Origin of the sequence: Psychrobacillus sp. OK028 (assembly GCF_900103605.1) — a bacterium.
GTDB lineage: Bacteria > Bacillota > Bacilli > Bacillales_A > Planococcaceae > Psychrobacillus.
In genome coordinates this window covers 1-56,351 of record NZ_FNHY01000014.1, presented here as the reverse complement: position 1 = coordinate 56,351, position 56,351 = coordinate 1, and the positions used below count along the sequence as shown (strand labels likewise).

The window sequence follows — 56,351 nt, the reverse complement described above, 5'->3', positions numbered from 1 at the left end:
GTGCAGCTGACGAATACTAATCGATCGAGGACTTAACCAAATTTGTTTAACGAAACAATGTCGTTTATCCAGTTTTGAGTGAACAAACACTCTATACATGAGGGTTTCAAGACACGAGTAATTCGAGGAAACAATTGAGAGAGGAAAGGAACGTACTAACGTACGTGACTGACCGAACGAATGAAGTTGACGAAGAAGTACGATGTGTATTGAAAGCCGAAGAGTCTAGTGATGATGGCGAAGAGGTCACACCCGTTCCCATACCGAACACGGAAGTTAAGCTCTTCAGCGCCGATGGTAGTTGGGGGTCTCCCCCTGTGAGAGTAGGACGTCGCTGGGCACCAAAGAAGAAGTCGTTACCGAGTTATATCGGTAACGACTTTTTTGTTATGGATTTTGTTAGAGAATATGATTGAATTATAAGTTATGGGCTATATCTACAATTTTATGGGCTATATCGCTTCCTTTATGGGCTTTAACAGCAATTTATCCATAAATCGTAGCCGCTTATGGGCTATTTTAATAGATTTCAGAGCTATCTTACTAAAAAGGAACAGCTGTCTATCTCATATTAGAAAAGTGTTTGAAAAATAGAGGTGCTCTGGAGTAACTCTTTTGTTTCTAATCTAAATACAGCTATGTAATCCATAGAGGCTTCTAAGATTCCAACTGCAACAAAAATAAATAGTATATTCGAAGTGTGCGCTTTATGCCTTGAAGAGCTATAACTCATTTCTATCCCTGTACTGGTAATTATTCATGTATAATAGAAGAAAGAAATTAGAACGTATCGTGAGGTAATATCATGCAGGAGAAAAGACCATTGGTTGAAGCATTGGAGCAGTTTTATAAGAAAAAGCCCATTTCTTTTCATGTGCCGGGACATAAACATGGACTTTTATCCAATTTGCCACTACCTATTAGGGATTCGATGCAATATGACTTGACTGAATTAAATGGATTGGATGATTATCACCATCCAGAGGAAGCTATAAAAGAAGCAGAGCAATTGTTAACTAAATTATATAATACAGATGCAAGTCTCTTTCTAGTGAATGGTACTACTGTTGGAAATCTAGCTATGATATTCGCAACTTGTCAGTATGGAGAACAAATTATTGTACAACGAAATGCACATAAATCTATTTTTCATGCTATTGAATTAGTTGGGGCTGAGCCAATTTTTGTATCACCCGAATGGGACGAACAAACTAAAACGGCATCCTACGTATCATTAACGGTAATGGAAGAGGCAATTCAACAATATCCATTTGCTAAAGCGGTTGTCTTAACCTACCCAAACTATTATGGGGTTTCCTCACCGGACTTGGAGGACATCATTAACCTTTGCCATAGTCTTCAGATGCCTGTGTTGGTAGATGAAGCTCATGGTGCGCATTTTCAAACGAATAAGGGGTTTCCAAAATCAGCGTTATTATATGGAGCTGATGTTGTTGTGCATTCAGCACATAAAACATTACCAGCATTAACGATGGGTTCCTTTTTACATATTCGTTCTCAATTGATTGATAGCAAAAAAATAAATAAATACTTAAGAATGTTACAATCTAGTAGTCCCTCCTATTTAATTCTAGCTTCTCTAGACGATGCAAGAAGTTATGTGGAAAGATATAGTTCAATGGATTTTAAACAGTTGATGGATAGAAGAGAAGTGTTTATAGAAGCTTTAGAAAGTATTCCATTAGTGGAAGTGGTTAAAGTAGACGATCCCTTAAAACTATTAATACGTGTTGGAAAGTATTCTGGTTTTCAGGTACAGCAAGCTTTTGAAAAACAAAATATATATGCGGAGCTAGCGGATCCATACCAAGTTTTGTTCATTCTTCCGTTACTAAAAGTGGAGCATGAATATGCATTCGCGGAGATTAGAAAGCGAGTAAAATATGCAATAGATAACTTGAAAAAAGAAATCCCAGACCGTGTGAACAATATAGATTATTTACATCAAAAGTCTATTTCTACTTTACAGATGAATATGGAATTATTGAGTGAGAAACAAGGGGAATGGATCCCTTATGTAAGGTCAATTGGAAGAATAGCAAAGGGGATGGTGGTTCCATACCCACCAGGGATCCCATTAATCTTACCAGGGGAAAAGATAACAGTTCCTATTCTGACTGAATTAGAAGAGTGGATTGAAAAAGGTGCTTTGTTTCAAGGAGAGCATCGACTAGAAGAAAAGTTAATATATGTGGTGGAGGAGTAACTGTGCAAAAAAAAGGGTATTTTATAACAAGTGAGGGTCCAGAGGGTGCAGGTAAAACTACTGTTATGAATTTATTAGGAAAACGATTAATAGATGAAGGCTACGATGTCGTAATGACAAGAGAGCCTGGAGGAATTATGATTTCTGAAAAGATTCGTAACATAATTTTAAATAATGAGCATACAATGATGGAAAGCCGTACCGAGGCATTATTATATGCTGCTGCAAGAAGACAACATCTAGTAGAGAAGATTCTTCCTGCATTAGAAGCTGGAAAAATTGTAATTTGTGATAGATTCATTGATAGTTCTTTAGCATATCAAGGATTTGCTCGTGGTATTGGTGTAGAGGAAATATGGGCGATTAATAAGTTTGCTATCGGAGACACGATGCCAGAAAAAACGCTTCTTTTTGATATTGATCCAGAAGTAGGACTATCTAGAATTAACGCACATAAAAATCGAGAAATAAATCGATTAGATGTTGAAAATTTAGCATTTCATCAGAAAGTACGTGCTGGTTATTTAGCATTAGTTGAAAAATATCCAGAAAGAATACAAGTAATAGATGCCTCGCAATCGGTAGAGAAAGTATTAGAGGAAACATATACAGTTATCAAACGGGAATTAGAAATTATTAGATAATTCATGGTATAATTAAAAGAAAAATAATAATAGGGGTGAGTATCGATGAAATTGATAGTAGCGGTAGTTCAAGATCAGGATAGTAATCGGTTGTCTAATGCATTAACAAAGGCAAAGTTTAGAGCAACAAAACTTGCAAGTACAGGTGGTTTTCTACGTTCCGGTAACACTACATTTCTAATCGGTACTGATGATGTTCTAGTAGCCTCAGCTTTAGAGCTAATTAGAGATAACTGTAGAGCACGAGAGCAAATGGTAGCACCTGTATCTCCAATGGGAGGAAATGCAGACTCTTATATTCCTTACCCAGTCGAAGTTGAGGTTGGAGGGGCTACTGTATTTGTACTTCCAATTGAACAATTCCATCATTTTTGATAATGAGGGAAGGAGTAGTAAAAAGTGAAGATTAACCAAGATATGCGTGTTGGTATAGATAATATTCGAAAAGATGCAATACAGAATGGAAATCAGACTGTTAAATTTGGTCAAATGATTACAAAACAAGAGCAGCGTATGCAGACGGAGACGATGACAAGACTTCTTGGAGATATTTCCACAGCGGGAGATCGTCTAGCACGTTCACGAAACTTACGTGATATGGCAAAGTTTAAAATGCTTATCCGAAAGTTTTTGCACGAAGCTGTCGATTTCGGAATGGGATTAAAACAGTCTCATACGTGGAATCGTTTTGGTGAAGGAAGAAAGTTAAAACTTGTGGAAACTATTGATGAAAAACTAGTAGAATTAGCGGAAGAAATTTTAAACCAAGAAAAAAGCTCTATAGACTTGTTAGATAAAATTGGAGAAATAAAAGGCTTACTTATCAATTTATACACGTAAGTTTCCCGTGTTTTCGCTCAATGCGAAACGCGGGATTTTTCACAAGAAATTATTTATTTATAACTAAGTACATACGTAGCTCCAGGGCAAAGCTCGTTGTAGAAGAAAGTAGGCACGAACTTACGCTTTTCTTAGAAAGAGGTGGAAGTGATGGAAAACTGGTCGATTGAGGACGTGGAAAGAATGCAACCAACCGTAGTGAAACAAATACAAACAATCGTATCCAAAAATCGAATAGGACATGCTTATATTCTAGAAGGGGCAAAAGGAACTGGGAAAGAAAAAGTCATGCAATTTTTTGTTCAGCTCATTTATTGCGAAAATCCGACAAAAAATGTTCCATGTGAAACATGTCGATCTTGTAAAAGGTTAAAATCCTCCAATCATCTTAACTTTATGCAGTTGGAACCTGATGGTCAGTTTATAAAAAAGGGACAAGTAGATGAATTGGTACATGCATTAAGTAAAACAACTATAGAAAAACAACGAAAAATATATGCCATACATCATGCAGATCAATTAAATACAAGTGCAGCAAATACGCTGTTGAAATTTTTAGAAGAGCCTCAAAGTGAAATAACGGCGATTCTATTAACGGATCGAATGCATGCATTACTTCCAACTATTCGCTCTAGATGTCAGCATTTTAGCCTATCTCCAATGTCAGCTGGAGTCTTAAAGCAAAAGTTAATCGAAGAGGGAATCACAGATTCCATGGCTTCTACTGTTTGCAAAATGACGAATCAAGTAGAAGAAGCAATTAATTTAGCAAAAGACGAGCAGTTTGGACTTGTAAGGAAATCAGTGTTAAAATTGGTTGAAGCGAATGGAAGAAGTGTTCAGGATGCATTGATGTGTATTCATGAAGATTTTGGTCCATTGCTCAAAGAAAAAGAGCAGGCAGAACAAGCGTTAGATTTACTACTATTCGCATATCGTGATATAGTAGCTATAAAAGCAAGTCCCATCGCAGATTGTACTTTTCCCGATATGATTTCTTATTGGAAGCAGATTGCCCTGCAAACAACGTATGAGCAATTATCGAAGCAATTAGAAATGATTTTACATGCAAAACAAAATTTGCATAAAAATATGAATCGGACTCTGATGATGGAGCAGTTGATGCTTAACCTGCAGGAGGGATTTACTTTTGTATAATGTTGTAGGAGTCCGCTTTAAAAAAGCGGGTAAAATATATTATTTTGATCCAGTGGATTTTACTTTAGAGAAAGACGATTATGTAATCGTCGAAACAGCTAGAGGAGTAGAGTATGGTAAGGTTGTTGTCCCTATTAAGCAAGTTGGAGAACATGATGTTGTACTTCCTTTAAAACAAGTAGTAAGACCTTCTACGGATAAAGATCGTATCCAAGTAGAAGAAAATAGATTAGAATCAGCTCAAGCACTTGCATTAGGAACTGAGAAGATTATCGAAAGAAATCTTGAAATGAAGTTAGTTGACGTTGAATATACATTCGACCGAAACAAAATTATTTTCTATTTTACTGCAGAAGGTCGAGTAGACTTCCGAGATTTGGTAAAAGATTTAGCATCAGTATTTAGAACTCGTATTGAGCTTAGACAAATAGGAGTTCGTGATGAAGCAAAAATGTTAGGTGGTATTGGTCCTTGTGGTCGCATGCTTTGCTGTTCTACATTTTTAGGAGATTTTGAACCAGTTTCTATAAAAATGGCGAAAGATCAAAACCTATCATTGAATCCATCTAAAATTTCTGGACTTTGTGGCAGACTTATGTGTTGCTTGAAGTATGAAAACGATGAATATGAAACTGCTAGAGAGCAAATGCCGGATATTGGGGACAAAGTCGAAACACCTGATGGACTAGGTAGAGTAGTGAGTATGAATATTTTGGAACGAGTTTTACGTATAGAATTACCTGATCCACAACGCGTTCTAGATTATACGTTAGAAGAAATTACAAACCATGCAACAAATCAGGTGCAATGGTCGGGGCAATGAGGTGAATGTGTGATGGACCGCAATTTTTTTGATACAATTATAGATTTTGAAAAACAATTAGAGTCCACGCAGCTGCAATTTCGCGCTTTAAAAGAATTTGTGGCGATAATGGTTGAAGAACGGGAAGCGCTACAACAAGAAAATAATCATTTAAGACAACGACTCGATGAAATCCACGAAAAAGAAGCAATGCTTGAAAAAATGAGAGATGAGAAAGTAAACAAGTTTGATGTGGGAGAGGGTCACGATAATTTAGCCCGACTCTATCAAGAAGGCTACCATGTGTGTCATGTTCACTTTGGAAGTTCTCGAAAAGAAGAAGATTGTCTATTTTGTCTTTCATTTTTAAACAAACAAAACACATAAACATTTGACTGATGCCACTCCATAAGTGGGTGTCAGTCTTTTATTTTGCTTGGGGGTAATAATTATGGAACAATGGTTAAAGGATGACGAACGACTCGATTATTTATTGGCAGAGGATCTACGCATTATTCAAAGTCCTTCTGTTTTCTCTTTTTCTTTGGATGCAGTTTTGCTCGCAAGATTTACATATGTACCGATTAAAAAAGGAAGAATTGTAGATATTTGTTCAGGAAACGGGGCAATACCATTATTCCTAAGTGCTCGAACAACGGCAGAAATTATAGGAGTAGAATTACAAGAAAGACTTGCTGATATGGCTACAAGAAGTGTTCAGTTTAATAATCTCACCGACCAAATTACAATTAGGCAGGCAGATGTAAAAGGAATTGCTAAAGAGCTTGGTTCTGAAAAATTTGATGTTGTTACCTGTAACCCTCCTTATTTTCCAGCTCATGAAGCAAGTGAGAAAAACTTAAAAGAGCATTTAGCAATTGCCCGACATGAGATTCACCTAACATTGGATGAGGCTGTTCAATCTGCTAGCGAACTATTAAAACAAGGTGGAAAAGCAGCTTTTGTTCATCGTCCCGGGAGACTTCTCGATATCATAACTGCGATGAGAGCCAATCGATTAGAGCCAAAGAGAATTCGTTTCATTTACCCAAAAGAAGGAAAAGAGGCAAATACATTGCTAATCGAAGGGATAAAAGATGGAAAGCCTGACTTGAAAATACTACCTCCATTATATGTGTATGGAGATGATGGAAAATATACACTAGAAGTAAATGAGATGCTGTATGGAAAAGAATGAAAAACAGCATACTTTTTACGTGTTAGAATGTAGTGACGGATCCTATTATGCTGGCTATACGAATGATTTGGTGAAAAGAGTCCGGGTACATAATGAGGGAAAAGGTGCTAAGTATACACGGGCAAAAGGGCCTGTCAGTTGTATATATAGTGAATGTTTCGAAACAAAGAAAGAGGCCATGCAAGCAGAGTATGCTTTTAAACAGCTGACGAGAAAACAAAAAATAGATTATATGGGGGCAAGTAAATGATGAAATCTCAAAAATCGACCGAGCATGAACAAAGTAGCTGCTTGTATTTAGTTGCAACTCCCATTGGTAACTTAGAAGATATGACGATGAGAGCTATTCGCATATTAAAAGAAGTAGATATTATTGCAGCAGAGGACACCAGAAATACGAAAAAGTTATGTAACTACTTTGAGGTTTCTACCCCACTTATCAGCTATCATGACCATAATCTACAGGCTGGTGGAGAAAAATTATTAGAATTATTGAGAGAAGGGAAACGCATAGCACTAGTGAGTGATGCGGGGCTTCCATGTATTTCTGACCCTGGTGCAGATATTGCTGCAAAGGCAGTAAAAGAAGGCTTTGCGGTTGTACCAATCCCTGGAGCAAACGCAGCACTGAGTGCACTAATTGCATCGGGACTTACGACACAGCCCTTTTTCTTTTATGGGTTTTTAAGTCGCAATAAAAAAGAAAGAAAAATAGAAATTGAAAAACTTCAAAAAAGACAAGAGTCCGTCATTCTATATGAGTCCCCACATCGCTTGAAGGAATCATTACGAGACATGCAATCTATTATAGAAGGAAGTCGAAAGATTGTATTGGCACGAGAACTAACTAAGAAGTTTGAAGAGTTTTTAAGAGGTACCATTAACGAAGCAGTTGTATGGGTGGAACAGGCAGAGATTCGAGGAGAATTCTGTATTGTTTTAGAAGGAAACGAAACTGCGTCTGACACAGTGGAAGAAACACAGTGGTGGGCAGAACTAACATTAGAGGAGCATGTGGATCAACTAATAGCAGAAAAACAATACACCTCAAAGGAAGCTATTAAAGAAGTAGCAATCCAAAGAGGTCTTTCTAAGAGAGAAGTCTATCAAAATTATCATGTTGATTAGAAAAGCACAATCGCCTATGTCAGTCCCGACAACGTTAATCTGCGATGAGCATTGCGCTAGAGCTAGACATAGAATCAGTAAAGATTTATTTTATTATTTCTATAAAAAGAACCGTAAACTTTATTAGTTTACGGTTCTTTATTTAATTATTTTAGGTTAGTTTGAATCTCTTTGATTAGTAATTCTGCACCTTCTGGACTTAGAATCAGTTTTCCACCAACTAGACGAAGGTTGTCATCTGAAACTTCACCAGTTACAGCACAAGTCATATTTGGCATATATTTTTTTAGAATGATTTTGTCATCATCAACATAAATCTCTAAAGCATCTTTTTCTGCAATACCTAGTGTGCGACGTAATTCTATTGGAATAACTACGCGACCTAATTCATCAACCTTACGTACAATACCTGTAGACTTCATAAAAATTTTTCTCCTCTCAAGAGTGCATATTTTTCGCCAAGATTCGACATAAACCTCTTTTATGTAATATATCATACCAAGTACTACCATTTTCGTCAATAATTAATGCTTTAGTATAAGAGAGTAAAATAATAATATTTTGATAATAATATATTGATTTATTAAAAGTTTGACTATTTTTATAGAAAATAGGAATTATTTTGATATATTATCTAGTTTTTTCAAATTTATGGTTTGGAAAATTTCATTCGACAATCTAGCCTAAATGAATTGATTGAAACAAACTCTTCATTTCGTTAGAATAAAGAATAAAGAGAATCAACATTGGAGGCATCTTTACATTGAAAGATCAACAGAAAACATTTTATTTAACAACTCCCATTTATTATCCGAGTGGAAAGTTTCACATTGGAACAGCTTATACAACCGTTGCTTCCGATGCAATGGCCAGATATAAAAGACTTAGAGGATATGATGTTCGTTTCTTAACAGGAATGGATGAGCACGGGCAAAAAATTCAAGAAAAAGCACAAGAAGCAGGAAAAGAGCCTCAAATTTATGTAAATGAAATTGCAGAAGCGGCAAAAAAAGTATGGGCGTTAATGGATATTTCTTATGACGATTTTATTCAGACAACAGAGGAACGTCATACAACAATAGTGGAGAAAATATTCCAAAAGTTCTTAGATAATGGAGACATTTATAAGGGAGAATATGAAGGGTGGTATTGTACACCTTGTGAATCTTTCTTTACTGAGACACAGTTAATAGAAGGAAACTGTCCAGACTGTGGTCGTCCAGTTCAAAAAGTGAAAGAGGAATCTTACTTCTTTAATATGAAAAAGTATGCCGATCGTTTATTAGCATATTACGAACAAAATGTAGAATTTATAGAGCCAGAATCTAGAAAAAATGAAATGGTCAACAACTTCATTAAACCAGGACTAGAAGATTTATCGGTATCCAGAACATCCTTTGATTGGGGGATTAAAGTACCTGGAGATCCTAAACATGTAATTTATGTATGGGTAGATGCCTTAACAAACTATATTACTTCACTCGGTTATTTATCAGATGATGATTCTCTATTCCAAAAATTTTGGCCAGCAGATGTTCATGTAGTAGGAAAAGACATAGTTCGTTTCCATACTATCTATTGGCCGATATTCCTAATGGCTTTAGATTTACCACTTCCTAAAAAGGTATTTGCTCATGGGTTTATTATGATGAAAGACGGCAAAATGTCTAAGTCGAAAGGAAATGTTGTATACCCAGAAATGTTAGTAGAACGTTATGGATTAGATGCAACGCGTTATTTCCTATTGCGTGAGTTACCTTTTGGTCAAGACGGGGTATTCTCTCCAGAGTCGTTTGTAGAGAGAACAAACTTTGATCTTGCGAATGATTTAGGAAATCTGTTGAATAGAACTGTTTCTATGATCAATAAATACTTTGATGGGAAAATTCCAGTAAGTCAAAGTAAAGCAACAGAATTTGATGCAACCTTAGAGGATTTTGCAATAGAAACAATTGAAAAATATGAAGCAAATATGGAGAAAATGCAATTTAGCTTAGTACTTGGAGATTTATGGGCTTTAGTATCCCGCACAAATAAGTATATTGATGAAACACAGCCTTGGGTACTTGCAAAAGACGAAGCTACTAAGGGACAGCTAGCTTCCGTCATGACTCATTTAGCAGAAAGCCTTCGCCAAATTGCCACACTTGCTCAGCCGTTTATGACGAATAGTCCTAAGCAAATCGCGGAGCAGCTTGGTTTTACAGAGGATTATTTGCAGTGGAATCATTTAGGTTCATTTACAGTGATTAAAGACGGAACAGCTGTTATAAAAACCGGAGTTCCAATTTTCCCACGATTAGATGTAGATATAGAAGTTGCATATATTCGTGAGCAAATGCAAGGATCTGTCCAAACACCTCAGGAAGATGAAAAAGAAGAAGAGCCTCAAGCCGAAGAAATTTCGATTGATGACTTTTTCAAGGTAGACTTACGTGTCGCTACTGTTTTATCCTGTGAAGCAGTGCCAAAAGCAGATAAGTTATTAAAGCTGCAATTAGATATGGGTTATGAAAAACGTCAAGTGATTTCTGGTATAGCGCAATATTATAAACCAGAAGACGTTATCGGTAAGAAAGTAATTGTAGTAGCAAATCTGAAACCTGTGAAGCTAAGAGGAGAGTTATCTCAAGGAATGATTCTTGCAGGTGAAAAAGACGGATATTTAACACTTGCTACTGTAGATGAAAAACTTGAAAATGGTGCGCAAGTAAAATAAAATTGCAAAAAGACCTGTCAAATTATGGACAGGTCTTTTTATTTCAATAGTATTTTTAGATACTATTTTACTGGTTATTTGTTATTTGAAACGGTATTATTATTGAATAAATTTGAACTAAGTATTTCTTAAATAGTATTGTAAATAATGTAATATAACTATCAAAAGGTAAGGAGGATTTAAAATGTTTATCGATACACATGTGCATTTAAATGCAGATCAGTATGAGGAAGATTTGCAGGAAGTTATTAATCGTGCCCTAGAAGCGAATGTAAAAAAAATGGTGGTTATTGGATTCGATCGAATTACAATTGAAAGAGCAATGAAACTTGTGGAGCAGTATTCTTTTCTCTATGCTGTAGTTGGTTGGCATCCTGTCGATGCAATTGATTGTACGGAAGAGGACTTGAAATGGATTGAGGAACTTGCTAAGCACGAAAAGGTAGTTGGTATAGGTGAAATGGGTCTTGACTATCATTGGGATAAGTCTCCTAAAGATGTTCAACAGGCATTGTTTAGAAAACAAATACGTTTAGCTCAAAAGGTTAATTTACCAATTATTATCCATAATCGAGATGCAACAGAAGATGTGATTCGTATTTTACGAGAGGAAGAAGCACATCTTACTGGGGGCATCATGCATTGTTATGGAGGAAGTGTAGAAACAGCAAAACAATGTATAGATATGAATTTTATGATTTCTCTTGGAGGACCTGTTACATTTAAAAATGCTAAGCGACCAAAAGAAGTAGCAACAGCGATTCCTTTAGAGTATTTACTAATTGAAACAGATGCACCGTATTTGGCTCCACACCCACATCGGGGTAAGAGAAATGAGCCAGCACTTGTGCCGCTTGTTGCGGAAGAAATAGCACGACTTAAAGGAATTACAATAGAAGAAGTGGCAGAAGCAACAACTAAAAATGCAGAAAAATTCTTTAAAATAACGGATTAAAAAGTGTTAGGAAAACCTAAATGGTTGACAAGCTCTTGAGGACTCTATATAATCACTTCAGTGAACAAGGAGGCGTTTTTCATGTCAAATAATTCCATGAAAAACCTGTTCTTTCATTCATTGAGGAGCAAGCAAACCTTAGTAAATGTTGTTTCTTTACTATTGTTTCTTGCAGTGGTTTCTTTCGTTTTATTCGAAGGAACAAAGAAAACTGTTGCTTTAACAGTTAACGGTGAACAACAAGAAATATTAACGCATGCAAATACAGTTGGCGAATTATTAGATGATCATCAAATAGTAGTAGCTAATGAAGACTTTTTACATCCCTCAGTGAACACTTCTATCGAAAATAATTTAACGATTGAGTGGGAGCAGGCAAGACAAATAGAAATCACAGTAGATGGAGAAGTTCAAACACTTTCAACTACTGATGACTTAGTTTCAGAAATACTGGCAAAGGCAAATGTATCAGTTACTGAACATGATGCTATAACACCTGCTGCAAATGCAGAGGTAGGACCCGAAAACAAAATTACTATTGAAAAAGCATTTGAAGTAACGCTTTTAGATGGTGTAGAAGAGAAGAAGCTATGGTCCACTTCGACTACGGTCGCTGACTTTTTAAAACAATATAACATTCAATTGAGTGAATTCGACCGAGTAGAACAGAAAATGGATGGGTTAGTAATCCCGAATTCTGAAATACAAGTAGTGCGAGTAGAAAAGGTCACCGATGTAGTTGAGGAAGAAACAAAATTTGCTGTAGAAACGAAAAAAGATGACTCGCTACTAAAAGGGAAAGAAAAAGTAGTACAAAACGGTGAAAATGGTACAGTTTCACGTACTTATGAAGTAGTTAAAGAAAATGGTAAAGAAGTATCTCGTAATATGGTGAGCGAGAAGACAGTAAAAAAACCAACCGAAAAAATTGTGGCAGTTGGAACGAAAGTCGTGACTGCTAGTGTTTCGCGCGGAACAAATTCTTCAGCAGCTCCAACAGGCGGAAAAGAATTTTATGTTACGGCAACAGCATACACTGCTTACTGTAATGGATGTTCTGGCGTAACGGCGACTGGCATAGACTTAAAATCTAATCCTAATTTGAAAGTTATAGCAGTTGATCCTAGTGTTATTCCACTGGGCTCAAAAGTATGGGTAGAGGGCTATGGTTATGCGGTAGCTGGCGATACTGGTGGTGCTATCAAGGGGAACAAAATTGATTTATTCGTGCCTTCTAAATCGCAGGCATATGACTTTGGACGCAAAAAAGTACGTGTGAAAGTACTGAACTAATTATATAGCTTTCCCTTTCGTTGATTGGGAGAGCTTTTTTGCGTTATGATAGAAATAGCAGATAGACAGAAAAGAGGAAAACTGGTTGCAAATAAAAGAAATAATAGTTGTTGAAGGAAAAGATGATACAACAGCCATAAAACGTTCTGTAGAAGCAGATACTATTGAAACGAATGGTTCAGCCATATCTAAAGAAACACTGATGAAAATTCAGCATGCGCAGGATAAACGTGGAGTTATTGTTTTTACTGATCCAGATTATCCCGGAAGACGTATCCGTGCTATTATCGAAGAACAGGTTCCAGGTGTGAAACACGCATTTTTGTCGAAAGAAAAAACAATTGCCAAAAACGGAAAAGGCTTAGGGATTGAGCACGCAAAGGACGAAGATATTCGCGCTGCTCTTTCTAATGTTTATACCCCAAAATTGGATAAAGAAACGTTTTCTGAAATACCACTATCAATATTAGTGGATGGACAATTAATAGGTCATCCCAATTCGAAAGCAAGAAGAAGCCGATTAGGTGAAATATTGAAAATTGGATACACTAATGGAAAACAGCTACAAAAAAGACTATCCATTTTTCAAATTAGCCAACAGCAAGTCGAAGAAGCGATTGCACAACTCAATATGGAGGAAAAATAATATATGCAAAAAGATATAGCAACACCAATTAGAACACAAGAGATATTAAAGAAGTATGGGTTCTCATTCAAAAAAAGCTTAGGCCAAAATTTTTTAATTGACCCGAATATCTTACGTAATATTGTAAGTCACGCTGATCTCACAAAGGATTCTGCTGCAATTGAAATTGGACCGGGTATTGGGGCATTAACGGAGCATTTAGCAAGAACTGCAGGTAAAGTTGTTGCCTTTGAAATTGACCAAAGACTGTTGCCAGTATTAGCGGATACGTTATCGCCATATGATAATGTAGAAATTATTCATGCTGATATTTTAGAAGCTAATGTGCAACAAATATTTGCTAATCAGCTGCAGAACTATAAGGATGTTATGGTTGTTGCTAATTTACCTTACTATGTAACGACTCCAATATTGTTGAAACTATTAATGGATCGTCTTCCTATTCGTGGGATGGTTGTCATGATGCAAAAAGAGGTTGCAGATCGAATCACTGCAATACCAGGAACGAAAGCGTATGGATCTTTGTCTATAGCTATTCAGTACTATATGGAAGCGGAAATAGCGATGATCGTTCCTAAAGCGGTATTTATGCCACAACCAAATGTAGATTCAGCAGTTATTAAGCTTACTCGTCGTGAAGTACCACCAATTGAAGTGATTGATGAGGAATTCTTATTTAAAGTTTCTCGTGGTTCTTTTGTTCAACGCAGAAAAACGATTATTAATAATCTACAATCATCCCTACCAAACGGAAAAGCAAAGAAGGATCTTATCATTCAAGCTTTAGAAAAAATAGGTGTAGATCCAACAAGACGTGGTGAAACTTTAAGTATTGAAGAGTTTGGAAAACTATCCAATGAACTATACGAGGAGTTTCATTAATCATACTTGTTACAAAATAAGTAATATTTATAAAAAATTCAGTATGGCTGGAAAATAAAAACGTTGACAACTATATAGGATGATTGTTAAAATATTTTGTTTGACAAAAATTAAAAACGATGGTATGATAGTAATCAGTGAGGTGTATGCGAAATGCCAAAAACTTTAGCTGATATTAAGAAGTCATTAGATCATCATTTAGGCAAACGTTTGCAATTAAAAGCAAACGGAGGACGTAAGAAAACAATTGAGCGTGCTGGTGTACTTAGAGAGACATATCATGCAGTATTTGTTATCGATTTGGATCAAGATGAAAACTCTTTTGAACGTGTATCTTATAGTTATGCAGATGTTTTGACCGAAGCAGTAGAAATCACTATTTTTGACGAAGCAAATAATTTAATAGTTGTAAAATGATTTTTTAGAACTTTTATTTTTTTATTTTTATTTTTTAAAAACCTCTTTTCTATTTTATTAAATGGAAAAGGGGTTTTCTTTTGTTTTGCGGACATACTATAAAAGCTAGTTGTTCCAAAGGAGGATTCACCTATGTCTAGAAAAGGTATAATGTCTAAAGAATTAAAAGAAGAGATAGCCAAAGATCTTGGATTTTATGATGTAGTCAAAACCGAGGGCTGGGGAGGAATTAAATCACGTGATGCAGGTAATATGGTAAAACGAGCAATTGAAATGGCTGAACAGCAAATGAAATCACCAAAGTAAATAAGCTGAGCTTGTACCGTAATAGTCAAAGTAGTAATGCTCACGAGAGACAAAACTAAAGAACAACTAGCAAATAGAAAAGGCGGAGCAATCCGCCTTTTTTTTAAAAGATAAAATACCTCGTGAACACTAAGGATAAAAAGGACCGGGCATATCTTTTGCTCGGTTTTCTTTATTCTAGGTATAGAAGTGGAGTATAGAGAAATAGTGAGTGTTATTCAATAAAAAAAAGAGGTGCAACCTGAAATTGTATCTTCGGATGCTTCTTCTCTTCTTCCCAAAACTGTATTAACCTAGTTCCTAAAGTGGAAGGAGAGCAACGAGATAAACCTGTCCGAAGCCAGCCGAAAACAATTTTGACCTTAAGATTACTTGCGCTTTTCTAAATATCTATGTGATGCTAGGGATGATAGAAAAAGTAGTCTCAAAGAACAGTAACATAGACTGGAAATAAGCTTTGTTTTTTTACTAAATAGGGAAGCTGAATCACACTTCCGCATTCCTTGTGCACTGTGGTAAAATAGGGGACAACATATTGGAGGAAAGGAGCAGATCAATGTATTACGTAAAAGCACCTGCTAAGATAAACCTGACACTAGATGTCCTACATAAGCGTCCAGACGGTTACCACGAAGTCGAAATGATCATGACAACAGTAGATTTAGCGGACCGTATTGGATTAGAAGTAAGAGAAGATGGAGCAATACATATATTATCTGTGGACCGCTTTGTTCCAAATGATCATCGGAATTTAGCATATCAAGCTGCAAAGATTCTAAAAGATACCTACCGAGTGGAAAAGGGAGTTTCTATTACTATCGAAAAGAATATTCCCGTAGCAGCTGGACTTGCTGGTGGTAGTAGTGACGCAGCGGCCACATTAAAAGGATTAAATATTATCTGGGAGTTAGGACTTACCTTGGATGAACTTGCTGAAATAGGTACGAAAATTGGTTCCGACGTGGCGTTTTGTGTATATGGAGGAACTGCATTGGCAACAGGTAGAGGAGAGAAGATACAAGAACTTCCTTCTCCGGCTAATTGTTGGATCATCCTTGCTAAGCCGACACTCGGCGTATCTACTGCCGATATATACGGTAACCTAAAAGTAAATGAAATAAAGCATCCAAATACTGCACAAATGATCGAATCTATTCAACAGAAAGACTTTGAACTAATGTGCGCTTCTGTTGGTAATGTGTTGGAGGATGTAACACTCAAACTGTATCCTGAGGTTGCTGGTTTAAAAGATCAGATGAAAAAATTCGGAGCGGACGCTGTATTGATGAGCGGAAGTGGTCCAACTGTGTTTGGAATAGTCGATCACGAGACAAGAGTCCAAAGAATATACAATGGTTTACGTGGATTCTGCGATGAGGTTTATGCAGTTCGTTTAATGGGGGATCGGGAACCACTTGCTTAAATCCGGATGTTTGTGTTAAGTTTTCTATAAAACATTCGTCTTTGGAGGTGAAAGTATGAAATGGAAAAGAAGTGAACGGCTTGTAGATATGACACAATATCTTATGGAGCATCCACATAAATTAATCCCTTTAACATTCTTTGCTTCTTTATATCAATCTGCTAAATCTTCCATAAGTGAGGATTTAACCATTGTTAAAGAAACATTTGAAGCAAGAGGCAAAGGTTTACTTGTAACTGTTCCAGGAGCAGCGGGAGGGGTCAAGTTCATCCCGACCATGACACAAGAGGATGTCTTAGTAATAGCAGAAGAATTGATGGCACAGCTCTCTAAAGTAGAAAGATTGTTACCTGGTGGCTATTTGTATATGACGGATCTACTAGGAAATCCATCATTGATGAACAAAATTGGTAAAGTATTCGCATCTGCATTTGCAGATGCAAAAATTGATGCCATTATGACGGTTGCTACTAAAGGTATACCAATCGCACATGCAATAGCGAGACATTTAAATGTTCCCGTGGTCATTGTACGGAGAGACAGTAAAGTAACGGAAGGCCCGACAGTAAGTATAAACTATGTATCGGGTTCTGCACGACGTATTCAGACGATGGTTCTTTCGAAAAGAAGTATGGAAAAAGGGCAGCGTGTTTTAATCACGGATGACTTCATGAAAGTCGGAGGAACCATTAATGGGATGAAGAGTCTATTAGAGGAATTCAATTGTGAGTTAGCAGGAATTGCTGTGCTAGTGGAGGCAGAGCATCAAGGAGAGCAATTGGTGAAAGATTATTTATCTTTAGTAAAGCTTCACGAGGTCAATGAAAAAGATGGTACAATTGCTTTAACACAAGGAAATTACTTTGAGAAAGGTGGCAAATTAGATGAAAGCAGTATCAACAACTAATGCACCAGCAGCAATCGGACCATACGTGCAAGGTATGATTGTAAATGGAATGTTTTACAGTTCAGGTCAAATCCCCTTAACTCCTGCGGGAGAAGTAGTGGAAGGCTCTATTACAGAACAGACTGCACAGGTTTTTGCTAACCTAGAGGCAGTACTGGAAGAAGCAGGCTCGTCTTTATCGCAAGTTGTAAAAACATTAGTCTTTTTAAAAGATATGAATGATTTTGCTGAATTTAACGAAGCCTACGACAAGCATTTTGGTGGTCATAAACCGGCTCGCTCTGCGGTAGAAGTTGCTAGATTACCAAAGGATGTAAAGGTAGAAATCGAAGTAATTGCAGTCGTGTAAAATAGATAGAAGGGTGTTTTCTTCGGAGAACTCCTTTTTTTGTTCCATAATAGCTTATGATTTTTAGTAGTTAATAAAGATTGTTTAAAATATTGAAAATATTATTGTTTAAGAGAAGGATTTTAGAAGTTTTTGTGGAATAACAAATAGATAGAGATAAAGCAACTATGAAAAGGGGTGTTAATAGAATGGAAATAACAGACGTAAGGTTACGTAAAGTAGTTACTGATGGTCGTATGCGAGCAATCGCTTCTATAACGTTGGACAACGAGTTTGTTGTGCATGATATTCGAGTAATAGACGGAAACAATGGGTTGTTTGTAGCGATGCCTAGCAAAAGAACGACAGAAGGTGAATTTAGAGATATTGCTCATCCGATTAACGTTGGAACGCGAACAAAGATTCAGGATGCAATCCTTTATGCTTATCATTTAAGTAGTGAGCTTGAAGATAAAATTGGAGAACCAACAGCATAAAAAAAGGTAAAAACCATTTCTTTATAGGAGATGGTTTTTTGTTATTTTCCTTGAACTTTAATAAATTCGCCGATTATTTAAGAAATTCAACTATATTACTTGGTTTGTCATGTATTTGTCAAGAGATATTTCCTTGAAATCTTGCTTCATTTCGGCTATAGTCAAAAGAGTAAATTAGCCCACTGGAGGGAACTTGAAAAATGACAAATACATATGCTGTCGTATTAGCAGCCGGTAAAGGTACACGTATGAAGTCTAGTTTATATAAAGTATTACATCCTGTATGTGGCAAGCCGATGGTAGAACATGTTATAACAAACATGGAACAGCTTGGCGTAGAAAAAATCGTTACAATCGTAGGACATGGTGCCGAAGAAGTGCAGCGTGGACTAGGGACGAGAAGTGAATATGCCCTTCAGGAAGAACAGTTAGGAACAGCTCATGCAGTTTTACAGGCTGAGGAAGTACTAAAAGACTTAACTGGAACAACTATTGTTATCTGTGGAGACACGCCACTTATTACTCCAAAAACAATGAATGATTTGTTAGAACACCATAACGCAACGGGAGCAAAAGCAACTATTTTAACTGCGATTGCAGAAGATCCAACTGGTTACGGTAGAGTTATTCGTTCTGAGGACGGTAGTGTTAAAAGTATTGTAGAACAAAAAGATGCTTCTACAGAGGAGCAACTTGTCCGTGAGATTAACTCCGGGACATATTGCTTTGATAACGAAGCGCTATTTAGATCATTAAAGTTAGTGAATAATAATAATGCACAAGGTGAGTATTATTTGCCAGATGTCATTGAAATTTTACAAAAAGAAAACGAGATTATTTCAGCTTATGCAGCAAGGGAATTCGAAGAGATTTTAGGTGTGAACGATCGCATTGCTCTATCACAAGCAGAAGAGACTATGCGTTTACGTATTGCTCAGCATCATATGCGTGAAGGCGTCACTATCATCGATCCTAGAAATACATACATCAGCAGTGAAGCTGTTATTGGAGCAGATACAGTAATTCAACCTGGAGTAATCATTGAAGGAAAAACAACCATTGGCATGAATTGTACAATTGGACCGAATAGTCACATTGTATCTAGTGTTATTGGTGATGAAACAACTATACACTCGTCTGTTGTATTGTCCAGTGAAGTTGGAGACCATACGTCTATTGGTCCGTTTGCACATATTCGACCTCAATCCGATGTTGGAAACGATGTGAAAATAGGTAACTTTGTAGAAGTGAAAAAATCCACAGTAGGCAATGGTAGTAAGATCTCTCATTTAAGCTATATGGGTGACGCTTCAATTGGAACAAACGTCAATGTTGGTTGTGGAACAATTACAGTGAATTATGATGGAAAAAACAAATTTGTTACAACGATTGAAGATGATGCGTTTGTTGGTTGTAATTCTAACTTAATAGCACCAGTAACCATTGGCAAAAAAGCTTATGTGGCTGCTGGGTCAACCATTACAAAGGATGTACCCGGTGAAGCACTTGCAATTGGAAGAGCAAGACAAGAGAACAAAGATGGCTACGTGAACAAATTAAATTTAAAATAACCCAATATCCAGGAGGATTATCATGCCAGAACAATATGCAAATTCGAAGTTGAAAATTTTCACGCTAAATTCAAATAAGGAATTAGCTGAAGAAATCGCAAAAGAAGTAGGAGTTCCTCTAGGTAAAAGTACAGTTACTAGATTTAGTGATGGTGAAGTACAGATCAATATCGAAGAAAGTATTCGTGGCTGCGATGTATTCATCGTTCAATCAACTTCAGGTCCTGTAAACGAACATCTTATGGAATTATTAATAATGCTTGATGCACTAAAACGTGCCTCAGCTCGTACAATTAGTGTTGTAATCCCTTATTACGGATATGCACGTCAAGACAGAAAAGCACGTGCTCGTGAGCCAATCACAGCTAAACTTGTAGCAGATCTATTAACAACTGCAGGTGCAACACGTGCGATTGTACTTGATCTACATGCACCACAAATTCAAGGATTCTTTAATATTCCGATAGATCACTTAGTAGCAGCTCCAATTTTATCTGACTACTTCTTAGGTAAAAACTTTGATCCAGCAGAATTGGTAATTGTTTCTCCTGACCATGGTGGGGTAACTCGTGCTCGTAAAATGGCAGATCGCTTAAAAGCGCCAATCGCTATTATCGATAAACGTCGTCCACGTCCAAATGTGGCTGAGGTTATGAATATTGTAGGGAATGTAGAAGGAAAAACAGCTATTTTAATCGATGATATTATTGATACAGCTGGAACAATCTCTATCGCAGCGGCGGCATTGGTGGAAAGTGGTGCAAAAGAAGTCTATGCATGCTGTACGCACCCGGTATTATCGGGTCCAGCAATTGAACGTATTGATAACTCTGTTATTAAAGAGTTAGTAATTACAAACTCTATTCAATTAGCGGATGATAAAATGTCGCCTAAGATTAAAGAATTGTCAGTTGCAAAATTATTAGGTGATGCAATTGTAAGAGTTTTTGAAGAGAAATCAGTTAGCACATTATTTGATTGATCTATAAATGTTTGAATCCTGCTGAAGATGGGTATTTCTAGTTATAGAACGCACTTCGGGAGGATGGAGAACATTATGAGTACAGTAGTAAAAACACAAAAACGTAATAAAAAAGAGAACGCAAAACTTCGAAATAGCGGGTTTATCCCTGCGGTTGTATATGGTTTTGAAACAGAATCTCAGTCTATTGCTATCAACGAAAAGGATTTTACAAAAACACTTCGAGAAGTTGGTCGTAATGGTGTTATGAAGCTTGATGTTGATGGTAAATCCGTAAACGTCGTGTTGAGTGATTACCAGATGAATATTCTAAAAGGCCAAATGATTCATGCAGACTTTTTAGCGATCAATATGAAAGAAGAGTTAGAAGTAAGTGTTGCGATTAATGTAACTGGAGATTCGGTTGGTGTTTCAGAGGGTGGTATGCTTCAACAGCCAAATCGTGAAGTTACTATTACAGTGAAACCTTCCAATATTCCGGAAAGTATTGATATTGATGTGTCTGCCATGGCTATTGGAGATACATTGACTGTTGCAGATGTTAGAGATAAAGTAGATTATCCAATAACGAATGAAGATGACTTTACTTTGGTTACTGTATCAGCACCTCGAGTGGAAGAAGAAACTGAGGATACTGAATCAGAATCCGAGACAGAATCTGAAGAAACAAAAACAGAAGAATAACAAAACAAAAGAGGTTGTCGTCCAAAGGCAACCTCTTTTGTTTTAATATGGTAAAATTAATAAAAACATGGTTTAAAGGAATGGAATATGATGAAAATTATTGTTGGTCTCGGAAATCCTGGAAAACAATATGAAGCTACACGCCATAATATTGGGTTCCATGTCATCGATGAACTCTCTAAGCGATTAAAAATACCGCTTACACAGTCTAAATTTAATGGAATGTATGGCATTGGACTTATTGGCACTGAAAAAGTTATGCTGTTGAAGCCGTTAACCTATATGAATCTTTCGGGTGAATGTGTTATACCTATAATGGATTACTACGAAGTAAATGACGATGAAATAGTCGTTATTTATGATGACTTAGACTTACAGGTTGGAAAATTACGGCTACGCCAAAAAGGTAGTGCAGGTGGGCATAATGGCATTAAATCAATTATCCAGCACTTGGGTTCACAGGAATTTAATCGAATCCGAATTGGTGTGGATCGTCCTAAAAATGGCATGAAGGTACCGGATTACGTGCTCTCTAAATTTAGTGAGGATGAAAAAATAGATATAATTCAAGCCGTGAAGAATAGTGCAGACGCTTGCGAAGATTGGTTAACTAAAAAATTTCTAGATGTAATGAATACATATAACGGTGCATAAAAAGTGAACAAAAGGTCTATACTTCCTAAAAAGGAGGTTTTAATGGCCATGCCGATTCGTTATAAATGTCGCCATTGTGAAACAGAAATTGGGCAGTTGCCATTCGATAGCATAGATGACCAGTTTCTACAAAAACATGAGCTCACGCAAGAAGAACAACATATATATATTGTAAATGGAGCAGAGGGAGATTACACGGTGCAGTGTATTTGTGAAGAATGTCAGAATTCCCTTCAAACGTTTCCTAATTACTATGCGTTAAAAAAATGGATACAGTAGATGCTTTGGCACGATTTCGTGCACAAAGCCTTTTTCTGTTTAGATAGGGGGTACACAGATGGAAGCTTTAAATAATTTATTAATCGAAGATATACAAATACAAAAGTTAGTAAAAGAGTTAGAGAGTGGGAAGGACCAACAGTTAATAACTGGCCTTACTTCTAGTGCTAGAGCGGTATTCACCAATATGCTATATAAAAATCGACAGAGAGCTATATTAATCGTAACGCCTAACCTACTCCATGCTCAAAAACTTACAGAGGATTTAGTAAAACTAATCGGTGAGGACCTCGTGCGTTTATATCCTGCAGACGAGCTGATCGCAGCTGATATATCTATTACAAGTCCAGAACTTCGTGCGCAAAGACTAGAAGCGCTAGACCATATGTTAACGCATGATAATGGTGTGTATATTGTTCCTATTGCAGGTCTTAAAAAGCATATGCCTACCAAGAAAGACTGGCAAGCTAGTAGCATGTCTATCTCAGAAGGTGAAGAAATTAGTTTAGATTCCTTTTTGCAAAGATTAGTGAATATGGGATATGTTCGTCAGCCTATGGTTACTGCTCCAGGAGAGTTTGCTTTACGAGGTGGAATTATCGATATCTATCCACTCTATTTGGAAAATCCTATTCGTATCGAATTATTTGATACAGAAGTGGATTCTATCCGTACATTTTCAGCAGAAGATCAGCGTTCGTTAGAAAAAAGAAAAGATATAAGGATTCTACCAGCTACGGAATATGTACTGACTGAAGAGAAAAAGCTTCTGCTAGCTCATAAACTAGAAGAGGCATTGGCAGAAAGCTTGGAAAAAGTTAAAATCCCAGAAGTAAAAGATCTTTTCTATCAAAATATCCAACAAGATATCGAGTTGTTAAAGCAAGGTGAGCAACCAAAAGAGTATATGAAATATGTATCATTACTGGAAGAGAATAATAGTTTTTTAGGAAACTATTTCAATGAAAATGGAATGGTTTTATTTGACGAGCTTGGAAGAATTCAAGAAGTGACAGAGACACTAGAGAGAGAAGAAAATGATTGGATTCTTTCTTTGTTAGAAGAAGGAAAAACGGTACACCGTGTAAAACCTTCTTTTCAACTAAAGGAAATAATTCAAATGTTTTCTAACGAAAAATTATACTTTTCTCTGTTTTCTCGAACTTTTTCTGGAATTACGATTAAAAAAAATATTAGTTTTTCTTGTAAACCAATGCAAAACTTCCATGGGCAAATGCATTTATTGAAAAATGAAATAGAGCGATTTACGCAAGGGAAATTCCGCTTATTTATACTTGCTGATGGCAAAGATCGTGTTCAAAAAATACATGCAGTGCTAGAAGACTACGAGATTTCTACACAAATTGGTGCTTCCGAGGAAGATATGAAATCACCTGGCGTTTATATCATAGAAGGAGATTTAGAAGCTGGTTTTGAACTTCCACTACAAAGAATTGCAGTAATTAACGACTCTGAGCTGTTTAAACAAAAGCATAAGAAAAAAGCGAGAGCTCAAAAGGTAACGAATGCTGAGCGTATTAAAAGTTACTCCGAGATAAAACCAGGAGATAATGTTGTACATATACATCATGGTATTGGGAAATATATTGGCATTGAAACATTGCTTGTTAATGGAATTCATAAAGACTATCTTCATATTCGTTATCGTGGGGAGGATAAATTATTCGTTCCCGTCGATCAAATAGATCTAATTCAAAAATATGTTGCGTCTGGGGAAAAAGATCCAAAGCTTCACAAGTTGGGCGGAGCAGATTGGAAGAAAACTAAAACAAAGGTTTCAGCTGCAGTTCAAGACATTGCAGATGAGTTAATAAAGCTATATGCCAAACGAGAAGCAGAAGTCGGATATGCATTTGAACCTGATAGTGAGATGCAGCAGTCCTTTGAAGCAGCATTTCCTTATGAGGAAACCGAGGATCAACTACGTACTATTCTAGAAGTGAAAAAAGATATGGAAAAACCTCGACCAATGGATCGTCTTGTCTGTGGGGATGTAGGTTACGGTAAAACAGAAGTAGCAATACGAGCAGCATTTAAAGCTGTCATGGAAGGAAAGCAAGTTGCCTTTCTCTGTCCGACAACTATATTGGCTCAACAGCATTATGAAACTATGCTAGACCGCTTTCAAGACTTTCCAATTGAAGTGGGTCTCCTAAGTCGTTTCCGCAACAAAAAACAACAGATGGAAACGATTAATGGGCTGAAAAAAGGATTAGTTGATGTAGTAGTAGGTACACATAGAATTCTATCTAAAGATGTGGAGTACCACGATTTAGGCCTTTTAGTTGTAGATGAGGAACAACGATTTGGAGTAAAACATAAAGAACGGATCAAGCAGTTAAAGACAAATGTGGATGTTATGACGTTAACCGCTACTCCTATACCTCGAACATTACATATGTCGATGATTGGGGTACGTGATCTATCTGTTATTGAAACTCCTCCTAAAAACCGTTTTCCAGTTCAGACTTATGTGATGGAACAAAATGGTGCACTTGTCCGTGAAGCAATTGAAAGGGAGTTAGCACGTGGAGGACAGGCGTTTTATTTATACAATCGAGTAGAAGATATTACGAGGAAAGTGGATGAGATTCAAATGCTAGTTCCAACTGCAAGAGTTGGATTTGCGCATGGACAAATGACTGAAACAGAACTAGAGTCAATTATTATCAGCTTTATAGAAGGTGAATACGACGTTTTAGTTACTACGACTATTATTGAAACAGGTATTGATATTCCTAACGTTAATACACTTATTATTCAAGATGCTGATAAAATGGGACTTTCACAATTGTATCAATTACGAGGTCGTGTAGGGAGGTCCAATCGTGTTGCTTACGCTTACTTAATGCATCAACGAGACAAGGTGTTAACAGATGTGGCAGAAAAACGATTGCAGGCAGTAAAAGAATTTACAGAGCTTGGTTCGGGTTTCAAAATTGCAATGCGCGACCTGTCTATTCGAGGTGCAGGTAACTTATTAGGCTCGCAGCAGCATGGATTTATAGACTCAGTCGGATTTGATCTTTATACGCAAATGCTGGAAGATGCAATTGCGGAAAAACGTACTGGTATTAAAAAAGAGGATTTGCCAGAAATAGAGATTGCGTTATCCACGGATGCCTATATTTCAGATGAATATATTCCCGATGGCTATCAAAAGATTCAAATGTACAAACGTGTCAAAGCGATGGATAAAGAAGAGGAGTATTTCGATCTCATAGATGAATTACAGGACCGATTTGGAGATATACCTCTCGAAGCGGAAAAATTGCTACGTATTGCACGTATGAAAATTTGGGGAATTGCGGTAGGTGTAGTGTCTATTAAGGAAACAAATAAAATAATTTCGATTACTTTAAGTGCAGAAGGTACAAAGGCTATTAATGGAGCAAAGCTTGTAGAAGAATCTATGAAATACGGACGTGCAGTTGGCTTTAATATGGACAACGGCAGTCTAGTACTGACAATTGATGAACGTAAAACAGGAAAATTTGATCCATTTGATGTATTAGAAGAGATGATGAGATTATTGCCCGAATCTAAAAAAGAAATAGCAGACGTCAAATAGCTCTTTGCATATTTTTTGGTAATATGATGCATACTATGGCAGAAATGAAATTTAATTTCCAATCTGTCGAAAGTGAGGCATATTACATGAAAGCAACAGGCATCGTACGTCGTATTGATGATTTAGGTAGAGTGGTAATTCCGAAAGAAATACGTCGAACCCTTCGAATCCGAGAAGGAGATCCATTGGAAATTTTTACGGATAGAGAAGGAGAAGTAATCTTAAAAAAATATTCACCTATTAGTGAGCTTGGAGATTTTGCAAAGGAATATGCGGATACTTTGTACGAGACTTTAGGAACCCCAGTGTTAATAAGTGACCGTGATGAAATGATTGCAGCAGCAGGACTTTCAAAGAAGGATTACTTGAATCGTAGACTAAGCCCAGGTGTTGAAGACATGATTGGTCAGCGCTCCATTGTAATGGAAAAACATGAAAATTCGGTTGAATGGATTCCAGGAGTAGTTGAAACAGTAAAATCCTATTGTATAGCACCTATTATTGCTTCAGGAGATCCAATCGGAGCTGTATTCATCATTTCGAAGGTGCACTTTATTGGAGAATCTGAACTAAAGGCAATTGAAACTGCAGCAAATTTTCTGGCAAAACAAATGGAAAGTTGAAAAGAGATTGGAACAAAACTTCCTTTCAAAACGATAACCCCGAAAATTTTACGAATAGTAAAGTTTTCGGGGTTTTCTTTGGCAAAATTATCAGATCCAGAGATGAGAGCAAGTAAAAATAATTATTGGTTTCTTTCTGCATTTCTTTTTCAGAGATTTCACATTAAACGGGCAACTTCACATTTCAAGTATTGTCTAGAAGAATAAATAAAAAATACTATTGATTTCCGTTACAGGTGGACGCGTTTCCCTGGGTGAGTGATGAGATATCACCGTCGCGTGCGCGCCGATGTGATAGCTCATTTGTCTCACGCATCCCGCTGAAGTCGCCACCTTTCACTACAATCAATTAAATGTGTAGTTCTCCTTAAATAGATTAGGCATAGCTTATCACCTAAGATGATGAGATTAGATAAAGTATAGGTTGGTAAAAGTCCACTTTTGAACTAGAAGTAGTATTATTTATTCTTTAATGAAGAAATACTAAAATTAGTAGATTTTTTTCTGCTACGGGAATAAAAAGAAATAGTAAGTGTTCACTATATAAAGAAACGGAATATCGAACGAAATTGTATCTTTGAGAGCATCCTATATTATTAGGAAAGTACTTTTCTCTAGTTATCCCAAAATGCCCCTATCTGTTTCTAAAAGTTGTTGAAGGGGGACGGATAAGCAAACTCCATAAGATTACCGAAAATTAGGGATGCTGGTTGGTTGTGACGGATGTCATAACCAACCAGCATCCCTAAAAATTCACTCCGTAATCATATAACTAAACGTCTGTCCAAAGCCCTTCGAAAACGATAGAAACAGGTTTTGATCTTAAAGGACCGGTCGTTTTTTGCGTGGCTCTTCACAATGCTTTACCCTAATTCTTCCAACGCTTTTCGGGGCTAACATAGGCGCTTCCGCATTTCTGGTATTGTCCAGACTTCAGGCGGCAGTTGTTCGAGTCGCTTCAGGATTTCAGTAAAGGCAAAGTACGCCTTTCCCTGAAATCCTTCCAGCGCTTTTCACAACTAAACGGGCGCCTTGCGCATTTCTTCGGTATAATATTCCTATCGTATAATGGGAGTAGGATTGGTTATGGCGAATGAGTGGAATATGAAAACTTATATGAAAGGTGCAGCTATGCTGACGGTCGCCGCTATTATCGTTAAGCTACTTAGTGCTGTGTACCGTGTGCCATTTCAAAATTTGGTCGGAGATGAAGGATTTTATATTTACCAACAGGTATATCCGTTCATTGGTATTATTACTACTTGGACTTCGTTTGGCTTTGCCGTAGCTTTGTCTAAAGTTTTATCGGATTATAAAGCACTTGGAAAAGATTATGCAATTCCAAGGATAAAGCAAATTGCTTTTTATTATATTGGATTTATTTCTATTTTATTTTTTATTTTATTGTTTATGGGTGCTGGATTCTTAGCAAAAGCAATGGGAGATGCAAATCTTGCTCAGCTATTAAAAGCTGGTTCATTCGTCATATTATTGATGCCAATGCTTGCTGTATTAAAGGGAGATTTTCAATCGGATGGTCGGATGCAGCCAGTCGCCTATGCACAGGTCGTGGAGCAGACAGTTCGAGTTTTTGTCATCCTATTTGGTACATGGCTTATCGTTTCTACTAGTTTTGATCTGTATAAGGCAGGAAGTATGGCTATGTATGGTGCAGTGGCAGGAGAACTTGCTGGCGTCCTACTGCTATCCTTTATTTATTGGAAATCCATGAAGCGGTCAAAGACAGGGGAAATCCAACAAGATATAGCTGTGTGGCCAATAGTAAAGAGTTTAACAATGATAAGTATAAGTGCTAGTATAAGTGCTCTATTGTTCCTACTTTTTCAACTGGTCGATTCGTTTACAGTCTTCCAAACGCTTATAGAAAGTGGGATGGAGAGACAGCAGGCAATGGAGAAAAAAGGTGTCTATGATCGAGGGCAACCGCTCGTTCAATTAGGAATTGTTATAGCTTCTACACTTTCCTTGGCGATTGTTCCGCTAGTAGCACATCGGATGAGTAAAGGTTCAGGTAGAACTGCAGTGCCGTTCATGCAACTCACCTATCGTGTAGCATTTACCTTTGGAATTGCCGCAGCGATGGGACTAATCGTGGTTCTTCCATATGTGAATGAAATGCTATTTCAAACAAAGGAAGAATCTACGACACTAATGGTTTTTTCTTTCCAAATCGTCTGGATGTCTTTAATCCTTACGTTAATGGCTATGCTACAGGGCAGTGGAAAGGTGAAAGTGCCTACGCTATTCTTGTTGCTCGGGGTTTTGTGTAAGTGGCTATTAAATAGTTTACTCGTCCCTACCTATGGGGTATTAGGTGCAGCTATCTCAGGAAATATGAGTTTAGCAATTATCTATGTGTTGATGTGTTATTATTTTAAAAAGACTTGGAATATCCAATTTGCTCCTGCAGTTTTCTATAAAGGGATTATAAGTGCCTCCATTTTGATGATAGTATGCGTGGTTTCTTATGTAATATTGGGAGATGCAGTGTTATTCGATCAACTTTCTAGTAGAATTCAATCGATTGTAATTTCGCTAACCGCGGTTATGCTCGGTGCTACTATTTTTTTAGTAAGTATAGCAAAAAAACGTGTAATAGCAGAGAAAGAGTGGTTTTTGTTGCCGTTTGGTAGAAGGATGGCCACTTTTCAGCTTTGGTTAAATAAAGAAAAGTAAGGTTGTGAGCATAATGAATGAAATTACGATAATTGGCCTTGGAGCAGGTGATTTAGATCAGCTGCCATTAGGTATATATAAAAAGTTGAAAGCAGCTAAGTATTTATACGTTCGAACAGAGCAGCACCCTGTTTTGGATGAATTAAAAGCAGAAGGACTTACCTTTACAGGTTTCGATGACGTGTATGAGAATAATGAACAATTCGAAGGTGTCTATGAAGAGATTGTCAAACAGCTTCTAGATTTGGCGAAGAAACAGTCGATTATATATGCAGTACCTGGGCATCCGTTAGTTGCCGAACTAACAGTTCAACTATTAATCGAAGCAGACAGACAAGGACAAGTTAAAATCCATATAGAAGGTGGACAAAGTTTCTTAGATCCTATTTTTGGTGCTTTACGAATTGACCCGATTGAAGGATTTCAATTACTTGACGGTACTAGCTTTAAACGCGATGAAGTTCAAATGAATGCGCATGTGCTTATTGGCCAAGTATATGATGCATTTAGTGCATCTGAAGTAAAGTTAACCCTTATGGAAAAATATCCAGATGATTATGAGGTAACAATTGTCACTGCTGCGGGATCCGCCGCAGAAAATTTAACAAAGGTACCACTATTCGAATTGGACCGAGTGATGAAGTTAGATAATTTAACTACACTATACGTTCCGCCGATTCATGAAAAAGAAAATCGCTTAAAAGAGTGGCAAACACTTCGTCAAATTGTAGCGGATCTACGTGGTCCTAATGGATGTCCATGGGATAAGGAACAAACACATACAACCTTAAAGAAATATGCCGTAGAAGAGGTCTATGAGCTTCTCCAAGCGATTGACGAAGAAGATGATGACCATATCGTGGAAGAGTTAGGAGACGTTCTGTTACAAGTATTCCTACATGCTCAAATAGGAGAAGATAACGGATACTTTAGTATGGAAGATGTATTAAACTCTATTGCAGACAAAATGATTCGTAGACACCCTCATGTATTCGGTAGTGTAAAAGCAGATAGCACAGAGGACGTTCTACGTAATTGGCAACAAATAAAGTCTGAAGAAAATAGAGATTCTGGGGATTCCTTATTAGAAGGTGAAATGCGCGCAGATTCATCTCTACTTACTTCTTTTAATTACCAAAAGAAAGTTGCGAAAGTTGGTTTTGATTGGCCAGACGTATCTGGAGCTTGGGAAAAGTTCGAAGAAGAACTAGCTGAGTGGAAGACGGAATTAGCAGAAGGTACAAAGGAATCTCAAGTAGATGAATTAGGTGATGTGTTATTTACTATTGTAAATTTAGCACGTTTTTATCAGCTATCTCCGGAGCAGGCAATGATTCAGGCCAATAAGAAATTTAAAAGTAGGTTTCAATTTATAGAACAAAGTGTAAAAGATGATAAAGGAGACTTTTCTCATTACACTTTAGAGGAGCTAGACCAATTTTGGAAAGATGCAAAAAAATTAGAGGGGTAGTGGCAAAATGAGATTAGACAAATATTTAAAGGTATCCAGACTTATAAAGCGTAGAACATTAGCTAAAGAAGTAGCTGACCAAGGTAGAATAACCATAAATGGCAAAGTAGCAAAGGCGAGCTCTGACGTGAAAGCCGGAGATGAACTGTCAATCAGATTTGGTCAAAAAGTAGTAACAGCAACGGTTGATGCGGTTAGAGACTCTGCGAAAAAAGAAGAGGCTTCATTAATGTTCACGATTACTAAAGAAGAGAGATTAGAAAAAGTAGATCCAGAATTTATTGATGATGAAGATTAAAAATAAAAACGAGCATAAATACGCCTGATCCTTTCAGGTCAAAACCTTTTCATATTGTTTTCTAAGCGCTTTGGACAGGTAGGCTGCTACATTATTACCGAAAGAATTTTTAAAGAGACTGGTCGTGAATGACGTCACGACCAGTCTCTTCTTTTATCGGTAATTTTATGTCATTTGTCCCGCATTAACGGGCAATAGCGTGAGCTGAGTAACCCGTAGGAGCATATGTTTTCGTAGTTAGGAGGCTGAGGACAGGCTCTCGGAAAGCGTCTACCTGCAAAGGAAATCAGTAGTATTATTCAATAGTTCTAGTTCTTTAATATTCAGGAACACAGGAATCTAGACAAATACCAATTAAAAATTAAATGTTTCTTATAAATTATGAAAAAAAGCATGGTAGTTGTCATGCTTTTTTTTTATGCGCATACAATAAACTAGGACAAGGAGAGGAGAGAGTATATATGCAATATCAAGCAGAAAATCAAACTATTACAATTCCATCGGGGGACCATTTGATTTCTCTTAGAAATCGTAAGCGCATGGACCTGACATCTGTAAAATCTATCGAAAAATTTGATCAACAAGAATTTTATGTGAGAACTTCTCAAGGTATACTTCACATCAAAGGAGAAGACTTAAAAATTGTCCATCTGGATGTTGATAAAGGGTTATTAACTTTAGAAGGAATCGTTCGAGCGATGCAATATGATGAAGAGCAAAGTTTAGACGGAGCTAGAGGATTACTTCATAAATTATTCGGATGACACTCTCATTACAATTCTTTAGTCTGTTACTAATGGTCTTTAGTGGGGTATTGGTAGGAGCGATAATCGAAGGGACGCGCTTTGTTATGGGAAGTTTCCCAAGGCGTTCCCTCGTTTATAAATATCGGGTTTTTCTTGAAATCATTGTATGGATCACCCTTGGAATAGGTACTTTTTATATACTTTTTGAAGTACGAGATGGCATATGGAGAATTTATGACCCGTTAGCACAAATAGTAGGTATCCTCCTATACGATCAGCTATTTCAACCGGTGTTTCGTCTAATTGGTAGAATCTTTTTACGTTTGATTATCCAACCAATTTGGTGGATGATTCGCTTCATCTGGCTAGTGGTAAATAAAATTATTTATCTTATCTGGAAACTTATCTCCTTTGTTTTTAAACCATTTCATTTTTTATTTCTAAAAACGTGGCATTTGGCACTTCAGAAAAAGCCGAACTTCCGTTATAATAGAAAATACACGAAAAAAATGAAATAGTTTGATAGGAGAGAGCAAAATGGGAGAGAAGCAAAGAAACGTACCAGTAAGGAAACAAATTGCATCGATTAATACTGATTATGTTCGCTCTATCGAACGCCAAGAAAATCGAAACAAAGCAAAAAAGGTTCGTTTAGCGAGACGGTTAGTTTTGTTTGCTATTGTATCTGTAGCGCTAGTGGGATTTTTAATATCTACTTTGCTGAACAGTAAAAGTGCATATGAAGAAAAACAGCTTGAAAAAGAACAAGTGGCCCAACAGCTTGAACAAGTGAAAGAAGAGCAAGAAATTCTTAAAGTACAAATATCAAAGCTGAACGACGATGAGTACATTGGCAAACTATTAAGAAAGCAATATTTCCTTTCCGATGAAGGTGAAATTATTTTCACTTTACCTGGAAAAGAGGAAAAATAATTAAAAAAAACTAAGAGCAAAAGAGTAGTCTTATTGACACTCTTTTTTTGTTAGCTATAATAAGGGTAAGGGTTTGAAAGATAAAATCATACAAATTCTTTAAAGAGTCGCTTAAATTTTAAGGAGGAGCATTTTTTTTATGTCAATTGAAGTAGGCAGCAAGGTAGAAGGTAAAGTAACAGGAATCACAAATTTCGGAGCATTCGTCGAACTACCGGGAGGCTCAACAGGACTTGTTCACATTAGTGAAGTGGCGGACAATTATGTAAAAGATATTAATGAGCATCTGAAGGTTGGAGATGTTGTTGAAGTTAAGGTGATGAATGTTGAAGCGGATGGCAAAATCGGATTATCTATTCGAAAAGCAAAGCCTCAAGCGGAAAGACCAGAGAGACCGGAACGTCCTCAGCGTCCTAGAAATAACAATCGCCCAAATGATCGCGATCGTCCTAGCAAAGAGAATTTTGAGCAAAAAATGGCTAGATTCTTGAAAGATAGTGAAGATCGTTTGTCTACGTTAAAGCGCGCTACAGAATCTAAGCGCGGTGGCAGAGGCGCCAAAAGAGGATAATTTGCTGTCTGTTTTATCAGTAGAAAAAATGTCATATAGATAAAAAGGTGTTGGGTTTTGCTAACACCTTTTTTTTGTACACAAAATAAGAGATTAAGCATATCCTTAAAATAAGGTAAACTAAATTTTAAATACTAATATTCGTATGTTTTGAAATTTTGAGGAGGTTATTTGATGGATGCAATGGATGTACTAACGAATATAGAACATGTAAAAGCATATTATCAGCCGATTTTTAGTGCGGACGAACATATTGTAGTAGCTTACGAAGTTTTAGGGAAGCTTGTAGCTGGAGAAAAGCTTATTAACTTAAATTCTTTTGCATATGATGAGGATATTCCGGTAGAGTATCGTTTAGAAGTCGAACATAAAATTCTTCGTTTGGCCCTCTCAGAGCTAAAGGATAAGGCGAAAGATTACGATATATACTTACCATGCAATGCAAATTTACTCATATTAGATTATGGGGAGAGTTACTTCGAGATTATCAACGAATATGTCCCTGAGGATTTGCTTTCGCGAATTGTACTAGTCCTTTCAGAACATGATTATAAAGGGGATTTTAGTCAACTTAGTAACATACTTCGATATTATGGCACATATGGTATGAAAATAGCTATAAATCAAGTAGGTCCGGGAAGTCATATAGATTATATAAAAATGCTGTCACCAAATATATTAAAGGTAAATATTGAAAAACTAAGCTATGAGTCGTGGAGTGCTCAAAATGATTTATTTACATCCTTAGGATCACTAGCACATAAAATAGGTGCCAATATGTTATTTGAAGGAATTGATAGTGTGCACCAACTTCAATTTGCTTGGAAAAACGGTGGACGATATTATCAAGGGAAGTATTTGGCAGACGCTCAGACAGATATAATTTCAAGAGATTTGTTAAAAGATCATTTCAAAGAAAAGTGCCAACAGTTTATTACTACAGAAAAGCGGTTACTTGAAGAAAAATACAATGAGTTTAAAAAACTGCAGAATATGTTAGAAAAAGCAATTGGACATGTAAATCCAACTAGCGACAGTGTAGAGCTATTATTAGTGCTTGCTAAGGAATTAGAAGATTGTTCATTCCGTATATATATTTGTGATGAAGACGGATTTCAACTATCTCCAAATATAATGCGTGTCGACAAAAAATGGGATGTGCAAGAAGATGCCGTCAATAAAAACTGGAGTTGGCGTCCGTACTTTTTAAAAACGATTATCAAAATGCGCAATGACCAGAGTGGAGAGTTTTCCGATATGTATAGCGACATTGTTACTGGAGAAATGATGCGTACATTCTCTATTCCGCTAAATGACAGGGAGTATTTGTTTATAGATATTTCTTATGACTACTTGTTTAAACATAATATCTTTAGATAAGTAAACGGAGGTTTAACTAGTGACGAAAGAAGAACTACTGAAAGCACATAGAGAATATATTAATTGGTTAGATTCTTTAGCTACATTAGACGAAGCAAAAGCAAAAGCTTCTTATGCAGAAGGAAAATGGTCACCAAATGAAATAATAATGCATCTTGGGGAATGGGATCGATTTACTTTAAAACAACGTTTACCCAATATGAAAGAAGGCGAAAAGCTTGAAGGGTTTCCAGATTTCGAAACGTTTAATGCAAAAGCCGCAGCCCTTGCTCATGAACAAACATTTAAAGAAACCCTTTCTTATGCAAAAAAACAGCGACAATATATTATTGAAAAGCTACAGCAAACAGATGAAATAGAATGGGACAAGATTTTCCTCATTGGAAATAGTGAAACCTCTATTCGTAGCTATTTCACAGATTTTTTAGAGCATGATGAGCATCATAGGAAACAAGTATCATCCGTATAATTTATATTCCATACTGCTTTGAGTGAGTAATAACTTCGACAAATAGTTTATTTTTTGACATAAAAAAGCAGTTCCTATTGTTTAGGAACTGCTTTTTATTAGATGACCCCTACGGGATTCGAACCCGTGTTACCGCCGTGAAAGGGCGGTGTCTTAACCGCTTGACCAAGGGGCCGTGAAATATGGCGGCCGAGGGGATCGAACCCCCGACCTCACGGGTATGAACCGTACGCTCTAGCCAGCTGAGCTAGGCCGCCGTTTTTTACGAACAAATTATATATTACAAGCGTTTTACTAAAGTGTCAATAACTCTTTAAAGAAATTTTAAAAATATCAAAAGAAAGTTTGTTTTAAAAATTCCTATTATTTAGTTTATTAGCTGATGCCGTCGAAAAGTTATTTGAAGTATATGTCAGAAACAGACATACTTTTTGTAGCAATACTCGGTATACTTCCATCAATAGTTGAATAGGAGGTATTCGTTTTGAAGACGGTTTATGAACAGGAACAAAAACGTAATATATCTTTGAGAAAGCTCGGAGAAGGTTTTAAGGCCAAAAGAATTACTATTTTCTTTTCATTCGTTTTTCTGCTTTTGTCATTTTTTCTAGCACAGGTTGTATTGTTCGAAGCTTCGGTTCCGTTTTTTCTTCCTCTTTGGGCGCTGGTTAATCTGCGGTTTCAACGCTTTGTCCCCTGGGCGGTTGTAGGTGCTATATGCGGAAGTTTTACGCTAGGGTTTGGACAAGTTATTATTCATGCAGTACAAGCATTATTATTTCCGTTCTATCAAAATAGATTTATCAATAAAATTCCTTTACCTATATTTGTACTGATCGACGTTGTATGTATACAGATTGTATGGCAGTTTGTTTCATATGGCGGAGAGATACCAGTTTCCATTTGGCTGGCCATCGCATATGAAGGGGTCTTAAGCTTGTTTATGACTATCTTTTTATTTCAGTTATTCCTTCCATTCCCAGACTTATTGCATAAAAGATGGACGGGAGAAAGGATGGGGGCTGCACTACTAATAGGAGCACTTGTATTAACTGGGATGTCCTCTTATATAGTTGGATACGTTTCGATTCCGCTTATGGCAGCGCATCTCGTAATTGCCGTGGCAGCTGCTATTGGTGGAGTCCAACTTGCTACGGTTGTCGCCGTGCTTTCGGGAACTATACTGAGTATATCTAAACTCAGCTTTAGTGGAATGATTGCAGTATATGCTGTAACAGGCTTCTTGGCAGGATTGCACAAGCCTTTTGGTAGACTATGGCAAGCCTTTAGTATGCTAGGTGCAACCTTTTTCTTTATATTATATGATCGAACTTTACCTCTAGATTCTGTGTATATTGGTTCTCTTGTTATTGCTTCCTTATTATTTTTTATCGTTCCGTCTTCCTGGATTAAAGAATTGAAGGATCAATTATATCCTGATACAACAAGTGTCCTATTAAGGAGACAAAAGTGGATGACGGAAAAAGTAAATCATCAGCTTCAAGAATTCCAACATTTTGTAGACTTTATTACACGGTTTATATCCGAGAGGTTTGATTCGAAAGCGTTAAGAAAAGACCATAAGACAGAGCCACTGCCTATTTGTCGTGCTTGTTTTCAGTATGAAAAGTGTTGGGGAGAGAAATCCAATGGCATGCCTGTACTGATAAAGGAATGGGAGGAGCAACCTAAAAAATCCAGAATGCAAACAGAGACTAGAATTCAATATAAGTGTGTAAAACCAATTCAAGTGATGCATGAGTTGAAGGAAAAAGAGGCTAAACAACAGCTTACTTATGAATTGCAGCACGGAAAAAAGATGTTCGCACTCAAATTGAAGGATATGGGAAATCATATGAGCGAACTGATGAGCAACTTAGAAAACAATATTACTACGTACTCATCTCATGAAGAGGTCATTAAACAAAAATTCCAGCAAGCGAATATACCTTTCTTTCAAATAGATGTATTGAATATAGAGATTGGGCAAATGGAAATTGTCTGCTGCTTACCTATTGAAGCAAGAGCAAAAATGGTAGGAGAACGTTTAATCGTTCCGCTATTTTATGAACTTTGGAATGAACCGTTTGAAATTACAGCAATGAAAGAAATCCATCATCCGTATGAACATATTCAATTGACCTGTAAATCGTCCGTTCGTTTTCAAATAACACATGATGTATATACATCCTCTAGTAAAAACACAATTTACTCAGGTGACGCACATGCAGTGTTCCCGCTACATCCAGGGCTGATGGCGGTTATTTTATCGGATGGCATGGGTAATGATATAGAGGCACACAGAGAAAGTAGACGTGTCATGCAGTTCATGAGGGAATGTCTAAATAAAAAAATGGATCCAGAAACAACAATGCATACACTTCATTATTTGATGAGCCTACAAAACGACAATGACAGCTATGCAACAGTCGATCTAGCGTTGATAGATTTGCAAAAAGGAGAGCTTTGGTCTTGGAAAGCCGGAAGTATGTCGACCTATTTAGTTCGAGGCAACGAAATGAGAAAAATTGAAAGTAAGCATGTTCCATTTGGTTTCTTGCCAACCTTCACGATTGAAGCAAGAAAAATGGAACTAAAAGACGGTGATGTATTGGTCATGTTATCAGATGGAGTATTCTCAGGAAACACCACTGTCGAAAAACAAGAGCAATATTATCAAAAAATATTACAGGACCCTACAATGAATGCAGAACGTTTTGTAAAAAAATTAGAAGAAACATACTCACTACCAGGAGACGACCGAACCGTTATATTCATGCAAGTAGAGCATGTAGTACCAGAATGGTCCCTCTTCACACCACGCCAAGCAGCCAAATACCAAGAAAAAATGGTACACTAGAAGAAAAGCGGAAGGTGCCCGTTAGCCTCGACAAGCGCTGGAAGACAAACGGTAAAGGCGTCCTTTGCCTTAACCGTATGTCTGAAGCGACTCGAGAGGCTGGCACCTGGAGTCTGGACAGAGAAGAAAAGCGGAAGCGCCTATGTCTGCCCCGACTGGCGCTGGAAGAATTTCGTGGAAAGGCGTCCTATGCCTTTCTCGAAATTCTGAAGCGAACCGAGGGGCAAGGCGCTGGAGCTGGACAGAAAAGAAAACCGGAAGCACCAACAATGTAAATGTCCGCCAAGTCCTAAGACAGGCGGACGAATTACTAGTAGGTTGATCAATAATTGAGGTGGAAAAATGCATCCGTTTATTATAAAAGTAAAAAAATATATAGAACAGCATCAACTCATTCAAAGTGGGGATCGTCTTCTTCTCGCTTGTTCTGGTGGAGCGGATTCTGTTGCTGCAGTACTTACCTTCTATGAACTTAAAGAGTTTTATAACATTAAGTTAGGGATCGTTCACACGGATCACCAGCTTCGAGGAGATGAGTCTGCTGGAGATATGGACTTCGTTGAACAATTGGCTAATAGATTAGACATACCTTTTTATGGAGCGACACTTGAAGTGCCTGCAAGAGTGGAAGCAGAAGGTGGAAATGTTCAGGTAATATGCCGTGAAGAGCGATACGCTTATTTCGATACTATTATGCAACAAGAGCATTTCGATAAGTTGGTACTTGGACATCATGCAGATGATCAGATAGAAACAATAGTGATGTCATTAGTAAGAGGATCTTTGGCATCCTCTCTTACGGGAATACCGATAACAAGACCTTTTTCCAACGGGAGCATCATTCGTCCATTTTTATGTGTAACAAAGGAAGAGATATTGGACTTCGTTCAGGTCCAGGAGCAATCCTATAGACATGATCCTAGTAACGACAAACATACATATACTAGAAATCGTTTGCGTCACACCGTGGTACCACTTCTTCGTCAAGAAAATGTGCATGTTGCAGATAGTATCCGGACGTTCGTGGAGAAACAGCAACAGGATGATATTTTTTTACAAAAGCTTGCTAAAGAAAAATTTGACCAGCTTGTGACAATTCAAAGTAAATCGAGCTTTTTTATGGATACAATAGAGTTTAGTGAAATTCCAGTTGCTTTACAAAGAAGAGTGATTCTAATACTATTAAAGTATCTGTACGATAGCTCCAACACGCTATTAAATAATCGTTTAATTGAATCTATTTTAGCTGCTTGTAATGAGCAGGATGGTAATACAATGATTCATTTGCCGAAAGGTTTTTTCCTCAAACGTCATTACAGTCAAGTTCAGTTTTCCTCTTATCCGATACATTCTCTACCAATTCAAACTCAACTAATTGATGAGGATTGTTGGAGCACAGTTGGTGCCGGTTATTCTATATACCTGACTAGAAACTTAAACGAGCAGGTTCCTTCCGATGAAAAATGGTTTATCCAACTGGAAAATGATTCATTACCTCTATCTGTCCGACCAAGGATGGAAGGAGATCGAATCCATTTAAAAGGGATGTCTACTCCAAAAAAGGTTTCACGATTGTTTATTGATGAAAAAATTCCGACTGAAGAACGAGTGGTTTGGCCAATACTTGTATCAGCTAAAAATGATATAATGGCTGTAATAGGTCTTCGTTACGGACAGCAATTTGAAAAGAATAGAAATACGCAAAATTTTGTACTATACGTTAGAGTTATTAAGCCATAGGAGGATTAACTATGTTGGAAAAGGATATTTTAGAAGTTTTGTTAACTGAGGAAGAGATCAACCAAAAAACACGTGAATTGGGAGCCTTATTAACGGAAGAGTACAAGGATCAGTACCCACTTGCAATTGGAATATTAAAAGGTGCAATGCCTTTCATGTCCGATTTGATGAAGCGTGTAGATACATACATTGAAATGGACTATATGGATGTATCGAGTTATGGAAATGCAACGGTTTCTTCAGGTGAGGTTAAAATCGTAAAAGATTTAAACACAAGTGTAGAAGGCCGAGATATTTTAATAATTGAAGACATTATCGATAGTGGGATGACGCTAAGTTACTTAGTAGATCTATTTAAATATCGTAAAGCAAAATCGATTAAAATTGTTACGTTATTAGACAAACCAACCGGAAGAAAAGTAGACCTAAAAGCTGATTTTGTTGGCTTTGAAGTACCAGATGCATTTGTAGTTGGATACGGTCTAGATTATGCAGAAAAATATCGTAACTTACCGTATGTAGGTGTTTTGAAGAAAGAAGTTTACAGTTTTTAGTTTTAAGCCTAGTTAGAAGGCTTTTCATTGTACGTCCAAAATTTCGTGTGATAAGATTATCATTAGTTTTTCTGTTTACCTTGTGAGGAGGCTGGGAATGAATCGAGCATTGCGCTACGCCATATTATACTTATTAATATTCTTTGTGATCGTTGGGATTTTTGCTACTTTCAATACGAGCAACACAACCACAAAAAATATTAAGTTTAACGAATTTATGACTTCTTTAGAAAAAGGAGAAATAACAAGTATTACATTACAACCTGAATCGGGAGTTTATTACGCTGAAGGTGAAATGAAAGGCTATAAAAAAGGAGAGAAATATTTAGCGATTCTCCCTTATAATAGCGAAGACGTACAAGCAAAAATTTATACATTGGCAACATCCAATTCAGTACCCGTGGAATATAAAGAAACGCCTAAAACAAGTGGCTGGGTTCAATTCTTCACAGGATTATTACCGTTCTTAATTATTATCATTTTATTCTTCTTCTTATTAAGTCAATCACAAGGCGGTGGTAACCGTGTGATGAACTTCGGTAAGAGTAAAGCGAAGCTGTATGATAACGATAAGAAAAAAGTTAGATTTAATGATGTTGCTGGTGCCGATGAAGAAAAAGCTGAATTAGTAGAAGTAGTAGACTTCTTAAAAGATCCACGTAAATTCGTGGAAATTGGAGCTCGTATACCTAAAGGGATTCTATTAGTAGGTCCTCCGGGTACTGGTAAAACATTACTTGCTCGTGCAGTAGCTGGTGAATCTGGCGTGCCATTCTTCTCTATTAGTGGTTCGGACTTCGTAGAAATGTTTGTCGGAGTAGGGGCTTCTCGTGTACGTGATTTATTTGAAAATGCGAAGAAAAACGCACCATGTATCATCTTTATCGATGAAATTGATGCGGTAGGTCGTCAACGTGGAGCGGGACTAGGTGGAGGTCACGATGAACGTGAGCAAACACTTAACCAATTACTTGTTGAAATGGATGGTTTCGGTGCAAACGAAGGTATTATTATCGTTGCTGCAACGAATAGACCAGACGTTTTAGATCCAGCACTTCTTCGCCCAGGTCGTTTTGACCGTCAAATTACGGTAGGTCGTCCAGATGTTAAAGGTCGTGAAGCAGTACTTAAAGTACATGCACGTAATAAGCCACTTGATGAATCAGTGGATTTAAAAGCGATTGCACAGCGAACACCAGGATTCTCTGGAGCGGACTTAGAAAACTTATTAAACGAAGCAGCTTTAGTAGCGGCTAGACGTGATAAAAAGAAAGTTGATATGCGAGATATTGACGAAGCTACTGACAGAGTTATTGCAGGTCCGGCTAAATCAGGAAAAGTTATCTCTGAAAAAGAGCGAAATATTGTTGCGTACCATGAAGCAGGACATGTGGTTGTTGGATTAACTTTAGACGATGCTGAAATCGTACATAAGGTGACGATTGTTCCACGTGGTCAAGCAGGTGGTTACGCAGTGATGCTTCCTAAAGAAGATCGCTATTTCATGACAAAACCAGAATTACTTGACAAAATCTCTGGATTACTTGGTGGTCGTGTAGCAGAAGATATTATTTTCGGTGAAGTTTCAACCGGAGCTCATAATGACTTCCAACGTGCAACGGGCATTGCTAGAAAAATGGTTACAGAATATGGGATGAGTGACAAGCTTGGACCAATGCAATTCGGTCAAGCTCAAGGAGGCAATGTCTTCTTGGGTCGAGATTTTAACTCAGAACAAAACTATTCAGATGCAATTGCTTATGAAATTGACCAAGAAATGCAAACAATGATTAAAGAGCAATATAATCGCACAAAACAAATATTAACGGAAAAACGTGAGTTATTAACATTAATCGCAAAAACGTTACTTGAAGTTGAAACTTTAGATGCTGCTCAGATAAAACATTTAGAAGAGCATGGTACACTTCCTGAACGCTCATATGATGAGTTAGATCAACAAGCTGCCATTGAGCTTAAAAAAGAAGAAGTATCCGATGCAGTAGGAGCTCCTGCTGATCCATCTATTGGTGATTTGCCAAAAGAACAAGGCTCACTAAATGAGACAGAGAGCCCGGTTCAAGAAGAACGTAGAGATTAATAGATAACAATGAAAGCTGATTGCCTCCTTTTAACTCGAGGCAATCAGCTTTTTTCTTCGTCTCTTTATATGGTATGATGTTTGGGAATCTCAACAAAAAAGTGAGGAAAAGCTAGATGATACTTGTCTTAGATACAGGAAATACTAATATTGTATTAGGGGTTTATGAAAATGATAAGTTAATCCATCACTGGAGAATGGAGACCGATCGTTTAAAAACAGAGGATGAATATGGCATGCAGGTTAAGGCGTTGTTTTCTCATGCTAATATCTCTTTTGATGAAATAGAAGGTATTATTATTTCTTCTGTAGTTCCACCTATTATGTTTACATTAGAAGCGATGTGCAAAAAATACTTTGGTATTAAGCCAACTGTAGTAGGTCCTGGAGTTAAAACAGGATTAAATATTAAGTATGAGAATCCACGTGAGGTTGGGGCAGATCGGATAGTAAATGCTGTAGCTGCCATTCATGAATACGGAAGTCCTTTAATCATTGTGGATTTCGGAACTGCCACGACCTATTGTTTTATCAATGAACGTGGAGAGTATATGGGGGGAGCGATTGCCCCTGGTATTGGTATTTCAACAGATGCATTATTTAACAGAGCCAGTAAGCTCCCACGTATAGAGCTGACAAGACCTGAAAATGTTGTCGGAAAAAATACGGTTGCTGCTATGCAAGCTGGAATAGTTTACGGATATGTAGGACAAGTTGAGGGTATCGTAAATCGTATGAGAAAGGTATCGAAACAAAATCCAAAAGTAATAGCTACAGGTGGTATGGCTTCCTTAATTGGTGAAGAAACTACTATAATGGATATTATTGATCCATTCTTAACGTTGAAGGGTTTATATTTAATTTATCAACGAAATCATGATGAAAGAGGTAATAGATAAATGAGCGATTATTTAGTAAGAGCTTTAGCTTTTGAAGGAAGTGTACGTGCATTTGCAGCTCGTACAACTGACACTGTGGGAGAAGGTCAAAGACGACATGGTACTTGGCCAACAGCATCCGCTGCACTTGGAAGATCGATGACAGCTGCACTAATGATGGGTGCTATGCTAAAAGGCGAAGATAAGATAACGGTGAAAATAGAAGGTAATGGTCTGGTTGGTCCAATGATTATTGATAGTAACGCCAAAGGAGAAGTGCGTGGTTATGTGACTAATCCTCAAATTCACTTCGACTTAAATGAACATGGAAAATTAGATGTTCGTCGCGCTGTAGGGACAGAAGGTACACTAACGATTGTAAAGGATTTAGGTATGAGAGACTTCTTCACTGGTCAAGTGCCAATTGTTTCAGGTGAAATCGCCGAAGACTTTACCTATTATTTTGCTGTTTCTGAACAAGTTCCTTCTTCTGTAGGACTTGGAGTGCTTGTAAACCCAGACAACACTATTCTAGCTGCTGGTGGGTTTATCATCCAACTAATGCCTGGAACGGATGATGAAACGATTACAGAGATTGAAAAACATTTATCTAAAATGGAGCCAGTTTCTAAACTAATCGAAAGAGGATTAACTCCGGAAGAAATACTATTTGAAATTTTAGGTAAAGAGAATGTACGAATTTTAGATTCTGCTCCTGTTTCATTTGAATGTAATTGCTCCAAAGAAAGATTTGGGAATGCTATTATTACACTAGGAGAGAAGGAAATTCGTGAAATGATAGAAGAAGATAACGGAGCAGAAGCACACTGCCATTTCTGTATGGAGAAATACCAGTATTCAGTAGCTGAATTGGAGTCATTTATCGATGAAATCAACGCGTGATTACGATAATGCACCAGCTAAAAGACGTTTAAAAACTAAACCGGTACTAGTGGTGCTGAGTATTCTTCTAATAGGTAATCTACTGTGGTTCATCGCATGGTTAATACCGAATGATTCGAGTAAAACGAATCATTCGGAAGAAGTGGCATCCGTTGCGGGCAAAGTTATCACAAAAGAACAATGGATGGGTTCAATGGAATCGATTTATGGCAAAGAAGTATTATTAGATATGGTGAATGCTGAGGTTATGGAAGCTGCTGCTAAAAAGTACAAGATTAAAGTATCGGATGCTGAAGTGGACTTAGAGCTTGCTTTAATCCGTTCCACACAAGAGAGCACTTCCTTACAATCCTATGATGAAGAAGTACTACGTAAGGATATCCGCTCTCGTTTAATCTTAGAAAAAGTGTTAGCTAAAGATATAGTCATTGATGATGATGCTATTAAAGAATTCTATGATAACAACAAAAATTTGTACAATACCTCCACGTCTTATCGAACTAGCGTCATTTATGTTAATACGGAGGCAGAAGCAAATAAAGTTGTGAAAGAATTAGAAAATGGTTCTTCCTTTGAAGGGTTGGCGAGAGAACGATCTGCTGATGCAAGTTCCGCAAGTCTCGGTGGAGATATCGGATATGTATCTGAAGGAAACGAATCGGTCGATAAAGCCTTAGTAAGTGCAGTACAGAATACAGATAAAGGTAAATGGAGCAAACCGATAGCTTTAGCAGATGGTAGATTCGCCGTTGCGATGGTGAAGAGTGTATTCGAAGGTCAATCCTTCTCCTATGACGATGTAAAAGAACGTATTCATAGAGAACTTGCACTTGATCAGCTGCCCCAATCTGTTACTCAGGAAGCTTTTTGGCAAGAGTTTGATGCAGATTGGGTTTATAGTGAATGATTGATATTTAAAGAGACCATCTTCGTTTACCAAGATGGTCTCTACTAATTTAGAATACTTTAATGAATTAATGAATATATATATTAACTTAAAGATGCGTGTGTAACTTTATTCCTTCCGTTTTCCTTCGATGAATAGAGAGCATTATCTGCCTTTGTTAGAATTGAGGTTGTTGTTTCACAAAGATTACTAGTTGCTACTCCAATACTTACTGTAATCTTGTCTACCGCCCATTTCGCTGTTTCAACTCTACTTCTTAATTGCTCTGCTTCGTTTAAAGAATTTTCTTCATTTGAGAAGGGCATAATTACAACAAATTCTTCCCCGCCGTATCGAGCAATAATATGTCCTTTTGGAAAGAATTCTGTTAATAGTTTAGCTAATTGTATTAAAACTTTATCCCCAACTGGATGCCCTCGTGTATCATTAACTAATTTAAAATGATCGACGTCGAGCATTAAAAGTGAAAAGGGACTATTGTGTTGTTTAGATTGCAATATATATTCGTTCAGTTTTTCAATGAAGAATCTGCGATTATTTAAACCAGTAAGTCCATCGGTAATGGAAAGAGTTTCGAGCTTCTGATTTAATTTTATTAACTCGGATTGCTTTTGTTCTAGAGCAAGATGTAGTTGTTCCATTTTTGCTAAAGCGGCATCCTTCTCTCGATAAGCTTCCTCTACTAATATTTTAGCATTACGTATTTCCTGTTCATAATCTATCCGTTTCCCCATATGTACAAAAATACAATCTACCACTTCCGTTTGCTCGTAATATTTCCCGTTAAATAGTACAGGAATGACTGTACCCGTACTTCCTTTTAAGTTTAGATATATTTCATCGACATATCCATTTAATTGTATAAAAGGATAAAAGTATGAGTGGAACAATAATTTATTGGCAACGGACATAATAGACTCAATATGATTGGAGATTAAATTGTCTTGGGTATAGTTTCCCATCTCAAGGAATGTATCATTTACATCTAAAATTATTCCTTGTGGCGTCATGGAAACGTAACCACACGGCAAGTTTTTCCACCTATTATCCATCAAATTACATCCTTTCCATTGAGCTAATTACGTTAGAAAATTGTTTATACAATTAATCGTTTCTTGTGGATGACTTAGGTGAGGGTAATGTCCTTTTGCTTCCATTAAGTAAAGCGTACTATTCTTCATATGCTCATGTAAATAGTTACCTACCATTAGAGGTACGATACTATCATCGGAACATTGCATTATTAATGTGGATACTTTCGCCTGACCTAAATCTGCACGGTGATCAGAGAAAAATGTAGTTTCTGCGAATTGCCTAGTTATTATAGGATTCGATCGAGTGAAGCTATTTTCTAGTTCTGCAGTGAGTGCAGGTACTTCAGGATTATTCATGCCAAGAGGCGCCATAAAGCTAGCCCAGCTAAGATAATTCATTTCCATCATAGTGAGTAATTCTAGTACATCGTTTTTTTCGAATCCACCATGATATTTGTCTCCATCATTAATATAGCGAGGAGAAGGGCCAATCATTACCAATTTATAAAAGGACTCTGGACGTTCAATTGAGGCAAGCATGCCAATCATGGAACTGACCGAATGTCCGACAAATATAACGTCGTTAAGTTTAAGTGTTTCAATAATATCTAAAACATCTTGAGCATATCCGTGAAGTGTACTATATTTTTCGAAATCATATGCAGTTAGATCTGAATTTCCTGAACCTACATGATCAAACAAAACCACTCGATAATTCTTTTCAAAAAACGGTGTAATATATCTCCACATATTTTGATCACAGCCAAAACCATGTGCAAATATGATTGTTTTATCTCCTTCACCTAAAACTTTTACATGATTCCTAACCAGTACAGTACTCATAAAAAAACTCCGATCATATTATATTGGTTTCAACTAAATTTGAGGTATAAATCTCCACAAAAATTCTCTGAATCAATAAGCTATTCAACTATTAATCATACACTCTTTACTTGTTGTTTTCTAGATGTCGATTATCCATCTTTAGTTCTGAATGAAATTACTTAACATCGAATGTAATATTATTGACAATTCTTCTAATTCATTGGTATGATTAAAAAAATAAAGCCTATTAAACAAGTAGGAATTGGGAGTGGGAAAATGACGAAGTTAGCGCAGTCTGTATTGGATTTAATCGGTAAAACACCAATCGTAAAATTAAACCGTGTAGGAAATCCTGAAGATGCAGAAGTGTATGTAAAACTGGAGTACTTTAACCCAGGAAGCAGTGTGAAAGATCGTATCGCATTTGCCATGATTCAAGCGGCTGAAAAAGAAGGCAAGTTAAAGGAAAATGGAACAATTATTGAACCTACAAGTGGTAATACGGGTATCGGACTTGCGATGATTGCTGCAGCAAAAGGCTACAATGCTGTATTAGTTATGCCAGATACTATGAGTTTAGAACGTAGAAACCTACTTCGTGCTTATGGAGCTGATCTTGTATTGACTCCTGGGGCTGACGGCATGAAAGGTGCGATTGCAAAAGCGGAGGAGCTTGCTAACGAAAATGGGTGGTTTATGCCACAGCAGTTCAATAACGAAGCGAATCCAGAAATCCATCGTATAACAACAGGACCTGAAATTGTGGAAGCATTTGACCAATTAGATGGCTTCGTTTCAGGTATTGGTACTGGTGGTACAATTACTGGGGCTGGTGGAGTGTTAAAAGAACGATTCCCAGAAATCCATATTGCAGCGGTAGAGCCTACAGATTCTAATATTTTATCTGGCGGTAAACCAGGACCTCATAAAATTCAAGGAATCGGTGCTGGATTTGTACCTAACGTATTAGATACAAAACTCTATGACTCGGTTATTCAAGTTTCGAATGAAGATGCGTATGCAACTTCTCGTGAAGTAGCGAAACTAGAAGGTATTCTTGGAGGAGTTTCTGCAGGGGCAGCGATTTACGCGGCTCTTCAACTTGCTAAACAGCTAGGCAAAGGCAAAAAAGTATTAGCGATTGTTCCTGACAACGGCGAACGCTACTTAAGTACACCTTTATACCAATTCGAAGACTAATAATATAAATAGAATATAAAAAGAGGAGCAGTTATTGCTTCCTCTTTTTTCTTTGGAAATCTTTTTTAAAGTAGTTCCTACACCTTTCTTAGTAGCGAAAAGTAGTCTTTTCAAGTTAAGATGAAATCAAATCGTTTTTAGGGGGATTTGAGGAAGTGAATATCAAACTGGAAACACATGCTTTTCATATGACGAAAGAATCTTTTTTCTATGCATATAAAATGTTGACGAAGGAAGAAATATACAGTGTTTTTTTAGAAAGTGGCAGAGGTGGACATTTATCTGTCGCTGCTTGGAATCCGATAGCTGTCACAAAATCAGTTGAAAACGGCTTGCATATTCAGTGGAAAAGTGGCGAGCAAGAGGTACGTGTAGGGGAAGCATTAGAGGAATTAGAAAAGCTAGTTTCTGAGTACAGATTACCTTACGAGCAAGACTTACCTGAATTTCAAGGTGGGGCAATTGGTTTTATAAGCTATGATTATGCAAGAAAAATAGAAGTTTTACCACATCTAGCTGAAGATGATTTGCATATACCAGATACCTATTTCCAACTTTACGATTGCTGGGCAGTGTTAGATGTTAAAACAGAAACAGTCAAGTTAATGAAGCTATCAACCTGCAAAGTAGATTTAGTTGAACTTGAGCAAGAATATAAGAGAGCGGCGGAGAATGGAATAGACTCAAGAATGTTCCACCCTGGAGCTGCAATGGAAATAGCTGAAGATCCTGCTGAATTGTACGTATCGGTAAGTTCAAGTGAATTTGAGGACGCGGTTACGAAAGTTCAACAGTATATAGCGCAAGGAGACGTCTTCCAGGTGAATCTTTCTGTTAGACAATCGAAACGATTGAACATCAGTCCAATAGCAATGTATGAGGCGCTACGAGCATTTAATCCTTCTCCTTATATGGCGTACATACAAGCACCGGAGTTCTCGGTTGTCTCTGGTTCACCCGAACTTTTAGTAAAGAAAAAAGGAACTGAGTTATCTACGAGACCAATAGCGGGGACAAGACCTCGTGGGAAAAGTGAAGCGGAAGATATAAAACTAGCAAATGAATTGATCGAAAACGAAAAAGAACGAGCAGAGCATGTTATGCTAGTCGATTTAGAGCGAAATGACCTTGGGCGTGTGTCGGCATACGGAACAGTGGAAGTGGATGAGTTCATGGTAATTGAAAAGTACTCCCACGTGATGCATATTGTCTCTAACGTAAAAGGAACCCTTCGATCTGGGACATCAAATACGGAGATTATCCGAGCGATGTTCCCTGGTGGAACAATTACAGGGGCACCTAAAATTCGGACAATGGAAATAATTGAAGAGCTTGAGCCAGTTCGTAGAGGATTATATACAGGGTCCATTGGCTGGTTAGGATTTTCGGGTGATCTAGAATTTAATATTGTGATTCGCACAGCGTTTATTCAAGATGGGATGGCTCATATTCAAGCGGGGGCTGGTATCGTTATTGACTCGGTACCGAGTGCGGAATACGTGGAATCATTAAACAAAGCAAAAGCAGTATGGCAGGCGAAGGCTATGGCAGAAGGAGAACATAAATGATTTTAATGATTGATAACTACGATTCGTTTACGTATAATCTCGTTCAATATATTGGCGAATTAGGAATCGAAGTGAAAGTAGCACGCAATGATGAGCTAACAATAAATACTATTGAAACGTTATCTCCTCAAGTTATCGTTGTGTCCCCTGGACCATGCACACCAAATGAAGCAGGCATTAGTTTAGAAGTAATCACACACTTTGCAAATAAAATTCCGATTTTGGGTGTTTGTTTAGGTCATCAGGCGATTGGGCAAGCATTTGGCGGAAAGGTTATTCGCGCAGATAGGTTAATGCATGGAAAAGTCTCTCCGGTTTTTCATGATAGTAAAGGTGTGAATACCGATATGCCAAATCCTTTTCGAGCAACCAGATATCATTCTTTACTTGTGGAAAGAGAATCGTTCCCAGATTGTTTGGAAATTACCGCTTGGACGGAAGAGGGCGAAATAATGGGGCTTCGCCATAAAAACTATCCTGTGGAGGGCGTCCAATACCACCCTGAGTCGATTATGACAGAGGAAGGTAAAAAGATCATCCGTAATTTTATTGAAACGTATAGTTTTACTGCTAAGGAGAGTATATAAATGGATGCTTGGAAGGACGGACTGTTTTACCGAGCAGACGAGTTAATGGTATCTGCATATGACCATGGTTTTTTATATGGGCTGGGTCTTTTTGAAACGTTCCGAACGTACAATGGAAAAGTTTTTTTATGGGATGCTCACTGGGATCGTTTGTGTCGGGCTCTTTCCGATTTTCGTATAGCAATGCCCTATGAAGAACATGAGCTATTGTCTGTAGTAGAAGCACTTACAGAAGCGAATAACGGGGAGGATGGTTATTTTCGTTTGAATATTTCGGCTGGTATTCACGATATTGGTCTACAACCTTCACATTATAAGAAGCCGACTGTGATTTTATATCGCAAAGCATTACAAGTTGCACCTAGGGGCACGGAGAAGTCTGCTGTCTGGCTAGATACAGTAAGAAATACTCCGGAAAGTGGTACACGTCATAAATCACATCACTATGCTAATAATGTACATGCTAGATTCGAAGTGGAATCGCTAGCTTCGTGTGAAGGGTTTTTCCTGACAGCGGAAGGATTTATAGCAGAAGGAATAACTTCCAATATTTTTTGGTCTATTAATGGGAAGGTGTACACACCATCTTTGGAAACGGGTATTTTAGCAGGTACAACTCGTGATTGGGTGATGAATTGTTCTTTATTTGAAGTTGAAGAAGGTTTCTTTTCTAAAGAGATATTAGAAAAGGCGGATGAGGTATTTATTACAAATGCCATACAGGAAATCATCCCCATTAAGCAATTAGGATCAAGCCGGTTCTTGGGCAATACGGGACCTATTTACAAAGCATTGCATGATACTTATATAAGATGCATACAGCGAGAAAGGATCGAATGATGAATTTACATAATAATAGTGGTCGCTTTGAAGCAGGTGGAGTTACATTAGACTTTCATAAAGAAACAATAGTGATGGGTATATTGAATGTTACACCCGACTCTTTTTCTGATGGCGGTAAATTTAATGAAATAGAAGCAGCAGTGGCAAGAGCAAAGCAAATGGTGGCAGACGGAGCGAAAATAATAGATGTAGGCGGAGAGTCTACAAGACCTGGTTATACGCTTATTTCAGATGATGAGGAAATTGCTCGTGTTGTTCCCGTCATTCAAGCGATAAGAGCAGAAGTAAACGCTGTAATTTCTATCGATACGTATAAATCAAATGTTGCAAAAGCTGCGGTACTTGCAGGTGCGCATGTGATCAATGATATTTGGGGAGCAAAAAGAGATCCTGAAATAGCTAAAGTTGCAGCAGAGCACGGGGTACCGATAATTTTGATGCACAATAGGGATAACGAAGTGTATACAGATTTCTGGTTAGATGCAAAAAATGATTTAGAAGAAAGTATTCATATTGTGAAGGCAGCTGGTGTGCCAGATGAACATATTTGGTTAGACCCAGGTATTGGCTTTGCCAAATCAACCACTCAAAACATCTGGATGATGCAGCATTTAAACGAATTAGTCGAGATGGGCTATCCTGTTTTATTGGCAACATCCCGTAAAAGATTAATCGGCAACGTGTTAAATCTTCCTGTCGATGAACGAGTGGAAGGCACTGGAGCAACTGTTTGTTTTGGTGTTCAGCTTGGATGTCATATGGTACGCGTGCATGATGTAAAAGAGATGACGCGTATGACCAAAATGATGGATGTTTTGACGGGGAAAGTTAAGTATGTTGAAAGTGAGGTATAATCTAAATGGATTATATACATTTGAATGAGTTAGAATTTTATGGATTTCACGGGGCGTTAAAAGAAGAAACGAAGCTGGGTCAAATATTTCGAGTGACAATCACCTTAGCGTGTGATTTAAAAAAAGCGGGCGAAACCGATAATTTAGAGGAAACAGTAAATTACGCAGAGGTTTTTGAATTATGCAAAGAAATTGTGGAAGGTAAACCCTATTTATTAATAGAAGCGGTTGCCGAAAAGATTGCTTCTTCTATCTTAGAGACATATGAAACGAAGGTTAGTGGCTGTCGTATCCAATTAGTGAAACCAAACCCACCGATTGTCGGGCACTACGCTTCCGTAGCAGTTGATATTACTAGAGGAACATTATGATGAACAGTGTTTTTATATCGCTAGGATCTAATATAGGAAATCGTCTTGACTATCTTCAGCAGGCAGTACGTTTACTGCAGCAGGTGGAACAGGTAAACGTAGTCAAAGTATCCTCGGTTTATGAAACAGACCCAGTGGGCTATGAGGACCAAGCTGCGTTCTTGAATATGGTAGTGGAAATCGAGACTTTATTGTCACCGCATGAAATATTAAAAAGATGTAATGAAATAGAAGCGCAACTAGGTCGGACTAGAGAAATTCATTGGGGGCCTCGCACCGTAGACCTTGACATTTTGTTGTATAATGAAGAGAATATGAAAACGGAAGACCTTATTATTCCGCATCCACGGATGATGGAAAGAGGCTTCGTGCTTATACCACTTGTGGAATTACAAGCAAATTTAGTAGATCCACAATCTAAGCAGTTAATAGCAGATGTTGCGCATGTTCAGAAAGAAGGCGTCCATTTATGGAAAACATTCGATGGGGTCGACGCATTCGTGCATTTCGCAGGTTAAAAATGGTGAAGCAAGTTGAACTTGCAAAAGAAATGGATATGTCTGTGTCTATACTTGGTCAAATCGAGCAAGGAAAAAGAATTCCGAGTGAGGAGCAGTTAGAAAAAATTGCTTCGATACTTCATATACAAGTAGAAGAATTAAAGGGAGAAACAAAGGTAGGTGAAGAATAATGACAAATGCAACAACAAAACCGTTTAAAATAGGTAATCATGTGATGGATAATCGAGTAGTATTAGCACCAATGGCAGGTATTTGTAACTCTGCATTCCGATTAACAGTAAAAGAATTTGGAGCAGGCTTAGTATATGCGGAGATGATCTCGGATAAAGGGATTGTACAGAAAAACGAAAAAACATTGAGTATGCTTTATATTGACGAGCGTGAAAATCCACTGTCACTTCAAATTTTCGGTGGAGAAAAAGAAACGCTTGTCGAAGCAGCTAAATACGTTGACCAACATACGTCAGCGGATATTATTGATATAAACATGGGTTGTCCTGTAAACAAAATCATTAAATGTGAAGCTGGAGCTAGAATGCTTCTGGACCCTAACAAGATCTATGAGATGGTAGCGGCAGTAGTAGATAACGTAAAAAAACCAGTGAGTGTTAAAATGCGCACAGGTTGGGATGAAGAACATCTTTATATGGTGGAAAATGCCCAAGCAATCGAACGTGCGGGTGGATCAGCAGTAGCTGTACATGGTCGTACTCGCGTTCAAATGTATGAAGGACATGCAAACTGGGATTTGATACGTCAAGTGAAAGAGGCAGTAAATATTCCTGTTATCGGAAATGGAGACGTCAATACACCAGAGGACGCGAAACGCATGCTAGATGAAACTGGAGTCGATGGTGTTATGATCGGTCGTGCAGCCCTTGGCGATCCATGGATGATTTACCGTACAGTAGAGTATTTGGAAACTGGGCTTTTAAAACCAGAGCCAACTGTCCAGGAAAAAATGGATGTATGCTTACTACACTTTGATCGCTTAGTAGCTTTAAAGGGCGAAAAAATAGCAGTTAGAGAAATGCGAAAACACGCATCTTGGTATTTAAAAGGGATTCGTGGAAATGGTATAGCAAGAAACGTGATTAACCAAACAGAAACGGCAAAAGAATTAAGAGATTATTTACGTGACTTTGGGAAAGAATCTACTTATGAGTATGAAGCAGTAAAATCTATTGTCATTTAATCATCGATGAAACAAAGGGCTGTCACTATACGTGGCAGCTTTTTCCGTTTCAACACATAATCAGAATAATTGAAAAAATATCTTCTGTTAGAAAAAGATGATTAGAATGCAGAAATTGTGTACAATAAATGCAACGTGAAAAAAGTAACTACGGATAATAGGTAGTGGAGGAGTGACGGACATGTCTAACTTAGAAGAATTAAACGATCAACTTTTGGTGAGAAGACAAAAGATGACTGCAATACAGGAAAAAGGATTAGACCCTTTTGGAAGTAAATTCGAGCGATCGCATTTAAGTAACGAAGTAGTTAATGAATATGAGCAATTTACAAAAGAACAATTAGAAGAAACACTTCATGAAGTCACTATTGCTGGCCGTATCATGACTAAACGTGGAAAAGGGAAAGCGGGATTTGCTCATATACAAGATCTTGGTGGCCAAATTCAAATTTACGTTCGTAAAGATGCAATTGGTGAAGAAGCTTATGAGTTATTTAATACTGCTGACCTAGGAGATATTGTTGGTGTTCGGGGAAATGTCTTCCGTACACAAGTTGGAGAGTTGTCTGTTAAAGCGACTGAGTTTACATTCCTAACAAAATCTCTACGTCCAATGCCTGAGAAATTCCATGGCTTAAAAGATGTAGAGCAGCGTTATCGCCAACGTTATTTAGATTTGATGACGAGTGAAGAAAGTAAAAACACTTTTATTACTAGAAGTCGTATAATCCGTGCAATTCGTCGTTATTTAGATGGTGAAGGATATCTAGAGGTTGAAACGCCAATGCTACATACAATAGCCGGTGGAGCAGCGGCACGTCCATTCATTACACACCACAATGCACTGGATATGGAATTATATATGCGTATCGCAATTGAATTACATTTAAAACGCCTTATAGTAGGTGGATTAGAGAAAGTATATGAAATTGGTCGCGTATTCCGTAACGAGGGAGTTTCAACACGTCATAACCCTGAATTTACAATGATTGAACTATATGAAGCGTATGCGGATTACAATGATATTATGAATTTAACGGAAAATTTAGTTGCTCATGTAGCGCAAGATGTATTAGGGTCTACAACTGTAACTTATGGCGAAGAACAGATTAATCTTGCACCAGGTTGGAGACGCTGGCATATGGCGGATGCAGTGAAAGAAACTACCGGTGTTGATTTCTGGAAAGAGCTCACGAAGGAAGAGGCACACGCATTAGCTAAGGAACATGGAGTAGAAGTTAAACCTTCTATGGAAGTAGGGCATGTATTAAATGAATTCTTCGAACAAAAAGTAGAAGAAACATTAGTGCAACCAACATTCATTTTCGGTCATCCAGTAGAAGTTTCACCACTTGCGAAGAAAAATCCAGAAGATGGTCGCTTTACCGATCGTTTTGAATTGTTCATAGTTCGTCGTGAACACGCAAATGCATTTACTGAGTTAAATGATCCTATTGATCAACGTCAGCGCTTCGAAGCACAAATGGTGGAAAAAGAAGCTGGTAACGATGAAGCTCATGAAATGGACGAAGACTTCTTAGAAGCGTTGGAATATGGAATGCCGCCAACAGGTGGTCTTGGAATCGGAATTGACCGCTTAGTAATGTTATTAACTAATGCAGCATCTATTCGCGATGTACTATTATTCCCAACAATGCGTCATAAAGATTAAGATAGACAAATATAGATGGCGAGTTATTACTATTTGTAGTAGCTCGCTTTTTATATTCCTACTATATATTGTATGTGTAGTGTTCGTTCTATTTTTTTTAGAAAAAGTTGAGAAAAGCACTTGCCATAACAATTTACAGGTGGTATAGTTATCAAGTTGTCATTTTCATTAGTGACTTACACAAAAAACAAATAAAAAAAGTTGTTGACAACGATATCAGGATTTGTTATGATATTAAAGTCGCCAAAACGACATAACGAATTGAACATTGAAAACTGAACATGCAAAACGTTAAGAAATATAGCTTGAAGGATTAACTTGATTAATCTGATAGCAAAACAATTTGGACATCATTTAATGATGATGCCAGCAAAACAAAATGAGCTTTTTAAGTTCTCTATTATGGAGAGTTTGATCCTGG

57 protein-coding genes, 2 tRNA genes and 1 rRNA gene are annotated in these 56,351 nt (G+C 37.4%); 55 read left to right on the top strand and 5 right to left on the bottom strand.

Annotation, left to right across the window (positions count from 1 at the left end):
* Window positions 1–224 precede the first annotated feature (224 nt).
* From rrf to rsmI, 11 genes are all read left to right on the top strand, one after another.
* Window positions 225–340: ribosomal RNA gene (rrf, locus tag BLR36_RS18040) — 5S ribosomal RNA — on the top strand.
* A gap of 465 nt (window positions 341–805) precedes the next feature.
* On the top strand, window positions 806–2,227 hold the full coding sequence (locus tag BLR36_RS18035; RefSeq protein WP_093063122.1) for an aminotransferase class I/II-fold pyridoxal phosphate-dependent enzyme: 1,422 nt from the start codon (window positions 806–808) through the stop codon (window positions 2,225–2,227).
* Window positions 2,228–2,229: 2 nt separating this feature from the next.
* On the top strand, window positions 2,230–2,871 hold the full coding sequence (gene tmk, locus BLR36_RS18030) for a dTMP kinase (protein WP_093063121.1): 642 nt from the start codon (window positions 2,230–2,232) through the stop codon (window positions 2,869–2,871).
* A gap of 45 nt (window positions 2,872–2,916) precedes the next feature.
* Window positions 2,917–3,246 (top strand): cyclic-di-AMP receptor, encoded by a 330-nt coding sequence (locus BLR36_RS18025; protein ID WP_093063120.1) that lies wholly within the window; start codon window positions 2,917–2,919, stop codon window positions 3,244–3,246.
* 24 nt (window positions 3,247–3,270) lie between these two features.
* Complete coding sequence (locus tag BLR36_RS18020; RefSeq protein ID WP_175454121.1) at window positions 3,271–3,711, top strand: YaaR family protein; 441 nt, start codon at window positions 3,271–3,273, stop codon at window positions 3,709–3,711.
* Window positions 3,712–3,861: 150 nt separating this feature from the next.
* On the top strand, window positions 3,862–4,869 hold the full coding sequence (gene holB, locus BLR36_RS18015; protein ID WP_093063119.1) for a DNA polymerase III subunit delta': 1,008 nt from the start codon (window positions 3,862–3,864) through the stop codon (window positions 4,867–4,869).
* On the top strand, window positions 4,862–5,692 hold the full coding sequence (locus BLR36_RS18010) for a PSP1 domain-containing protein (RefSeq protein ID WP_093063118.1): 831 nt from the start codon (window positions 4,862–4,864) through the stop codon (window positions 5,690–5,692). Before holB ends, BLR36_RS18010 begins: the two co-directional genes overlap by 8 nt.
* 12 nt (window positions 5,693–5,704) lie before the next feature.
* A complete protein-coding gene (gene yabA, locus BLR36_RS18005; protein ID WP_175454119.1) occupies window positions 5,705–6,058 on the top strand; it encodes a DNA replication initiation control protein YabA in 354 nt (117 codons plus the stop codon).
* Between the two features lie 64 nt (window positions 6,059–6,122).
* The gene (locus BLR36_RS18000) at window positions 6,123–6,869 is read left to right on the top strand and encodes a tRNA1(Val) (adenine(37)-N6)-methyltransferase (RefSeq protein ID WP_093063116.1); all 747 of its coding nucleotides are present in this window, start codon (window positions 6,123–6,125) and stop codon (window positions 6,867–6,869) included.
* Entirely contained in the window at window positions 6,856–7,119 is a 264-nt protein-coding gene (locus BLR36_RS17995; RefSeq protein WP_093063115.1) for a GIY-YIG nuclease family protein, read from the top strand. Before BLR36_RS18000 ends, BLR36_RS17995 begins: the two co-directional genes overlap by 14 nt.
* Complete coding sequence (gene rsmI, locus BLR36_RS17990; RefSeq protein WP_093063127.1) at window positions 7,119–7,997, top strand: 16S rRNA (cytidine(1402)-2'-O)-methyltransferase; 879 nt, start codon at window positions 7,119–7,121, stop codon at window positions 7,995–7,997. The genes BLR36_RS17995 and rsmI overlap by 1 nt, the downstream gene beginning before the upstream one ends.
* 146 nt (window positions 7,998–8,143) lie before the next feature.
* On the opposite strand, the gene BLR36_RS17985 is transcribed toward rsmI, so the two are convergent.
* The gene (locus tag BLR36_RS17985; protein WP_175454122.1) at window positions 8,144–8,425 is read right to left on the bottom strand and encodes an AbrB/MazE/SpoVT family DNA-binding domain-containing protein; all 282 of its coding nucleotides are present in this window, start codon (window positions 8,423–8,425) and stop codon (window positions 8,144–8,146) included.
* Window positions 8,426–8,760: 335 nt separating this feature from the next.
* Between BLR36_RS17985 and metG the strand changes: the two genes are divergently transcribed.
* The 27 genes from metG to BLR36_RS17850 all read left to right on the top strand — a co-directional run bounded on the left by metG (window position 8,761) and on the right by BLR36_RS17850 (window position 35,320).
* Window positions 8,761–10,716 carry a methionine--tRNA ligase gene (gene metG, locus BLR36_RS17980; protein ID WP_093063113.1) on the top strand — a complete coding sequence of 652 codons (1,956 nt, stop codon included), beginning with the start codon at window positions 8,761–8,763 and terminating at the stop codon, window positions 10,714–10,716.
* A 184-nt stretch (window positions 10,717–10,900) separates the two neighbouring features.
* On the top strand, window positions 10,901–11,671 hold the full coding sequence (locus BLR36_RS17975; RefSeq protein WP_093063112.1) for a TatD family hydrolase: 771 nt from the start codon (window positions 10,901–10,903) through the stop codon (window positions 11,669–11,671).
* Window positions 11,672–11,752: 81 nt separating this feature from the next.
* On the top strand, window positions 11,753–12,964 hold the full coding sequence (locus BLR36_RS17970) for a G5 and 3D domain-containing protein (RefSeq protein WP_093063111.1): 1,212 nt from the start codon (window positions 11,753–11,755) through the stop codon (window positions 12,962–12,964).
* Between the two features lie 85 nt (window positions 12,965–13,049).
* Window positions 13,050–13,610, top strand: a complete 561-nt coding sequence (rnmV, locus tag BLR36_RS17965) for a ribonuclease M5 (RefSeq protein WP_093063110.1) — start codon at window positions 13,050–13,052, stop codon at window positions 13,608–13,610.
* Between the two features lie 3 nt (window positions 13,611–13,613).
* Window positions 13,614–14,492: a 16S rRNA (adenine(1518)-N(6)/adenine(1519)-N(6))-dimethyltransferase RsmA gene (gene rsmA / locus BLR36_RS17960; RefSeq protein ID WP_093063109.1), complete on the top strand. Its 879-nt coding sequence runs from the start codon at window positions 13,614–13,616 to the stop codon at window positions 14,490–14,492.
* Between the two features lie 153 nt (window positions 14,493–14,645).
* Complete coding sequence (veg, locus tag BLR36_RS17955) at window positions 14,646–14,909, top strand: biofilm formation stimulator Veg (RefSeq protein WP_090570777.1); 264 nt, start codon at window positions 14,646–14,648, stop codon at window positions 14,907–14,909.
* Between the two features lie 132 nt (window positions 14,910–15,041).
* Entirely contained in the window at window positions 15,042–15,215 is a 174-nt protein-coding gene (locus BLR36_RS17950) for a small, acid-soluble spore protein, alpha/beta type (protein ID WP_093063108.1), read from the top strand.
* A gap of 556 nt (window positions 15,216–15,771) precedes the next feature.
* The gene (ispE, locus tag BLR36_RS17945) at window positions 15,772–16,638 is read left to right on the top strand and encodes a 4-(cytidine 5'-diphospho)-2-C-methyl-D-erythritol kinase (RefSeq protein ID WP_093063107.1); all 867 of its coding nucleotides are present in this window, start codon (window positions 15,772–15,774) and stop codon (window positions 16,636–16,638) included.
* A 55-nt stretch (window positions 16,639–16,693) separates the two neighbouring features.
* The gene (purR, locus tag BLR36_RS17940; RefSeq protein WP_093063106.1) at window positions 16,694–17,545 is read left to right on the top strand and encodes a pur operon repressor; all 852 of its coding nucleotides are present in this window, start codon (window positions 16,694–16,696) and stop codon (window positions 17,543–17,545) included.
* Window positions 17,523–17,894 carry a RidA family protein gene (locus tag BLR36_RS17935; protein ID WP_093063105.1) on the top strand — a complete coding sequence of 124 codons (372 nt, stop codon included), beginning with the start codon at window positions 17,523–17,525 and terminating at the stop codon, window positions 17,892–17,894. Before purR ends, BLR36_RS17935 begins: the two co-directional genes overlap by 23 nt.
* Before the next feature lie 188 nt (window positions 17,895–18,082).
* The gene (gene spoVG / locus BLR36_RS17930; protein WP_093063104.1) at window positions 18,083–18,370 is read left to right on the top strand and encodes a septation regulator SpoVG; all 288 of its coding nucleotides are present in this window, start codon (window positions 18,083–18,085) and stop codon (window positions 18,368–18,370) included.
* Window positions 18,371–18,570: 200 nt separating this feature from the next.
* Entirely contained in the window at window positions 18,571–19,941 is a 1,371-nt protein-coding gene (gene glmU / locus BLR36_RS17925; RefSeq protein WP_093063103.1) for a bifunctional UDP-N-acetylglucosamine diphosphorylase/glucosamine-1-phosphate N-acetyltransferase GlmU, read from the top strand.
* Window positions 19,942–19,963: 22 nt separating this feature from the next.
* Window positions 19,964–20,923 carry a ribose-phosphate diphosphokinase gene (locus tag BLR36_RS17920; RefSeq protein WP_093063102.1) on the top strand — a complete coding sequence of 320 codons (960 nt, stop codon included), beginning with the start codon at window positions 19,964–19,966 and terminating at the stop codon, window positions 20,921–20,923.
* Window positions 20,924–20,998: 75 nt separating this feature from the next.
* Complete coding sequence (locus BLR36_RS17915; protein ID WP_093063101.1) at window positions 20,999–21,607, top strand: 50S ribosomal protein L25/general stress protein Ctc; 609 nt, start codon at window positions 20,999–21,001, stop codon at window positions 21,605–21,607.
* A gap of 90 nt (window positions 21,608–21,697) precedes the next feature.
* On the top strand, window positions 21,698–22,261 hold the full coding sequence (gene pth, locus BLR36_RS17910; protein WP_093063100.1) for an aminoacyl-tRNA hydrolase: 564 nt from the start codon (window positions 21,698–21,700) through the stop codon (window positions 22,259–22,261).
* A 42-nt stretch (window positions 22,262–22,303) separates the two neighbouring features.
* The gene (locus BLR36_RS17905; protein ID WP_254771449.1) at window positions 22,304–22,540 is read left to right on the top strand and encodes an anti-sigma-F factor Fin; all 237 of its coding nucleotides are present in this window, start codon (window positions 22,304–22,306) and stop codon (window positions 22,538–22,540) included.
* 58 nt (window positions 22,541–22,598) lie between these two features.
* A complete protein-coding gene (mfd, locus tag BLR36_RS17900) occupies window positions 22,599–26,132 on the top strand; it encodes a transcription-repair coupling factor (protein WP_093063099.1) in 3,534 nt (1,177 codons plus the stop codon).
* A gap of 86 nt (window positions 26,133–26,218) precedes the next feature.
* The gene (spoVT, locus tag BLR36_RS17895; protein WP_093063125.1) at window positions 26,219–26,755 is read left to right on the top strand and encodes a stage V sporulation protein T; all 537 of its coding nucleotides are present in this window, start codon (window positions 26,219–26,221) and stop codon (window positions 26,753–26,755) included.
* 1,086 nt (window positions 26,756–27,841) lie between these two features.
* Window positions 27,842–29,452 carry a putative polysaccharide biosynthesis protein gene (locus BLR36_RS17890; protein WP_093063098.1) on the top strand — a complete coding sequence of 537 codons (1,611 nt, stop codon included), beginning with the start codon at window positions 27,842–27,844 and terminating at the stop codon, window positions 29,450–29,452.
* A gap of 13 nt (window positions 29,453–29,465) precedes the next feature.
* Window positions 29,466–30,923 carry a bifunctional methyltransferase/pyrophosphohydrolase YabN gene (gene mazG, locus BLR36_RS17885; RefSeq protein ID WP_093063097.1) on the top strand — a complete coding sequence of 486 codons (1,458 nt, stop codon included), beginning with the start codon at window positions 29,466–29,468 and terminating at the stop codon, window positions 30,921–30,923.
* A gap of 7 nt (window positions 30,924–30,930) precedes the next feature.
* Window positions 30,931–31,221, top strand: coding sequence for an RNA-binding S4 domain-containing protein (locus BLR36_RS17880; RefSeq protein ID WP_093063096.1), 291 nt, complete (start codon window positions 30,931–30,933; stop codon window positions 31,219–31,221).
* A gap of 461 nt (window positions 31,222–31,682) precedes the next feature.
* Window positions 31,683–31,985, top strand: a complete 303-nt coding sequence (gene yabP / locus BLR36_RS17875) for a sporulation protein YabP (protein ID WP_093063095.1) — start codon at window positions 31,683–31,685, stop codon at window positions 31,983–31,985.
* Window positions 31,982–32,485: a spore cortex biosynthesis protein YabQ gene (yabQ, locus tag BLR36_RS19275; protein ID WP_093063094.1), complete on the top strand. Its 504-nt coding sequence runs from the start codon at window positions 31,982–31,984 to the stop codon at window positions 32,483–32,485. The genes yabP and yabQ overlap by 4 nt, the downstream gene beginning before the upstream one ends.
* Before the next feature lie 19 nt (window positions 32,486–32,504).
* Window positions 32,505–32,900 carry an FtsB family cell division protein gene (locus tag BLR36_RS17865; RefSeq protein ID WP_093063093.1) on the top strand — a complete coding sequence of 132 codons (396 nt, stop codon included), beginning with the start codon at window positions 32,505–32,507 and terminating at the stop codon, window positions 32,898–32,900.
* A 139-nt stretch (window positions 32,901–33,039) separates the two neighbouring features.
* Entirely contained in the window at window positions 33,040–33,471 is a 432-nt protein-coding gene (locus tag BLR36_RS17860) for a S1 domain-containing RNA-binding protein (RefSeq protein WP_090570830.1), read from the top strand.
* 174 nt (window positions 33,472–33,645) lie between these two features.
* Window positions 33,646–34,851 (top strand): EAL domain-containing protein, encoded by a 1,206-nt coding sequence (locus tag BLR36_RS17855; protein ID WP_093063092.1) that lies wholly within the window; start codon window positions 33,646–33,648, stop codon window positions 34,849–34,851.
* A 19-nt stretch (window positions 34,852–34,870) separates the two neighbouring features.
* A complete protein-coding gene (locus BLR36_RS17850) occupies window positions 34,871–35,320 on the top strand; it encodes a DinB family protein (RefSeq protein WP_093063091.1) in 450 nt (149 codons plus the stop codon).
* Window positions 35,321–35,423: 103 nt separating this feature from the next.
* Here BLR36_RS17850 and BLR36_RS17845 read toward each other — a convergent pair.
* Together BLR36_RS17845 and BLR36_RS17840 are read right to left on the bottom strand one after the other, a co-directional pair.
* A tRNA-Glu gene (locus BLR36_RS17845) sits at window positions 35,424–35,495 on the bottom strand.
* Between the two features lie 8 nt (window positions 35,496–35,503).
* Window positions 35,504–35,577 (bottom strand) — tRNA-Met (locus BLR36_RS17840).
* 227 nt (window positions 35,578–35,804) lie between these two features.
* On the opposite strand from BLR36_RS17840, the gene BLR36_RS17835 reads away from it, so the two are divergent.
* The 7 genes from BLR36_RS17835 (at window position 35,805) to BLR36_RS17800 (ending at window position 45,260) form a co-directional block, all read left to right on the top strand.
* A complete protein-coding gene (locus BLR36_RS17835) occupies window positions 35,805–38,180 on the top strand; it encodes a SpoIIE family protein phosphatase (protein WP_093063090.1) in 2,376 nt (791 codons plus the stop codon).
* Window positions 38,181–38,522: 342 nt separating this feature from the next.
* A complete protein-coding gene (gene tilS / locus BLR36_RS17825) occupies window positions 38,523–39,920 on the top strand; it encodes a tRNA lysidine(34) synthetase TilS (RefSeq protein WP_093063088.1) in 1,398 nt (465 codons plus the stop codon).
* An 11-nt stretch (window positions 39,921–39,931) separates the two neighbouring features.
* Window positions 39,932–40,474, top strand: coding sequence for a hypoxanthine phosphoribosyltransferase (gene hpt, locus BLR36_RS17820; RefSeq protein WP_093063087.1), 543 nt, complete (start codon window positions 39,932–39,934; stop codon window positions 40,472–40,474).
* A gap of 97 nt (window positions 40,475–40,571) precedes the next feature.
* Window positions 40,572–42,572, top strand: a complete 2,001-nt coding sequence (gene ftsH, locus BLR36_RS17815) for an ATP-dependent zinc metalloprotease FtsH (RefSeq protein ID WP_093063086.1) — start codon at window positions 40,572–40,574, stop codon at window positions 42,570–42,572.
* A 116-nt stretch (window positions 42,573–42,688) separates the two neighbouring features.
* Window positions 42,689–43,471, top strand: coding sequence for a type III pantothenate kinase (locus tag BLR36_RS17810; protein WP_093063085.1), 783 nt, complete (start codon window positions 42,689–42,691; stop codon window positions 43,469–43,471).
* Window positions 43,472–44,353, top strand: a complete 882-nt coding sequence (gene hslO, locus BLR36_RS17805) for an Hsp33 family molecular chaperone HslO (protein ID WP_093063084.1) — start codon at window positions 43,472–43,474, stop codon at window positions 44,351–44,353.
* Window positions 44,337–45,260, top strand: a complete 924-nt coding sequence (locus tag BLR36_RS17800; protein ID WP_093063083.1) for a peptidyl-prolyl cis-trans isomerase — start codon at window positions 44,337–44,339, stop codon at window positions 45,258–45,260. The genes hslO and BLR36_RS17800 overlap by 17 nt, the downstream gene beginning before the upstream one ends.
* Window positions 45,261–45,343: 83 nt before the next feature.
* Here the strand turns inward: BLR36_RS17800 and BLR36_RS17795 are convergent, their stop codons facing one another.
* Both BLR36_RS17795 and BLR36_RS17790 read right to left on the bottom strand, forming a co-directional pair.
* The gene (locus BLR36_RS17795) at window positions 45,344–46,312 is read right to left on the bottom strand and encodes a sensor domain-containing diguanylate cyclase (RefSeq protein WP_093063082.1); all 969 of its coding nucleotides are present in this window, start codon (window positions 46,310–46,312) and stop codon (window positions 45,344–45,346) included.
* Window positions 46,313–46,339: 27 nt separating this feature from the next.
* Window positions 46,340–47,137 carry an alpha/beta fold hydrolase gene (locus tag BLR36_RS17790; RefSeq protein ID WP_093063081.1) on the bottom strand — a complete coding sequence of 266 codons (798 nt, stop codon included), beginning with the start codon at window positions 47,135–47,137 and terminating at the stop codon, window positions 46,340–46,342.
* 258 nt (window positions 47,138–47,395) lie between these two features.
* Between BLR36_RS17790 and cysK the strand changes: the two genes are divergently transcribed.
* The 10 genes from cysK to lysS all read left to right on the top strand — a co-directional run bounded on the left by cysK (window position 47,396) and on the right by lysS (window position 55,930).
* Complete coding sequence (gene cysK / locus BLR36_RS17785) at window positions 47,396–48,319, top strand: cysteine synthase A (RefSeq protein WP_093063080.1); 924 nt, start codon at window positions 47,396–47,398, stop codon at window positions 48,317–48,319.
* A gap of 188 nt (window positions 48,320–48,507) precedes the next feature.
* A complete protein-coding gene (locus BLR36_RS17780; RefSeq protein ID WP_093063124.1) occupies window positions 48,508–49,887 on the top strand; it encodes an anthranilate synthase component I family protein in 1,380 nt (459 codons plus the stop codon).
* On the top strand, window positions 49,884–50,474 hold the full coding sequence (gene pabA / locus BLR36_RS17775) for an aminodeoxychorismate/anthranilate synthase component II (protein ID WP_093063079.1): 591 nt from the start codon (window positions 49,884–49,886) through the stop codon (window positions 50,472–50,474). Before BLR36_RS17780 ends, pabA begins: the two co-directional genes overlap by 4 nt.
* Complete coding sequence (pabC, locus tag BLR36_RS17770; protein WP_093063078.1) at window positions 50,475–51,314, top strand: aminodeoxychorismate lyase; 840 nt, start codon at window positions 50,475–50,477, stop codon at window positions 51,312–51,314. It begins immediately after the preceding gene.
* Complete coding sequence (folP, locus tag BLR36_RS17765) at window positions 51,314–52,171, top strand: dihydropteroate synthase (RefSeq protein ID WP_093063123.1); 858 nt, start codon at window positions 51,314–51,316, stop codon at window positions 52,169–52,171. The genes pabC and folP overlap by 1 nt, the downstream gene beginning before the upstream one ends.
* Before the next feature lie 5 nt (window positions 52,172–52,176).
* Window positions 52,177–52,542, top strand: a complete 366-nt coding sequence (folB, locus tag BLR36_RS17760) for a dihydroneopterin aldolase (protein ID WP_093063077.1) — start codon at window positions 52,177–52,179, stop codon at window positions 52,540–52,542.
* Window positions 52,539–53,060 (top strand): 2-amino-4-hydroxy-6-hydroxymethyldihydropteridine diphosphokinase, encoded by a 522-nt coding sequence (gene folK / locus BLR36_RS17755; protein ID WP_093063076.1) that lies wholly within the window; start codon window positions 52,539–52,541, stop codon window positions 53,058–53,060. The genes folB and folK overlap by 4 nt, the downstream gene beginning before the upstream one ends.
* A complete protein-coding gene (locus BLR36_RS17750; RefSeq protein WP_093063075.1) occupies window positions 53,012–53,233 on the top strand; it encodes a helix-turn-helix domain-containing protein in 222 nt (73 codons plus the stop codon). Before folK ends, BLR36_RS17750 begins: the two co-directional genes overlap by 49 nt.
* The gene (gene dusB, locus BLR36_RS17745; protein WP_093063074.1) at window positions 53,233–54,258 is read left to right on the top strand and encodes a tRNA dihydrouridine synthase DusB; all 1,026 of its coding nucleotides are present in this window, start codon (window positions 53,233–53,235) and stop codon (window positions 54,256–54,258) included. The genes BLR36_RS17750 and dusB overlap by 1 nt, the downstream gene beginning before the upstream one ends.
* A 181-nt stretch (window positions 54,259–54,439) precedes the next feature.
* Window positions 54,440–55,930: a lysine--tRNA ligase gene (lysS, locus tag BLR36_RS17740; protein ID WP_093063073.1), complete on the top strand. Its 1,491-nt coding sequence runs from the start codon at window positions 54,440–54,442 to the stop codon at window positions 55,928–55,930.
* Window positions 55,931–56,351: the final 421 nt, after the last annotated feature.

Coding starts and splice junctions, on each gene's coding strand:
- BLR36_RS17865 (WP_093063093.1), top strand. CDS start 32,505: ATGGGAGAGAAGCAAAGAAACGTACCAGTAAGGAAACAAATTGCATCG.
- ftsH (WP_093063086.1), top strand. CDS start 40,572: ATGAATCGAGCATTGCGCTACGCCATATTATACTTATTAATATTCTTT.
- BLR36_RS18035 (WP_093063122.1), top strand. CDS start 806: ATGCAGGAGAAAAGACCATTGGTTGAAGCATTGGAGCAGTTTTATAAG.
- pabC (WP_093063078.1), top strand. CDS start 50,475: ATGGATGCTTGGAAGGACGGACTGTTTTACCGAGCAGACGAGTTAATG.
- lysS (WP_093063073.1), top strand. CDS start 54,440: ATGTCTAACTTAGAAGAATTAAACGATCAACTTTTGGTGAGAAGACAA.
- folK (WP_093063076.1), top strand. CDS start 52,539: ATGATGAACAGTGTTTTTATATCGCTAGGATCTAATATAGGAAATCGT.
- BLR36_RS17795 (WP_093063082.1), bottom strand. CDS start 46,312: ATGGATAATAGGTGGAAAAACTTGCCGTGTGGTTACGTTTCCATGACG.
- glmU (WP_093063103.1), top strand. CDS start 18,571: ATGACAAATACATATGCTGTCGTATTAGCAGCCGGTAAAGGTACACGT.
- yabQ (WP_093063094.1), top strand. CDS start 31,982: ATGACACTCTCATTACAATTCTTTAGTCTGTTACTAATGGTCTTTAGT.
- BLR36_RS17855 (WP_093063092.1), top strand. CDS start 33,646: ATGGATGCAATGGATGTACTAACGAATATAGAACATGTAAAAGCATAT.
- BLR36_RS17950 (WP_093063108.1), top strand. CDS start 15,042: ATGTCTAGAAAAGGTATAATGTCTAAAGAATTAAAAGAAGAGATAGCC.
- tilS (WP_093063088.1), top strand. CDS start 38,523: ATGCATCCGTTTATTATAAAAGTAAAAAAATATATAGAACAGCATCAA.
- ispE (WP_093063107.1), top strand. CDS start 15,772: ATGTATTACGTAAAAGCACCTGCTAAGATAAACCTGACACTAGATGTC.
- BLR36_RS18000 (WP_093063116.1), top strand. CDS start 6,123: ATGGAACAATGGTTAAAGGATGACGAACGACTCGATTATTTATTGGCA.
- hslO (WP_093063084.1), top strand. CDS start 43,472: ATGAGCGATTATTTAGTAAGAGCTTTAGCTTTTGAAGGAAGTGTACGT.
- BLR36_RS17890 (WP_093063098.1), top strand. CDS start 27,842: ATGGCGAATGAGTGGAATATGAAAACTTATATGAAAGGTGCAGCTATG.
- BLR36_RS17915 (WP_093063101.1), top strand. CDS start 20,999: ATGAGTACAGTAGTAAAAACACAAAAACGTAATAAAAAAGAGAACGCA.
- purR (WP_093063106.1), top strand. CDS start 16,694: ATGAAATGGAAAAGAAGTGAACGGCTTGTAGATATGACACAATATCTT.
- BLR36_RS17880 (WP_093063096.1), top strand. CDS start 30,931: ATGAGATTAGACAAATATTTAAAGGTATCCAGACTTATAAAGCGTAGA.
- spoVG (WP_093063104.1), top strand. CDS start 18,083: ATGGAAATAACAGACGTAAGGTTACGTAAAGTAGTTACTGATGGTCGT.
- pabA (WP_093063079.1), top strand. CDS start 49,884: ATGATTTTAATGATTGATAACTACGATTCGTTTACGTATAATCTCGTT.
- pth (WP_093063100.1), top strand. CDS start 21,698: ATGAAAATTATTGTTGGTCTCGGAAATCCTGGAAAACAATATGAAGCT.
- BLR36_RS17975 (WP_093063112.1), top strand. CDS start 10,901: ATGTTTATCGATACACATGTGCATTTAAATGCAGATCAGTATGAGGAA.
- BLR36_RS17970 (WP_093063111.1), top strand. CDS start 11,753: ATGTCAAATAATTCCATGAAAAACCTGTTCTTTCATTCATTGAGGAGC.
- BLR36_RS17750 (WP_093063075.1), top strand. CDS start 53,012: ATGGAAAACATTCGATGGGGTCGACGCATTCGTGCATTTCGCAGGTTA.
- folP (WP_093063123.1), top strand. CDS start 51,314: ATGAATTTACATAATAATAGTGGTCGCTTTGAAGCAGGTGGAGTTACA.
- BLR36_RS18025 (WP_093063120.1), top strand. CDS start 2,917: ATGAAATTGATAGTAGCGGTAGTTCAAGATCAGGATAGTAATCGGTTG.
- BLR36_RS17905 (WP_254771449.1), top strand. CDS start 22,304: ATGGCCATGCCGATTCGTTATAAATGTCGCCATTGTGAAACAGAAATT.
- dusB (WP_093063074.1), top strand. CDS start 53,233: ATGACAAATGCAACAACAAAACCGTTTAAAATAGGTAATCATGTGATG.
- veg (WP_090570777.1), top strand. CDS start 14,646: ATGCCAAAAACTTTAGCTGATATTAAGAAGTCATTAGATCATCATTTA.
- BLR36_RS17800 (WP_093063083.1), top strand. CDS start 44,337: ATGAAATCAACGCGTGATTACGATAATGCACCAGCTAAAAGACGTTTA.
- yabP (WP_093063095.1), top strand. CDS start 31,683: ATGCAATATCAAGCAGAAAATCAAACTATTACAATTCCATCGGGGGAC.
- mfd (WP_093063099.1), top strand. CDS start 22,599: ATGGAAGCTTTAAATAATTTATTAATCGAAGATATACAAATACAAAAG.
- folB (WP_093063077.1), top strand. CDS start 52,177: ATGGATTATATACATTTGAATGAGTTAGAATTTTATGGATTTCACGGG.
- rsmI (WP_093063127.1), top strand. CDS start 7,119: ATGAAATCTCAAAAATCGACCGAGCATGAACAAAGTAGCTGCTTGTAT.
- BLR36_RS17780 (WP_093063124.1), top strand. CDS start 48,508: ATGACGAAAGAATCTTTTTTCTATGCATATAAAATGTTGACGAAGGAA.
- rsmA (WP_093063109.1), top strand. CDS start 13,614: ATGCAAAAAGATATAGCAACACCAATTAGAACACAAGAGATATTAAAG.
- spoVT (WP_093063125.1), top strand. CDS start 26,219: ATGAAAGCAACAGGCATCGTACGTCGTATTGATGATTTAGGTAGAGTG.
- BLR36_RS17860 (WP_090570830.1), top strand. CDS start 33,040: ATGTCAATTGAAGTAGGCAGCAAGGTAGAAGGTAAAGTAACAGGAATC.
- BLR36_RS17810 (WP_093063085.1), top strand. CDS start 42,689: ATGATACTTGTCTTAGATACAGGAAATACTAATATTGTATTAGGGGTT.
- mazG (WP_093063097.1), top strand. CDS start 29,466: ATGAATGAAATTACGATAATTGGCCTTGGAGCAGGTGATTTAGATCAG.
- yabA (WP_175454119.1), top strand. CDS start 5,705: ATGGACCGCAATTTTTTTGATACAATTATAGATTTTGAAAAACAATTA.
- BLR36_RS17995 (WP_093063115.1), top strand. CDS start 6,856: ATGGAAAAGAATGAAAAACAGCATACTTTTTACGTGTTAGAATGTAGT.
- holB (WP_093063119.1), top strand. CDS start 3,862: ATGGAAAACTGGTCGATTGAGGACGTGGAAAGAATGCAACCAACCGTA.
- BLR36_RS17790 (WP_093063081.1), bottom strand. CDS start 47,137: ATGAGTACTGTACTGGTTAGGAATCATGTAAAAGTTTTAGGTGAAGGA.
- hpt (WP_093063087.1), top strand. CDS start 39,932: ATGTTGGAAAAGGATATTTTAGAAGTTTTGTTAACTGAGGAAGAGATC.
- BLR36_RS17935 (WP_093063105.1), top strand. CDS start 17,523: ATGAAAGCAGTATCAACAACTAATGCACCAGCAGCAATCGGACCATAC.
- BLR36_RS17920 (WP_093063102.1), top strand. CDS start 19,964: ATGCCAGAACAATATGCAAATTCGAAGTTGAAAATTTTCACGCTAAAT.
- cysK (WP_093063080.1), top strand. CDS start 47,396: ATGACGAAGTTAGCGCAGTCTGTATTGGATTTAATCGGTAAAACACCA.